The organism is Microcoleus sp. S28C3 (assembly GCF_036700785.1).
Taxonomy (GTDB): Bacteria; Cyanobacteriota; Cyanobacteriia; order Cyanobacteriales; family Microcoleaceae; genus Microcoleus; species Microcoleus asticus.
In genome coordinates this window covers 1-57,671 of sequence record NZ_JAUBPO010000026.1, presented here as the reverse complement: position 1 = coordinate 57,671, position 57,671 = coordinate 1, and the positions used below count along the sequence as shown (strand labels likewise).

At 44.8% G+C, this 57,671-nt stretch carries 40 protein-coding genes and 2 pseudogenes (1 of these 42 running past the window's edge); 31 read left to right on the top strand and 11 right to left on the bottom strand.

Going from position 1 to position 57,671, the window contains the following annotated elements; all coding sequences use genetic code 11:
- A protein-coding gene (locus QUA13_RS10320; RefSeq protein WP_172187348.1) for a GNAT family N-acetyltransferase crosses the window boundary here: on the bottom strand, positions 1 to 479 show its 5' portion. 73 nt of this gene lie to the left of the window's left edge; the window shows 479 of its 552 coding nt (coding positions 1–479); it begins with the start codon at positions 477 to 479; its stop codon lies off the left edge, out of view.
- A 246-nt stretch (positions 480 to 725) separates the two neighbouring features.
- Between QUA13_RS10320 and QUA13_RS10315 the strand changes: the two genes are divergently transcribed.
- From QUA13_RS10315 to QUA13_RS10265, 11 genes are all read left to right on the top strand, one after another.
- On the top strand, positions 726 to 902 hold the full coding sequence (locus tag QUA13_RS10315) for a hypothetical protein (RefSeq protein ID WP_333198229.1): 177 nt from the start codon (positions 726 to 728) through the stop codon (positions 900 to 902).
- Positions 903 to 987: 85 nt separating this feature from the next.
- Positions 988 to 1,713: a hypothetical protein gene (locus QUA13_RS10310; RefSeq protein WP_006631881.1), complete on the top strand. Its 726-nt coding sequence runs from the start codon at positions 988 to 990 to the stop codon at positions 1,711 to 1,713.
- A gap of 1,196 nt (positions 1,714 to 2,909) precedes the next feature.
- Positions 2,910 to 3,134: a hypothetical protein gene (locus QUA13_RS10305; RefSeq protein ID WP_333198228.1), complete on the top strand. Its 225-nt coding sequence runs from the start codon at positions 2,910 to 2,912 to the stop codon at positions 3,132 to 3,134.
- Positions 3,135 to 3,171: 37 nt separating this feature from the next.
- The gene (locus QUA13_RS10300) at positions 3,172 to 4,041 is read left to right on the top strand and encodes an alpha/beta hydrolase (protein WP_333198227.1); all 870 of its coding nucleotides are present in this window, start codon (positions 3,172 to 3,174) and stop codon (positions 4,039 to 4,041) included.
- A 299-nt stretch (positions 4,042 to 4,340) separates the two neighbouring features.
- The gene (gene hrcA, locus QUA13_RS10295) at positions 4,341 to 5,483 is read left to right on the top strand and encodes a heat-inducible transcriptional repressor HrcA (protein ID WP_425487375.1); all 1,143 of its coding nucleotides are present in this window, start codon (positions 4,341 to 4,343) and stop codon (positions 5,481 to 5,483) included.
- Between the two features lie 108 nt (positions 5,484 to 5,591).
- A complete protein-coding gene (locus QUA13_RS10290) occupies positions 5,592 to 5,843 on the top strand; it encodes a hypothetical protein (protein ID WP_333198226.1) in 252 nt (83 codons plus the stop codon).
- A gap of 164 nt (positions 5,844 to 6,007) precedes the next feature.
- Entirely contained in the window at positions 6,008 to 7,615 is a 1,608-nt protein-coding gene (metG, locus tag QUA13_RS10285; RefSeq protein ID WP_333198225.1) for a methionine--tRNA ligase, read from the top strand.
- A gap of 90 nt (positions 7,616 to 7,705) precedes the next feature.
- Positions 7,706 to 8,311 (top strand): LabA-like NYN domain-containing protein, encoded by a 606-nt coding sequence (locus tag QUA13_RS10280; protein WP_096831201.1) that lies wholly within the window; start codon positions 7,706 to 7,708, stop codon positions 8,309 to 8,311.
- A gap of 204 nt (positions 8,312 to 8,515) precedes the next feature.
- On the top strand, positions 8,516 to 9,712 hold the full coding sequence (gene lptC / locus QUA13_RS10275; RefSeq protein WP_333198224.1) for an LPS export ABC transporter periplasmic protein LptC: 1,197 nt from the start codon (positions 8,516 to 8,518) through the stop codon (positions 9,710 to 9,712).
- A 1,013-nt stretch (positions 9,713 to 10,725) separates the two neighbouring features.
- The gene (locus QUA13_RS10270; protein ID WP_333198223.1) at positions 10,726 to 13,524 is read left to right on the top strand and encodes an ATP-binding protein; all 2,799 of its coding nucleotides are present in this window, start codon (positions 10,726 to 10,728) and stop codon (positions 13,522 to 13,524) included.
- 1 nt (position 13,525) lies between these two features.
- The gene (locus tag QUA13_RS10265) at positions 13,526 to 15,430 is read left to right on the top strand and encodes an EAL domain-containing protein (protein ID WP_333198222.1); all 1,905 of its coding nucleotides are present in this window, start codon (positions 13,526 to 13,528) and stop codon (positions 15,428 to 15,430) included.
- A 107-nt stretch (positions 15,431 to 15,537) separates the two neighbouring features.
- Here QUA13_RS10265 and QUA13_RS10260 read toward each other — a convergent pair.
- From QUA13_RS10260 to QUA13_RS10235, 6 genes and pseudogenes are all read right to left on the bottom strand, one after another.
- A pseudogene (locus tag QUA13_RS10260) lies at positions 15,538 to 16,119 on the bottom strand (Uma2 family endonuclease).
- Between the two features lie 186 nt (positions 16,120 to 16,305).
- Positions 16,306 to 17,745: a signal recognition particle protein gene (ffh, locus tag QUA13_RS10255; RefSeq protein WP_333198221.1), complete on the bottom strand. Its 1,440-nt coding sequence runs from the start codon at positions 17,743 to 17,745 to the stop codon at positions 16,306 to 16,308.
- A gap of 168 nt (positions 17,746 to 17,913) precedes the next feature.
- The gene (locus QUA13_RS10250) at positions 17,914 to 18,264 is read right to left on the bottom strand and encodes a hypothetical protein (protein ID WP_333198220.1); all 351 of its coding nucleotides are present in this window, start codon (positions 18,262 to 18,264) and stop codon (positions 17,914 to 17,916) included.
- Positions 18,265 to 18,617: 353 nt separating this feature from the next.
- On the bottom strand, positions 18,618 to 18,806 hold the full coding sequence (locus tag QUA13_RS10245; RefSeq protein ID WP_333198219.1) for an NB-ARC domain-containing protein: 189 nt from the start codon (positions 18,804 to 18,806) through the stop codon (positions 18,618 to 18,620).
- 343 nt (positions 18,807 to 19,149) lie between these two features.
- Complete coding sequence (locus QUA13_RS10240) at positions 19,150 to 19,284, bottom strand: hypothetical protein (protein WP_333198218.1); 135 nt, start codon at positions 19,282 to 19,284, stop codon at positions 19,150 to 19,152.
- Positions 19,285 to 19,698: 414 nt separating this feature from the next.
- Positions 19,699 to 20,478 carry a calcium-binding protein gene (locus QUA13_RS10235; RefSeq protein ID WP_333198217.1) on the bottom strand — a complete coding sequence of 260 codons (780 nt, stop codon included), beginning with the start codon at positions 20,476 to 20,478 and terminating at the stop codon, positions 19,699 to 19,701.
- A gap of 507 nt (positions 20,479 to 20,985) precedes the next feature.
- Here QUA13_RS10235 and QUA13_RS10230 point away from each other — a divergent pair.
- The 9 genes and pseudogenes from QUA13_RS10230 to QUA13_RS10190 all read left to right on the top strand — a co-directional run bounded on the left by QUA13_RS10230 (position 20,986) and on the right by QUA13_RS10190 (position 36,965).
- Positions 20,986 to 23,373, top strand: a complete 2,388-nt coding sequence (locus tag QUA13_RS10230; protein ID WP_333198216.1) for a GAF domain-containing protein — start codon at positions 20,986 to 20,988, stop codon at positions 23,371 to 23,373.
- 295 nt (positions 23,374 to 23,668) lie between these two features.
- Positions 23,669 to 29,128: an AAA family ATPase gene (locus QUA13_RS10225; RefSeq protein WP_333198215.1), complete on the top strand. Its 5,460-nt coding sequence runs from the start codon at positions 23,669 to 23,671 to the stop codon at positions 29,126 to 29,128.
- A gap of 110 nt (positions 29,129 to 29,238) precedes the next feature.
- On the top strand, positions 29,239 to 29,379 hold the full coding sequence (locus tag QUA13_RS10220) for a hypothetical protein (protein ID WP_333198214.1): 141 nt from the start codon (positions 29,239 to 29,241) through the stop codon (positions 29,377 to 29,379).
- 1 nt (position 29,380) lies between these two features.
- Positions 29,381 to 29,674 (top strand): transposase family protein, encoded by a 294-nt coding sequence (locus QUA13_RS10215; RefSeq protein WP_333185639.1) that lies wholly within the window; start codon positions 29,381 to 29,383, stop codon positions 29,672 to 29,674.
- Positions 29,670 to 30,071: a transposase family protein gene (locus QUA13_RS10210; protein WP_333198239.1), complete on the top strand. Its 402-nt coding sequence runs from the start codon at positions 29,670 to 29,672 to the stop codon at positions 30,069 to 30,071. Before QUA13_RS10215 ends, QUA13_RS10210 begins: the two co-directional genes overlap by 5 nt.
- A gap of 13 nt (positions 30,072 to 30,084) precedes the next feature.
- A pseudogene (locus QUA13_RS10205) lies at positions 30,085 to 30,258 on the top strand (transposase); the annotation flags it as partial.
- Positions 30,259 to 30,288: 30 nt separating this feature from the next.
- A complete protein-coding gene (locus tag QUA13_RS10200; RefSeq protein ID WP_333185538.1) occupies positions 30,289 to 30,609 on the top strand; it encodes a hypothetical protein in 321 nt (106 codons plus the stop codon).
- Positions 30,610 to 30,804: 195 nt separating this feature from the next.
- Positions 30,805 to 36,318, top strand: coding sequence for an AAA family ATPase (locus QUA13_RS10195; RefSeq protein WP_333198213.1), 5,514 nt, complete (start codon positions 30,805 to 30,807; stop codon positions 36,316 to 36,318).
- Between the two features lie 227 nt (positions 36,319 to 36,545).
- A complete protein-coding gene (locus QUA13_RS10190) occupies positions 36,546 to 36,965 on the top strand; it encodes a hypothetical protein (RefSeq protein WP_172190845.1) in 420 nt (139 codons plus the stop codon).
- 180 nt (positions 36,966 to 37,145) lie between these two features.
- Here the strand turns inward: QUA13_RS10190 and QUA13_RS10185 are convergent, their stop codons facing one another.
- Entirely contained in the window at positions 37,146 to 37,568 is a 423-nt protein-coding gene (locus tag QUA13_RS10185; protein ID WP_333185532.1) for a DCC1-like thiol-disulfide oxidoreductase family protein, read from the bottom strand.
- A 168-nt stretch (positions 37,569 to 37,736) separates the two neighbouring features.
- A complete protein-coding gene (locus QUA13_RS10180; protein ID WP_333198212.1) occupies positions 37,737 to 40,811 on the bottom strand; it encodes a PAS domain S-box protein in 3,075 nt (1,024 codons plus the stop codon).
- Between the two features lie 502 nt (positions 40,812 to 41,313).
- On the opposite strand from QUA13_RS10180, the gene QUA13_RS10175 reads away from it, so the two are divergent.
- The 4 genes from QUA13_RS10175 to QUA13_RS10160 all read left to right on the top strand — a co-directional run bounded on the left by QUA13_RS10175 (position 41,314) and on the right by QUA13_RS10160 (position 46,353).
- Positions 41,314 to 42,507 carry an NAD(P)/FAD-dependent oxidoreductase gene (locus tag QUA13_RS10175; RefSeq protein WP_333198211.1) on the top strand — a complete coding sequence of 398 codons (1,194 nt, stop codon included), beginning with the start codon at positions 41,314 to 41,316 and terminating at the stop codon, positions 42,505 to 42,507.
- A gap of 161 nt (positions 42,508 to 42,668) precedes the next feature.
- The gene (locus tag QUA13_RS10170) at positions 42,669 to 44,585 is read left to right on the top strand and encodes a S9 family peptidase (protein WP_333198210.1); all 1,917 of its coding nucleotides are present in this window, start codon (positions 42,669 to 42,671) and stop codon (positions 44,583 to 44,585) included.
- Positions 44,586 to 44,676: 91 nt separating this feature from the next.
- Entirely contained in the window at positions 44,677 to 45,396 is a 720-nt protein-coding gene (locus tag QUA13_RS10165) for an HAD-IA family hydrolase (RefSeq protein WP_333198209.1), read from the top strand.
- A gap of 180 nt (positions 45,397 to 45,576) precedes the next feature.
- The gene (locus QUA13_RS10160; protein WP_333185522.1) at positions 45,577 to 46,353 is read left to right on the top strand and encodes an ABC transporter permease; all 777 of its coding nucleotides are present in this window, start codon (positions 45,577 to 45,579) and stop codon (positions 46,351 to 46,353) included.
- A gap of 118 nt (positions 46,354 to 46,471) precedes the next feature.
- Here QUA13_RS10160 and QUA13_RS10155 read toward each other — a convergent pair whose 3' ends face one another.
- Both QUA13_RS10155 and QUA13_RS10150 read right to left on the bottom strand, forming a co-directional pair.
- Positions 46,472 to 47,932: a serine/threonine-protein kinase gene (locus QUA13_RS10155; RefSeq protein WP_333198208.1), complete on the bottom strand. Its 1,461-nt coding sequence runs from the start codon at positions 47,930 to 47,932 to the stop codon at positions 46,472 to 46,474.
- A gap of 132 nt (positions 47,933 to 48,064) precedes the next feature.
- A complete protein-coding gene (locus QUA13_RS10150) occupies positions 48,065 to 49,069 on the bottom strand; it encodes a LysR family transcriptional regulator (protein ID WP_333198207.1) in 1,005 nt (334 codons plus the stop codon).
- Positions 49,070 to 49,360: 291 nt separating this feature from the next.
- Here QUA13_RS10150 and QUA13_RS10145 point away from each other — a divergent pair, with 291 nt between their 5' ends.
- The 7 genes from QUA13_RS10145 (at position 49,361) to QUA13_RS10115 (ending at position 57,644) form a co-directional block, all read left to right on the top strand.
- Positions 49,361 to 50,074 (top strand): NnrU family protein, encoded by a 714-nt coding sequence (locus QUA13_RS10145; protein WP_333198206.1) that lies wholly within the window; start codon positions 49,361 to 49,363, stop codon positions 50,072 to 50,074.
- 44 nt (positions 50,075 to 50,118) lie between these two features.
- A complete protein-coding gene (locus QUA13_RS10140; protein WP_333198205.1) occupies positions 50,119 to 50,496 on the top strand; it encodes a thioredoxin family protein in 378 nt (125 codons plus the stop codon).
- A gap of 331 nt (positions 50,497 to 50,827) precedes the next feature.
- A complete protein-coding gene (locus QUA13_RS10135) occupies positions 50,828 to 52,873 on the top strand; it encodes an NAD(P)H-quinone oxidoreductase subunit 5 (protein ID WP_333198204.1) in 2,046 nt (681 codons plus the stop codon).
- Positions 52,874 to 53,322: 449 nt separating this feature from the next.
- Positions 53,323 to 54,909, top strand: a complete 1,587-nt coding sequence (gene ndhD1, locus QUA13_RS10130) for a photosynthetic/respiratory NAD(P)H-quinone oxidoreductase subunit D1 (protein WP_445242700.1) — start codon at positions 53,323 to 53,325, stop codon at positions 54,907 to 54,909.
- 102 nt (positions 54,910 to 55,011) lie between these two features.
- The gene (locus QUA13_RS10125) at positions 55,012 to 56,115 is read left to right on the top strand and encodes an AAA family ATPase (protein WP_333198203.1); all 1,104 of its coding nucleotides are present in this window, start codon (positions 55,012 to 55,014) and stop codon (positions 56,113 to 56,115) included.
- Positions 56,115 to 56,813: a DUF4276 family protein gene (locus QUA13_RS10120; protein WP_333198202.1), complete on the top strand. Its 699-nt coding sequence runs from the start codon at positions 56,115 to 56,117 to the stop codon at positions 56,811 to 56,813. Before QUA13_RS10125 ends, QUA13_RS10120 begins: the two co-directional genes overlap by 1 nt.
- A gap of 333 nt (positions 56,814 to 57,146) precedes the next feature.
- Positions 57,147 to 57,644: a class I SAM-dependent methyltransferase gene (locus QUA13_RS10115; protein ID WP_333198201.1), complete on the top strand. Its 498-nt coding sequence runs from the start codon at positions 57,147 to 57,149 to the stop codon at positions 57,642 to 57,644.
- Positions 57,645 to 57,671 lie beyond the last annotated feature (27 nt).

Below are 57,671 nucleotides of genomic sequence, written 5' to 3'. Positions count from 1 at the left end.
ACCACCTGAGGGTCAGCAAATAAGGTAATGTTGCTGATATCTTCACTGCGGAGTTTTTTAATGATGTATTTCATCAGCGCCTTGCCCATGCCTTTGCCCTGGTAGTCAGGATGAACTACCACATCCCAAAGCGTGGCATTAAAAGCATGGTCTGAAGTCGCTCTGGCGAAACCCACCAGCCGTCGCTGGCTGCCCCGCATCTCCCACATAGAGACGACTAGGAAGCTGTGCTGAATAGCTTTTTTGACTTTACGCAGGGGACGGCGGGACCAACCCACTGCATTACAAAGTTCTTCGAGTTCGTAGAGGTCAATGTCCCGATCGCAACTGAAAAAGATGCGAGCGTTGCCGCTGGCGGGTTTGCGAAACGTTGGGGAAAGCGGATCGCCTAACCCAACAGCCACATCTTCCTCAAAATCCGCTGTTTGGGGTACAGAGGCAGACTCAGAACTACTAAATAAGTTTTTCCAAAAACCCATGCAGGCGCGGTTAAGGTAGTAGAAGTTGGACGACGAGAAAGAGAACCAGACAGATAAACCCACTCCGATCGGCGTAGGATCAATTGCCGGTAGCCTCTTGAGGAACAGTTTACGGTACACTCATCTTACGCCGAAAACAGGGATTTGTCGTCCAACATTGAGTCTGCGCTTTTTTGATTCTGTCAATTTTGGTAGAACAGTTCTGCTAGCCAGTGCCCGGACAACCCGCTTTTAAGGTAAAATTTATTGCCGAACCAGGACAGAGGCATTTTGGGAAATGCTTCTTTTGAGTGCCGCCGATCGCGCCGGAACTTATACCCTTGGTGGGAAATACTACTGGAATGGCGCAACGGTGACATTCTCGTGATAAGTTCTCAGACAGATTTGACTTTTGCTTTTAGTGAGGAGACGGGCACAATTTAAGTCGAATCGTCGAATCGAAAATCCCATTGCCATAAGGCATGGAAGAGTCAATACCTATTATATTTCCCGCACCTTCTCCTCAATTATGGCTTCGGGTTTAAAACCATCTACACTAGAACTTCTCAAGCGCTTTAACCGAGCGTTTCCGCAGTTTTATGAGCAATTTGTCAGCAGCGAAATCCAGTTGCAAAACCTCAAATTAGCTTACCAACTTTACAAAACTCGGCAAGCAGTCATCGAAATCCGAGCCGAAGGTAACAAAAGTGCCCTGCATTTTGCTTACCGGAACCAGTCTTTTCTACTGAGCGATATTTTTGGAGTGCTCGCCGCCTACGGACTGACGATTCACAGTCTGAGTCTGTACGGTCAAATTTACCCGCCCATGCTGGTATTTATCAAATTGGTCGTATCTCGCGGTGGCAAGGTACTGGCAGATAAAACAGCAGAAAACGTCTGTAGAGCCGTTCGAGAGGCCTTGGCCGGGCATTTTGAGGTTGAAGAGATGTTGGCGGTTGAATTTAATTTAGACGCGGGTTTGGAAGATGTGGCAACTGAATTCTACGTCGATCCGGTTTTCCACTTGCCAGCTTTGCTCATTGAAGCAGATAATCAACCGGGACTTTTTTACAAAGTTATGTATGCCATCTGGCAAGAGGATTTGTTGGTGGTAAATGCTAATTTGCTGGTTTGGCGGGGGCGAACTCGCCTGATTCTCTACTTGTTGGGACCAAATGAAAGTTTAATTCCCGAGTATCTGGGGCAGAAAATCGCTGAGGGGGTACGACAAAGATTGCTGGGCGAGCGATTTTAGGGCAAGCTGCCGAGTTCTAAATAACTAGATTTACATAAGTAGACATTAGTTTGCAGAAGTTTTCCAGTGACATAGGGTTAAAAGCTCGGCAAGATTGTTCGTACAAACGAGTATAGATAGCGGTTCTCATAAAAATGGGATACGCCTAAAAAGTCGTGTTGTCAAGCTTTTTAAGTTTGATTGCGTACCTCATCTACCAAAGAACCGCCATAATAGAAAAGACGTGCGATATCAATACGGGAGTTTAAAAAGTGCAACTTTCGTTTAAGACCGAATTAAAACCTAATAATCAACTGGTGGCTCTATTCCGTCAACATAGTTGAGTAGCAAGACACGCTTACAATTGCGCGAACAGAATAATGCTGGAAGTATTGGCGTTTAGAGCGACAGAGCAAACCGTAAAAATCCCTAAACAGATCAAATTACCAAAACGTTTTGTAACTAAAATTCAAAGTATTTACCCGTCGTATTACAAGAGTTAAAAACTATCATCACAGCAAGCATTAACTGATTAATGTGTTTTTTTTGTATAGGTACAAAATCTAAACCAAGAATTAGCAACGATGGTAAGCGTATCAATCTCCATAAAATAAGTTGGGTTAGACTGTGCGAAACGTTACCCATTACAACGGCACACAATTGCGTAATTAGTCGCACCGCTGACCGATGGTTGATAGCGGTATGATATGACATATAATCGCCCAGAGTAGAGGTATAACGACTGTGTATCGGCGTTGATAGCGGTATTAAATAACTCGGTGTTTGCTCTAACAGTCAAGTATTTGGTAGCCCCAAAGCTTACCGAAAGATGAGCAAAAAGTTGAAGCGCCAACAGCGGCGGTGAGTCGTAAAATCCGATGTTATAACCGTCGTACAAATTCATTAAATAAGCTGGCTAAACTACACGCAAAAGTTGTAAATATCCGCAAAAATGCGCTCATAAACTAACGTATTACCTAGCTTAAAACCGCAACAAAGTAAAAATAAAAAAATGAGCGATTAAAACATTTTTAAATAATTACAATTTAGCGGTACAATAGCCGAGTGTTGGATGTACCAGTACAAAACTAAACTATAATAGAAAACAGCAAAATTTTGCTTTCGATTAACACTGATAGACAGATGGTTTTGCTGTTTTCAAATATGCTAAAATTGTGGATATAATCGCCACAAAATGCTCTTGAAAAATTGCGTTTATGTATGTTCCCGGTAATACACCCGACATAGGTTTGAATGCTGTAAAAAACATACAACGCTGGTTTGAAGGAATATTTATTACAGGGTGTTCGGATCAAATGGCAAGCTATGCCAAGATTGCCTGTGAAGTGGACAAACATCTTGAGCGTCAGCTTAAGACCGGGTTGAAGCAGGAAGTAAGCGGTAAATCGATAGATTTGAGTCTTTTTGACTTATTTACATAGCTTTACATAGGTATTAGAGAGCGGATAAAATAAAATTATGGCAAAAATCGACATCCTAGGGGTTCGGCACGCTTACGATTTGACGACTCCGACTGCAACTTCTCCGGTTCTGGTATTTGTCCACGGCTGGCTGTTAAGCCGTCGCTACTGGCAACCTTTGACCGATCGCTTGGCACCAAACTATCAGTGCCTGACCTACGATTTGCGGGGGTTTGGCGATTCTCAATCCGACGGAGGCGGCTATACCGGGCATTCGGAACCGCTAAATTCCTGCTACACTCCCGCAGCTTACGCTCGCGATTTGGCAATTTTATTAGAAAAACTCGATATTTCTTGTGCTTGGCTGGTAGGACATTCTCTGGGCGGTACGATCGCTCTTTGGGGAGCCAGCCAATTGTCCGATCGCGTTAAAGGTGTCGTCTGCATGAATGCAGGCGGCGGCATCTATCTTAAGGAAGAATTCGAGCGGTTTCGAGCGGTCGGCAAGCAGCTAGTGAAAATGCGTCCCGGCTGGCTGTCTCACTTGCCGTTAGCAGATTTCGTATTTGGGCGGGATTCTGTAGCCCGCTCGATCGGTCGCTCCTGGGGACGGCAGCGCTTGAGAGATTTCGTGAGAGCTCATCCAGAGGCAGCTTTGGGGGCTTTGTTGGACTCGACCACAGAACCAGAAATTCACCTCTTGCCACAAATTGTGTCCCAACTAAAGCAGCCTGTTTATTTTATTGCCGGCACTAAAGACAAAATTATGGAACCAAAATACGTGCTGCATTTGGCTAGCTTTCACTGGATGTTCCAAGGTTGCGGCGAGAATGTCCTTGAGCTACCCGATTGCGGCCATTTGGCAATGGTGGAACAGCCGGATGCAGTGGCTAGTTACCTGCAAAATATTCTGCAAGAACACACTTAAAGGGCATTGCGTAAAGCGAAACCGAGGAATCGGGCATTGGGCACAGATATGGTTCGGGGAAGCGAAGCTTCCCAAATTGAAAGTTACAAGTTAAAAGTTAAAATATTTTTCCCTGTTCATTCCCTCAACATCGATCCGTAAAATCCCGTAGACAATCCGTAAAATCCAGTACACAATCCGTTGCTGAACTTCCTTCGCCTAAATCTGTTATCTTAAATAGATAACTCTGCCCGATCGCCCTTAAGGACAGAGCTTCTGACTCGATAGTGGCAAATTGTCTCAATACTAATTCTGCTTAAATATCTGTGCGCGTTAACCTCACCGATCGGCAACAACACATCCTTTGGGCAACGGTTCGCCACTACATAGCAACAGCGGAACCCGTTGGCTCAAAAGCTTTGGCTGACGAATTCAACCTCAGCGTCAGCCCAGCTACAATTCGCAATGCGATGGGGACTCTTGAAAAAGCTGGATTGCTCTATCAGCCCCACACTTCGGCAGGACGAGTCCCCTCTGACTCCGGCTACCGAATTTACGTAGACCAGTTGATTCAGCCGTCTGATACGCTGGCCCGCAAGGTAGAACAGGTACTAGACCAGCTCAATTGGTCGGACGGTCGCATGGACGCCGCACTCCGCGGCGCTGCTCAAATCCTGGCAACTATCAGCGGTTACATAGCGATGATCACCATACCGCAAACCAATATGGCTTGCTTGCGCCACTTGCAACTGGTGCAGCTAGAACCGGGAAAGGTGATGCTGATCGTGGTGACGGATGCCTACGAAACTCAGTCGGTTTTGGTGCAGTTGCCGAGGGACGCAGAAGGTAACAAGCCTGATGTCGAAATCGTCGATCGCCAATTGCAGATTTTGTCGAATTTTTTGAACACCAAGTTGCGGGGACGATCGCTCTCGGAACTCTCGACTGTAGACTGGAGCGAGTTAGACCGGGACTTTGAACTGTACGCTGAGTGGATGGGAACGATGCTGACTGCTTTGAGCAGCCGCCAAAGCAATCCAACCTACACGCGGATTCTGATCGGCGGTTTGGCAGAAGCGCTGCGCTTACCTGAGTTTTCGCAGCTGCAGCAAGTTCAAACTCTGGTGCAACTGCTCGAACAAGAGCAAGAACTGCTTTGGCCTTTGATTTTTGAATCGCCTGAGTTGGACACCCCCGGGAAGCGGGTAACAGTGCGTATTGGTTCGGAAAATTCTTTAGAACCAATTCGTGGCTGTACTCTGATTTCTTCGACTTACCGCCGGGGATCGGTGCCGGTGGGTAGTGTAGGGGTTTTGGGGCCGACGCGGATGGTTTACGAAAATGCGATCGCGGTGGTGGAAGCTGCGGCGGATTATTTGTCAGAAGCTATTGGCGGAAATCGAGTTAGTTTTCCTGATGGCGATCGAGGGCGATCGGATAATCCGTTGTTAGATGCACCCTAATTTGATAGCCTCAAGCTTAACTGGCTTGGGGTTTTATTATCTGTGAACGCACTCGCAACCTTTATAAACCGGGTTTTGTGAGAAAAAACCTAGGCTTTTATACTCTTTTTGACACAAGAAACTAAAGCTTTGCGCTTGACGAGAGAGTTTTGTAAACAACCCGGTTTCTGCGTCCAGTCGAACGGCGGGTTTAGCGGCTCAAGTGAGGAGTTTTGGTGCAAACCGGGTGCGCGATCGCCGACTCTATGGATGGTGGCGAAAAATGAATTGAGGACGCGGGAGCGGCGATCGTGCGGAACCCGAATCCAGCAAAATGTCAAAATATTAAGACATTTTAGAGAGTTTGTCAAAAAGAACTAAAAAAGATTAGTGTTGATATGAAAGCGATATTTCTTTTGGGAATAGCCCGGGTTAAACAATTGCAAATAACTTGCAGTATATTTGGCTTCATTGCCACTTCATAAAAAATTTAACCGCTGAGTTAAGATCGAAACGAGATTTAGGGAATTTTCTTTTAGCATTCAATGAAATCGACCGATAAAACTAAGAATACCTTTGCGATCACAACACCTCTGTATTATGTAAACGATTTACCTCACGTTGGCAGCGCTTACACGACTATGGCAGCCGATGCCCTAGCCCGATTTGAGAGGCTGCGGGGCAAATCAGTTTTACTGGTGACGGGGACTGACGAACACGGGCAGAAAATTCAGCGGACAGCCGAGAGTTTGGGACGATCGCCCCAAGCTCATTGCGACTTAGTGGTTCCGGGGTTTGAGGCGCTTTGGGAGCAACTCGACATCCAGTACGATCGCTTCATCCGCACAACTTCGCGACGCCACGAGTACATTGTCAAAGAATTTTTCCAGCGCGTCTGGAACTCCGGTGACATCTACTTGAACCAGCAACAAGGCTGGTACTGCGTTTCCTGCGAAGAATTCAAAGATGAACGGGATTTGTTGCCAGGAAATCGGTGCTCTGTCCACACCAGCAAGGAAGTTGAGTGGCGCGACGAGGAAAATTACTTTTTTCGCCTGTCGCGGTATCAAGACCAACTGCTGGCCTTGTACGCAGAACGTCCCGACTTCATCGCGCCGGAAAGTCGCCGCAACGAAGTGCTGAGCTTCGTCAACTCTGGACTGCAAGACTTTTCGATTTCTAGAGTGAATCTGGCATGGGGTCTGCCAATACCGGTTGACCCCAGTCACACCATATACGTTTGGTTTGACGCTTTGCTGGGATACGTCACCGCCTTGGTAGATCCGGACAGGGACCCGACGTTGGAGAATGCTTTATCTAAATGGTGGCCGGTTGACCTGCACTTGATCGGCAAAGATATTCTCCGCTTCCACGCAGTTTACTGGCCGGCAATGCTGCTGTCAGCGGGTATGTCGGTGCCGGGCGGGGTCTTCGCTCACGGGTTTTTGACCAAAGATGGCAAAAAAATGGGGAAAACGGAGGGTAATACTTTAGATCCCGTCGAATTGGTCAAGAAATACGGCCCTGATGCAGTGCGTTACTATTTCCTCAAAGAAATTGAGTTCGGAGAGGACGGCGATTTTAACGAAACTCGGTTTATCAATATATTGAATGCTGAGCTAGCAAATGATTTGGGAAATTTGCTTAACCGCACGTTAAACATGGCTCGCAAATATTGCGGTGGCTGCGTTCCAAATGTGTCGGGCGAAAACATTGACGGCGACAACCTTCTCAAGGGTATGAGCCTGGATTTGGGCGATCGAGTAGCGGGTTTTTACGAAGAGTTGGCTTTTAGCAAGGCTTGCGAAGCCGTGCTTGCATTAGTGCGAGCCGGGAACAAGTTTATTGACGTGCAAGCACCTTGGAGTTTGTACAAGCAGGGACAGATAGAAAGTGTCGAACAAGTGCTATATTCTGTTCTGGAATCTGTTAGACTAGCATCTTACCTTTTATCGCCGATTATTCCCAATATCAGCAACGCTATCTATCAACAGCTAGGTTTTTCAATTGACTTTAACGATCGGGTTACAGTTAACAGTTTAGCGGATTTTGCAGATCATGCGGCCTGGGGCGCTTTGCCGGCCAACCAAACTCTGGGGGAACCTCAACCTGTTTTTAAGCGGCTCGAACTGCTTGAAACAGTACCTTCATAGTTGGCAGCCAGCGCTTGAGGCGCTATGACAGACTACGAATTAGCAGTTATTTCCTTACCAATCTTTCATAAAAATTGAGGCATAAGAATCATGTTGAATAGAATAGAAAGCAATGACCTTTTTACGCCGGAACAGGTGCTAGAAAATCGGGGTCGAGTAGCAATTTTTATTGACGGCTCTAACCTTTTTTACGCGGCTTTGCAGTTAGGAATTGAGATTGATTACACTAAGCTGCTGTGCCGTTTAACTGCGGGTTCGCGGCTGCTGCGCTCTTTTTTCTACACGGGTGTCGATCGCACTAACGAAAAACAGCAAGGATTTTTGCTGTGGATGCGCCGCAACGGCTACCGGGTTATTTCTAAGGATTTGGTACAGTTGCCGGACGGTTCTAAGAAGGCGAATTTAGATGTAGAAATCGCTGTGGATATGATGGCTTTAGTGGGGTCTTACGATACGGCGGTTCTGGTCAGCGGTGACGGCGATTTGGCTTATGCTGTAGACGCTGTGAGCTATCGCGGTGTGCGGGTTGAGGTGGTGAGTTTGCGATCGATGACGAGCGACAGTTTGATTAATGTAGCCGATCGCTATATCGATTTAGAAATGATTAAGGACGACATCCAAAAAACATCGCGCCCTAATTATGCTTACCGCCCTTTGTCGGGTCTGAGCTTGATGGACGAACACGACGACAGATAGGGATTTCGTAATGGGTAATGGGTAATGAGTAACGGGTAATGGGTGATGGTGAATGGGTTAAATCATTGAGAATTAAAAGTTAAAAATTTAGACAAAACATGACACATTTTTAATTTTTGATTAATTGTTTTTCAATACCCAATTATTAATTACCTATTACCTATTACCAATTCCCAATTACCTATTACCAATTCCCATTTGCCAATGATTAATCTCAAATCCCAAATCCCAAATCTCAAATCCCCAAAATTGATGCTGCTATTTTTAGCAGCACTGATTTTGGGGGTTGGTGCTTGTGGGGTTCCGCAAGAAACTCAAAAGAACAAATTAGCTGAGGATCTCAAAACTGCTCAACAGTCAAACAGCACTTTAACTTTGAACAAAGTAACTCTAGAGCAAGCAAACGAAAAGGGCGAGACGTTCTGGAAAGTAAACTCGCAAAATGCCGTTTACAGCAAAGACAAAAAGATAGTTAACATTCAGAAGCCTGTGGGCAAATTGTTTCAGGACGGCAAAGAAATTTACGACATTCAGGGAGAAACGGGGCAGGTATTTCAGGAAGGAAATCAAGTTTTTCTCAAAGGTAACATAGTCGCTACTGACCTTAAAAATGGAGTGGTATTGCGGGGAAATGAGTTGGAGTGGCGGCCGAAGGAAGATGTCTTAGTTGTTCGCAACAATTTGACGGGAGAGAACAAACAGGTGACGGCTTCAGCGAAGGAAGCGCGGGTTTTCAGTAGGGCTAAGAGGATGGAGTTATTCGGCTCTGTGGTGGCGAATGTTAAAGATCCGGCTTTGCAATTGCGAACCGAGCACTTAGTGTGGTTTGTGGAACAACAAAAGGTAAACAGCGACAAACCGACTCAAATTGACAAATACAAAGATAAAAAAGTCACAGACAGCGGTTTTGCCGACCAAGTAGATGTAGACTTAAAAACCAAGATTGCGACGCTGACGAAAAATGCTCAGTTGATGCCATCAGACCCGCCGCTGCAAATAGAAAGCAGTTTGATGAGTTGGAATTTTCCGGCGCAATCTGTGATATCGCCCGGGCCTGTGAAAGTTTTTCACCGCGTGGAAAAGGTGACGATGACTGGGGATACGGGGCGGGGAGATTTAGAGAAAAAAATCTTTTATTTGACGGGAAATGTGGTAGGAATCGGGGAAAAACGTCAAGCTCAATTAAATACCGATCGAGTAACGTGGTATTTAACTAACCAGACTTTCGACGCCGAAGGAAATGTGGTTTACAAGCAACTCAATCCGGTGTTTAATTTGACTGGGCCGAGGGCGGCGGGAGAGTTGAAAAATCAAACTGTGATTGTCAAAGGCGACGGTGGCGGCGGTCAAGTAGTTACGGAATTTGTACCGGACGAGTACAAGGGAACTTTGGGGAAGTAGATAAAATTGCGATCGCAGGTGCAGGCAGATGAGCGCCAATAAACGCAGATCTAATTAAGATGAGATTGAGTAAGGAGAGGTTGGGATGACAACAATTTAGAAACAACTGTAGAAAGGCTTGATGAACCTATCTTAATTGACGGATTAAGTTGGAGAGAGTTTAAAGCTGTTGAACTGCTTCTCTCACCTCCCGGGGTGCGGCTGTCGTTTTTAGATGGGGTGTGGGAGATTAGACGTATGCCTGGAAGAAAAAACGAAACTGCCAAACAGCGGATTTCAACGCTATCTCGCTCAGCCCCCTATGTTTCCGGCGATCGCCCGTGCAGTCAAATCTTTTTATGTTTTGCATCTGATTCAACCTGAACTCATGGCACTGTTGAGTTTAGGGTTGATTTAGATACTATGCACTATAGACTATTAAGCTATTGTGCATCTAGTTTGCCATTTCCTCAGTTTTAGAATCCTTGTGGGACGGGCCACCGATCCCGTTTAAAACCGCAATTAAGCTGGCGTAAGCTTAGGACTTACGCATAGATACCCCAAAGCCCCTTCCCAAGTAGGCTTTCAAGTACCAGTTTTTCAAGCCGTTCCCCTCTTTTTAAGGGCAGCAGGGGGGAGGTGGGTTTCAGGCCGTATCGTGCGTAAGCCCTGACTATAATTGTATGCTTAGATCAATTAGGATTGAGGTCAAGACCTACAAGTGAATGGAGGTGTACTCAATATCAATGCAATCTGCACGTAGGCTCACACTGCCACCCCAAGCAAAATATACCGCGTTTGAGATTTAGGGAACTTCAGTCTTAAATGGGGTAGCTGTTTTTTTTTTCATAAATTTGTCAACTGTACCAGTATTAGCTGCTCATTTCACTCCAGTTATTCAACAATAAGATATTATGAAATCAATTGGCTTTAAAGAGAGAGGGAATCAATAATTTCCCTAGAACTAACTTTAAATAAGCAACAGTGAGCGACTGTTGTTATTGAAACAATCCACATACTAAAATGACTCCGCCATGACACTAATCGCAAGTGAGCATGAACTTGTAAAAAGCCCTCAAAAAATCCCGCTGCGCCTCGTCTTAGTCGTACCATTTGTCCTGCAAATCTTTGCCGCTGTGGGACTGACAGGTTGGTTCTCGCTACACAACGGCAAAACTGCCGTCAACAACGTTACTAGCCAATTACGAACGGAGGTACTCGCCCGCATCAACCAACAACTAAACACTTACTTGGAAACGCCCCACTTGGTCAATGCCATCAGCGTCGATGCCATTCGCCGCTTTGGGTTGTGGAATCCAGACAATATGGGTTCGATGAGAAGTTACTTTTTCTGGCAGCTCAAGCAATTTTCCACCGTTAATTACATCAGTTTTGGAGGAGAAAAAAAAGAATTTGCAGGTGCTGGATATAAGGATGATGGCACTGTTGTTATTGAAATAACCGATCGCTCTACTAATTTTATCGATACGATCGTCAGCGTAGATAGAGAGGGCAACCCGACTCAGTTTAAGGAAACCCACCCAGACTACGACCCCCGCATTCGAGGCTGGTATAAAGCCGCAAAAGTTGCAGGCAAACCCCAATGGAATAAAATTTATCAATATTTTATTCAACCTAGCCTAGGAATCTCCGCTAGCCAACCTGTTTACGACAAAAATGGCACTTTTCTAGGAGTTGTAAGTACCGATCTATTTCTCTCAAAAATTGGCGACTTTCTCCAAAGTTTAAAAATTGGGAAATCCGGAAAGACTTTCATCATAGAACGCTCTGGCTTGCTAGTGGCTTCTTCCACCGCTGAGAAGCCATTTATTAACACCAAAAATAGCAAAAAAACGCAAAGATTAAAAGCGATTGAAAGCAGCGTACCTTTGATCCAGGGTACAGCGAAGCATTTAATAGAACGCTTTGGAAACTTCAACGAAATTGACAGCAACCAGCAACTAGACTTCATCCTAAATGGCCAGCGGGAATTCGTGCAAGTATCCCCATTCCAAGATGGTCGAGGTCTTGATTGGCTGATTGTTGTAGTCGTTCCAGAAGCCGATTTTATGGAGCAAATCAATGCCAATACCCGCAGCACAGTCCTACTCTGCATTTTAGCGTTAGTGCTAGCGACGTTGTTAGGAATCTTCGCCTCCCGCTGGATTACCCATCCTATTTTTCGTTTAAGTAAAGCAAGTAGAGCGATCGCTAGCGGTCAATTAGACCAAGAAGTAGAGGTAAATGGCATAGATGAACTGGGAATTCTCGCTCAATCTTTTAACCAAATGGCACAGCAATTGCGCGAATCTTTTGCTGCTTTAGAAAATACTAACTCAGAGTTAGAAAATCGAGTAGAAGAACGGACAAGTGAGCTAAAAGATGCAAAAGTTGCCGCTGATACTGCTAACCACGCCAAAAGCCAGTTTCTCGCCAACATGAGCCATGAACTCCGCACCCCCCTGAACGGGATTCTAGGATACGCTCAAATTATGGAACGCGATAAAAGTACCACTCCTCAACAAAAAGATGCTATCCAAATTATTCACCATTGTGGTTCGCACTTGCTCACCCTGATTAACGATATTTTAGACATTTCTAAAATTGAAGCCAGTAAAATGGAACTTTACAGTTCAACTTTTAATTTTCCTTCTTTTCTGATCGAGGTTGTAGAAATCTGCCGCATCCGAGCTGAACAAAAAGAAATTATATTTAATTATCAAGTATTAAATCAACTTCCTAACGCTGTCAATGCTGATGAAAAACGACTGCGCCAAGTTTTGATTAACCTTTTGAGCAATGCTATTAAATTTACAGAAAAAGGAGCTGTTATTTTTAAGGTAGGTGTAATAGGTAACGGGGAAGACTCCGACCAATCACCACTTACTAAAATTCGTTTTTATATCGAAGATACTGGGGTTGGGATGGCACCAGAACAGTTAGAAAAAATATTTTTACCGTTTGAGCAAGTCGGAAATAGCCAGCAGAAGGCTGAAGGCACCGGGTTAGGATTAGCCATCGCACAGAAAATTGTTCAAATGATGGGAGGCGAAATAAAAGTCGAAAGTAGACTCGATAAAGGCAGCACTTTTTACCTTGATTTAGAGTTGACTGAATCATCCAAATATATTGCTCAACGTTCGATTAATAATTCAACCAATTTAAGGGGTTTCAAAGGAAATAAAAATAAAATTTTGCTAGTAGACGATCGATGCGAAAATCGAGGTTTTATTAAGAATCTTTTAGAACCACTAGGTTTTAAAATCATGGAAGCTTGTAATGGACAAGACGGTTTAGATAAAGCCACTGATTTTCAACCAGATCTGATTATTACAGACTTAGTGATGCCAGGAATGGATGGATTGGAAATGTCCCGGCGCTTTCGGAAATCATCAGAGTTTAAAGATGTAATATTGATAGCATCCAGCGCTAGCGTGTTTAACTTCGATCGGCAAAATAGCCAAGAAGCAGGTTGTAACGAGTTCCTGTCAAAGCCTATCCAAGTAGAAGAATTGCTAGAAGTATTAAAGATTTATTTGCAAATAGAATGGATTTACGAGCAACCTGCTGATTTGGCGAACGAACAGCAGGAAGGTTTCACTAATTTATTAAATGTTCAAAGTGGTGAGCTGGTGATACCGCCATCAACAGAGCTTGTAGCGCTATTTAATGCGGCTCGAATCGGCGATATTGAAGCTGTGGAGCAGGAAGCCAATAGACTCAAGCAGATACACGGCAACTATCTACCCTTTGCTAACAAACTATTGCAATTTGCCAAAAATTTTGAAGAAAAAGAAATACTAGCTTTTGTAAAAACACATTTTGGAAAATAAAATGCTTACCCCAAAAGACAATGTAATTTTAATTGTTGACGATCACCCGAATAACCTCAAACTTCTGTTCGATTTTTTTAAGGAGTCAGGCTTCAAAGTTTTAGTTGCTAAGGATGGGGAAAGTGCTATTGAAAAGCTACAAGAAGTTTCGCCAAATATCATATTGTTAGATGTGATGATGCCGGGGATAGATGGGTTTGAAACCTGCTACCGCTTAAAAGCATCGGTGGCAACGAAAGATATCCCTGTGATTTTTATGACATGTCTTACCGATCGCGTGGATAAGGTTAAAGGCCTGTCAATGGGGGCAGTAGATTATATCACCAAACCCTTTCAGCAAGAGGAAGTCCTAGCCCGCGTGCAACTACACCTGAGACTGCGAAATTTGACCAAGACCCTGGAAGAGCAAAATGTGCTTCTCAAAGAGGAAATTGAAGCCCGAAAAGAGGCGGAAGCCGCCTTGCAGAAACTCACTTTTGAATTAGAGGAACGGGTGGCTTCTCAAACGGCTGAACTTAGACAAGCCTGCAACGAGCTTAAACAGGCTCAAGTTCTGTTGTTGCAAAGGGAAGAAAAATTAGGACATGATGCTTTTCACGACGCTCTAACGGATTTGCCCAACCGTGCTTGGTTTATGAATCGGCTGCAACAGGCGATCGATTTGTCGTACAGACGTAAAGATTATTTATATGCGGTGCTATTTATTGACCTCGATCGCTTTAAAGTTGTAAATGATAGCCTCGGACATTTGGTTGGGGATGAATTACTAAAAAGCGTTGCTCGTCAACTGCAAGCTTCTTTACGCCACACAGATGTAGTTGCGCGGTTTGGAGGAGATGAATTTGTGCTATTGCTAGAAGATATTAAAGATCTTGATGAACCAATCAGGGTGGCCGAACGCATCCAAAACCAATTAAGGCAGCCGTTTAATTTGAATGATTATGAAGTATTTACTCAGGTCAGCATTGGGATTATTCTGAGCACAATGGGTTACGATCGCCCAGAAGACGTGCTCAGAGATGCGGATATCGCAATGTATTATGCTAAAGCTGAAGGCAGAGGGCGTTACGAAGTTTTCGATCCAGCGATGCAAACTGTTGCTATGACGCGCTTGCAGTTGGAGAATGACTTGAGAAGGGCGATCGCGCTACAAGAATTTTGCCTTCACTACCAGCCAATTGTCTCGCTTTGTACGGGGCAACTCAGTGGCTTTGAAGCTTTGGTGCGCTGGTATCACCCATCTGGTAAGATCTACCCGCCTGCCGAGTTTATCCCTGTGGCGGAAGAAACTGGTTTGATCAATGAACTGGGGTGGTGGGTTTTGCAGGAAGCTTGTCACCAGATGAGTATTTGGCAGCAACAGTTTCCCCAAACACCTCCCTTGGCGATTAATGTCAATCTTTCCGCCGTGCAGCTCAAGCAAGTAAACCTACTCAATCGAATTGAGGAGCTTTTGCAGCAGACTAGAATTCCAAGCTACTCTCTCAAACTAGAGATTACTGAAAGTTGCATTTTAGAAACAGTATCCAGGGAAGAAAAGATGTTGAAGCAGCTAAAAGCTCTAGGCATTCTGTTGTGTATCGACGACTTTGGCACTGGCTACTCTTCTTTAAGCCGCTTACACGAGTTTCCCATTGATACTTTAAAGATTGACCGCTCTTTTGTCAGCCGCATTGGGGCAGACAACAGTGGCGTAGAAATTATTCAGACGATCGTGACGCTGGCTCGCAGCCGAGGTATGGATATCGTGGCAGAAGGTATAGAAACGCCAACACAGCTACAGAAACTGCGAGAGTTGGGGTGTGAGTTGGGGCAAGGATATTTATTTTCTAAAGCTGTAGACAGCTTCAAGGCAACCGAACTATTAGGCCGAAAAGTAGGGCTATTAAGCTGGCATCACATCTAGTTTACCTCGTTGAAAAGGAATTTTCGGTAAACAGATCGATCGCCAAAATGCGTCTATTTTTCAAAAGTTAAAAAAACTGTAGCGGAGGACACGGCAATGCCATTTCCCTACCCCAAAATAATCATTACTTGCCTTAAATTCAACACAAATCCTGGCAATACGTCTTTCCCAGATAACTCGGCAGGATTGATTAATATTTCTACTTCTGCTTGGTGTCGATAAATCTCTACCTGCCTGTTTTGCCGATCGATCTACCAGCCCAATCTGGCGCCGTTATCCGTATATTCCCGCATCTTAGTTTGAAGGGTGGAGAGACTATCGAATGCCGATCGCAATTCTACTACAAAGTCGGGACACAGGGTAACAAAGCCTTTGCGCTGTTTTGGTGTCAAGGCTTCCCAGCGAGTTCGACTCACCCAGGAAACATCGGGAGAAAGGCGAGCACCGTTGGGGAGGATGAATCCAGTAGAAGAGTCAAAGCCTTCTCCTAAATCTTAGTGTGTTTCGCACCAGTTGCCTAGTTGCGTACTGATACTAAGGTTTCTCTGACCTGATTCTCCTACTCTAGGTGGATTCACTATTAATTCTCCTTCTGGGGTTCTCTCTAATCTCAAGTCCGGATTTGCCAATGCTAGGGCCTCGAATTGCTCGCTACTGACAAGAAGCCCGATCGAATTTGGCAATTTTATAGATAGGGTTTCTGGTTGAGTAGCAGGCTTTTTTCAGGTAGAAACTGGCAACAAGAAAAGAGTTAAAGTTTGATAGTTCTTACATATTCCACCAATACTAATAAAGGAATCTCGGACTGGGTGGGGGCAGGTTTACAAGATTATCGGTTTTAGGCAATTATTGTTGGTGAAACCCGCCCCCACTTTTTACAACTGTCCGAAACCTTTCTTGGGCTTATCTTTTTTCTTTTTCTTCTTCTGCTGGGCACCCATATAGCCGCGGGCACCGGGCTGCATTCCGGGGCCGCCCATTCCGGGCATTCCGGGCATTCCGGGCATTCCGGCGAAGTTGCCTTGACTCATTTGCTGCATCATGGTGCGCATTTTCTGGAAGTCGCTCACCAGCTTAGTTACGTCGTTTTCAGCGTAGCCCGCGCCTTTGCCGATGCGGCGGCGGCGGGATGGAGAACTTGCTAAAAGTTCGGGGTTCCGGCGTTCTTCAACTGTCATCGAATTAATCATGGCTTCGGTGCGTTTTAGCTGCACTTCTCCCTGCCGCATTTGTTCGTCTGAGAGTTTGTTCATCCCCGGAATCATTTTCATGATGCCGCCGAGGGAACCCATATTTTTTAACAGTCTGGTCTGCTTGAGAAAGTCGGTAAAGTCAAACTTTGCCGTGAGCATTTTCTCTTGCATTTTTTCGGCGTCGGCGATGTCGAATTCTTCTTGCGCTTTTTCTACTAGCGTCAAGACATCGCCCATGCCGAGTATTCTCGATGCCATGCGATCGGGATAAAATGGTTGCAAGGCTTCCACTTTTTCGCCGACGCCGACAAATTTAATCGGCGCGCCGGATATTTGCCGGACGGATAAGGCTGCACCGCCGCGGCTGTCGCCGTCTAATTTGGTTAAGATTGCGCCGGTAATGCCAATTTGTTCGTGAAAGGTGCGGGTTAAATTTGCTGCTTCTTGGCCGGTCATGGCATCAACAACTAACAGCGTTTCGTGTGGTTGTACTGTTTGTTTGATGCGGGCCAATTCTGCCATCATGTCTTGGTCGATTTGCAGGCGGCCTGCTGTATCGACGATGATGGTATCAATGCCGATTTGTTTGCCGTGTTCGATGCCTTGGCGGGCAATTTCTACGGGGTCAATGTCTTTGCCTAATTCAAATACTGGTACGTCGATTTGTTTGCCGAGTGTGAGCAATTGATCGATCGCCGCAGGTCGATAAATGTCGGTTGCGACTAGCAGTGCGGTACGATTTTGTTTGCGGAGGTGCAGCGCTAGTTTGGCGGTAGCGGTGGTTTTCCCTGTTCCTTGCAAACCCGCCATCAGGATAACTGTGGGCCCGGATTCGGCTGTGGCGAGGGGTACGTTGGTCTCCCCCATGACGCGCACGAGTTCGTCGTGGACGATTTTGATGAATTGTTGGTCGGGACGGACGCCTGAAACGACTTCTGCGCCTTGTGCTTTGGCTGCGACCTCTCCGATGAAGTTTTTGACTACTTGGAGGTTGACATCGGCTTCCAGGAGGGCGCGGCGGACTTCTTTGAGCGCGTCTTGGATGTTGGACTCGGAGATTTTATTTTGTCCGCGCAGTTTTTTCCAGGTGGATTCGAGTCGATCGGCGAGGGCTTCAAACATAGGGCAATGTAGGCTAGTCAGTCTTTTTTATTTTAGGGCTAAATGGGGCTGTTTGGATTAATGTTTTGCTAATTTTTCAATAATCCTTTCAGGGCGGGCTAGAAGCCCACCCCACAAGCAAATTATTCATGTGTTGTGGAACAGGCATCTTGCCTGTTCTTAAAACTGCTATAAGATGTGAGTTTTTATGTATTCTGCGATCGCTGGTTGAAGTGTGAAGATGGTGCGATCGCCATTTTCGACTTTTTCAATTAATAACCTCCGTCTCAAGGATTCGACGGCTTTGAGGAATTCTGAAGGGGATAATTCCAGAAGGGCTGGTTTTTTGGAGATTTCGACTGCTTTCATTTGATTTGCCAACCAGGGCATTACTTGTTTTTCGGAGTCTGACAAGCGCTGAAAATGTTTGTGAAACAAATATTCTAAGTCTCCAAAAACTAGGCTATCATAGGATAAAAATTCAGAAATATTGCCGCTAAATAAGTCTTTAATTGCAGCAGATACTATGTTTAACCACAAGGGATTTCCTCGGTCAAGCTCGATCAAGTCTGAGCTTTTTTGAGATTCAGCTCGACCTTTTTCTGTGAATATTTATCGTGCTGGTTCGCCTAAACCATTGAGTTGCAATGTTTGACAACTTTTGCGATCGCCTTCTAATGATGCAATTTCTCTTGGTTTTTCCCAACTGAGCAAAACTAAGCAACTGTTGTGACATGATTCTGCTATTTGTTTGAAGAAAGTGCCATAATTTTCATAGCCTGGTTGATAGTTTCTGCTAGTTGTCCGCTGCTAAAGATTGTTTGCACGTCATCGATTACGATCGGACAGCGGTAGGAACGCAAATAGTTGATTAAATAATATGGTAATTCAGTTTATTGCTGCTGCGATAGGAATTTAATTATGTCGGTTTGGAGGGTTTGGAGGGGTGGCGCGTTGCGGAGGCTTCGCCAGATAATACAGTCAAATTCATATTGAATGTGTTGGATTAGTTGGAGTGCGATCGCACTTTTGCCACTTCCGCTTAATCCTAAGATGCTGATGAGACGGGTGCGGTTTTCCAAAATCCATTGTTTGAGCGTGGTGAGTTCGGATGTGCGATCGAAAAATTTCGAGATTTCGGGTACGTCACCTAAGTCGATGCGCGGCTGTTTTGCTATTTGTTGGGGGTTTTGGGGTGAAGTGGGCGATCGGGCTTTTTCACGACAAACGTTAAGGTTTTTATTAACTGTTACATTCTCACCTGTTATATTTTCAACAATAGTTGATTGATAATTATAAACTATACCCTTCTCTAATACAGCTCTAAAATTTGTTTTAGTAATATCTTTTTTCTATTCTTTAGAAAGTATCTTCCAAAGTTAGTTGTAAACCGACATTTCTGACATGACTTGGACTTGAGTAAACTTATTGAGCAATTTGCGTGTAAGTTGTGTCTTGTAACGTTCCCCGCAGAATAGCTTCTTGCAGGTAATCTAAATGCTTTCCCGTCTTAGCAAAAATTAGCTCATCTGCCAGTGTTAAAACTTTAGCAATATCCATAGATTAGGGAGAAGCTGGAGTTTACGCAATTCATTATACTTGACATTTCGTACATTTCGTATATTTCCGCCATTGCCAGCATTACTATGCCCTACTTTAGTTGTAGATGTTCTAGGTTAACAACCTCGCACTGCCTCCAGAAACACTTTCAAAGCTTTTTTTTCGACCTTGATAGGCATTTTCCCAAACAAAAATTATAGCTCCAGTTAATGCTTCAACGCAGTATTTTCCCCACCAAACTCGGTTTCTGCGTGCGGGAATGTAAATGAATATCTAAAGGGATAACTGTTTTAATATCAATTCTGCAAAGTACGGTTGCTTAGAGATAGATTGTCCGCGATATGTAGGGACACGGCACTGCCGTGTCCCCTACCCGGAACTAGGTATATCGCCCCTCTAATTCCCTACAAATAACTAAGCCAAAAACTGGAATTGAGAACCATTAATTGCCAAAGCAAATGGACTTGCCTGTTCAAATGCACCGACAAGTTCAAAGTTATCCACATTCAAAACTACTCCCAAAATCAGTCCGTCTCTTCGGTTGCGAATCACCATATCATTTACAAATCCGTCGTTTTCGTAAGCGATTAGATTGTCGTTTTCAAAGAAAAGGTCTATTTCTGTTAAACCGTCAGTCAAACCGATGCGATCGCCATCGTCAAACCTAAAATCTGTAATGATATCGGCTCCATTGACTCCAAATCCTTCGTTGCTTCTGAGCACAAATATGTCAGCACCGGCTCGCCCCGTGAGCACGTCAACTCCCCGATCGCCAGCTAAAAAATCGTTGCCTTCATTGCCGTCTAAATCGTCGTCTCCTTGCCCTCCCCGCAGGATATCGTTCCCGAACCCTCCAAAGATAATGTCATTTCCGGCGTCGCCCCTAACTACGTCGTTGCCATCATTTCCATCCAGGCGATCGTTATCTTTACCGCCGTAAATTATGTCATTTCCGCCACCACCGCCGATAACATCATTGCCGTTATTTCCTAACAGCCGTTCGTTGGAATCCGACGAACCTCCTATGGTATCGTTGCCGTCGAGTCCCCAAACTCCCCAGGGAAAAGACGACAAAGTTCCATCCTCTACGTCAATTTCATCGGATGTAGCGAATCCCAAAAAACGCGGTCCCCCGCCCGCAAATACAGGAAATCCAGTCAAATCCCCGATGAGATTGTTAGTCGTTAAAGCCATAACTATGTCCTTTCACAAATGCTGTTAGCTGTATTATATATTTTAATTCTTGGATTGCGAAATAGCAAGTTTATTTGGATTGTTTGCCAATTTTTATTTACTAGATTAGTGACTTGTCACCTGCTTGCCAATTACCAATTACCAATTATCAATTACCAATTACCAATTACCAATTACCAGGGCTGTGCCTCATTCAACCCAAAGCTGCTATATATCTCACCTCTGAGTCAAATAGCATTAGTTGCTGACACTATCCGCTAGTATCTACCGCTTATAATGGGTGTTACCCCCCACGCGGTAAACACGTTAATATCACCTATAACGTCGAGGCTGAGAGGTTGTTTGTGGAAAAAAGTCAAAGCCCCAGGGGCCCATCGTCCGAGAAAACACCCAGTTTTCCATACCCACACACAAACTTTACAAACAGGATCTAAGCTCTTTACAAAGCCATAATCGCCGATCGCTGACTTTTTTTGGCAAAATCCACTGCTTTCAGGTGTTTTACTCATGTCTACTCCTAAATCGTCTGCCCATCAAAACAACAACAACTCCGTAAAATCACTGCCAGCGACAGATATCACCCCAACAGAGCAAGACAGTAACAATCTGCCGAGCGAACCAAGTATAGAACAGCTACTGGAAGCTTTGGCGGGTCAAGTACCCAGCCAACCTGCTGAAATTGAATGCTTGAAAACGTGGAAACAAGATTTAAAGCGACTGTTTCAATTTCTCGGCGACCGCCGCGTTTTAATCGCAGTAATGGAACCGGGAACTTTTGCCCTGCGTTATGCTAACGCGGCATTTTGTCGCTTGGCCGGTTGGGAGGGAACGTCCTTGGCAACTCAATCTACCAACGGTTGGTTTGCAGAAACTGACATCACTCTGCTGGAACTGTTCGAGGATTGGGGCGGCAAAACAGCAGAACAATTGTACCGCAACCACCTTTTGCACTGGGTATTTAAGCAATATTATCAAATTGACATCGACGGTTTGCGGGTGCTAGACGAACCCGTCACGGCGAGTGTAAAAAACCCCAAACGCCGAGAACCCAGATTTATTGAGTTTTGGCTGGGTTCGGAACAGTTAAAAATTACTCGAATTGACTCAAAAATAGATGAATTTGCGGATATTTCTTTAAGATTAATGCCTGTTGCGGAACGGGAAGCTTGGCTGATGCAGCCGAATCAACTAGAAAATTTAGCCGATCGATTGCACTTGGATAATTACCGCGTAGAAGGTTTGCTGCTACTAGAAGGTTTTGATGTCACCGTGCAGGAGCAAATTCGGCGGCTGACTCAGTTATTGATCGATCGAGATTCGATGCTGGGGCCAGACAAATTTGAGAAAATCGATCGGTGTTTGCGATCGCTCTTCAATGCTGACGGCACTTTGCTGCTGCGGCCCGACGGCGATCAGGTACAGCTATTAGTTGCAAAAGACGGCCAACATTTGCAGCCGATTCTTTATTCAATGCACTCGCTAGAAGCTTCTCACTTTTTGAAGGCCACAGCAGCAAATCAAGTTTGGAACGTGCCAGACTTGCGCAGGGACTGCGAAACCGAGTGCGATCGAACTTTGCGCAAAAGGGGGACTCGATCGATGTTGCTCGTGCCCCTGGTAGTCAAATCCGTCACCCGCGAGGGGTGCGGGCAGCGGATTTTGGGTGTCGTGGGGCTGTTGTGCGATCGGCCCAACCACTTCAACGGCATTGACGCTCAACACGCCCAAGAACTCATTCCCGCCTTCATTGCAGCCCTGCGGCAAGCCATCCAAGAGCGGTTTACCCACATTCACAACATCCACCCCGCAGTCGAGTGGCGGTTCGCCCAAGAAGCAGAAAGGCGAAGTTGGGGACTGCCCCCAGATACAATCGTATTTGCTGACGTTTATCCGCTGTACGGAATTTCGGACATTCGCGGTTCTAGCGACGAAAGAAACCGAGCCATTCAAACTGATTTGCTCGAACAATTCCGCTTAGGTTTAGTCGTAGCCGATGCCGTTTGCGAAACACAAACTACCCACCTGGGCGAGCAACTGCGGCTCGATTTGCTCGACTACATCCAGCATTTAAAACAAAAAGTAACAGTCGATATGGAGGTGCGAGCAACCGAATATTTAAACAACCGTTTAGAAGTATATTTTGACTATTTTGTGCAGTGTGCCCCCAGGGTTCAGGCAGCAGTTGAAGCTTACCGAGCAGCCTGTGAAAACGAACACAACTGCGTTTACAGCGATCGTACCCGCTACGACCAAATGCTAAACCTAATCAGCACCAAACTCCAAGAAATCTGGGCCCGCTGGCAAGAAAAAATGCAGCAAATTCTCCCCCACTACTGTGACATCGAATGCACCGACGGCATCGATCACATGATTTATGCAGGAAAATCGATCGACCCCAAATTCAGCCCGTTTCACCTGCACAGTTTGCGGTACGAACAACTGCGAGCAATTTGCGACTGTGCCCGAGCAGTTTTTCGATTGCAAGCCGAGTCTCAAATTAACATGGAACTAACACATTTAGTCTTAGTGCAGAATACCACAATCGACATTTTTCACAACGAAAACACCGAAAAAATGTTTGACGTAAAAGGCACTCGCGACATCCGCTACGAACTCGTGAAAAAGCGGATCGAAAAAGCCGTTGACAAAGACGCACAAGAACGGATTACCCAGCCAGGAATGTTAACGGTAGTTTATTCAACCGAAGACGAATGGGAAGAGTACCAACAATACTTGCGCTACTTGTCTCGCGAAGGTTGGGTAGAACAAAAAATTCAGACGGGCATGGTAGAATCACAACAAGGAGTCAACGGTTTGAAATTTGCCCGCGTGCGTATTTTGCCGGAACCAGAATCACTTTCTACTATCTGTGAAGTTACGGTTGTTACCGATTGAGAACGCGCTCAATTGCCTGTTTAAGACGGAGTGCGATCGCTCCCATCCCCTCCTATTTTAAGCGGAGTGCGATCGCTTCAATCCTTAAAAAGGGCGGAGCGAAATCATTCTGGACTCACACGACCGATATTACATTTAAGATTTTTGTTTACACCCGCGAACACTGCCGCGTTGTCACTTAGTGTATCTTCGGTGTAATTTTGTAGCGAAAATTACACGATCTGAATCACAGCAAATCAAGATAAAGTAGTGTTAATCTAATGAAAATTAGATCCTGTAATTAATAATTCAAGTTATGTTGAAATTCTCCAAATACCAAATCAATGTTACTCTGCACGAAGGCGTCGAAACAATAATCTATCGCGGACAAACACCGACAGACGGGCCAGCAGCAATTCTGAAAGTCCTCAAAGCCGAATATCCCACACTTGAAGCCATTACCAGGCTCAAACACGAATATCAAATCCGCCAAAATTTAGACAGCGAACAAATCGTCAAAGCCATCAGTCTCGAAACATTTGACCACCGATTAGGAATCGTGTTAGAAGACTTTGGCGGGAAATCCCTCGCAAAACTCCTGGAAAAAGAGACGTTGAGCCTGCAAGCAAATTTAAACATCCTCATTCAAATAGTCAAAGCCTTACAATACCTGCATTTTCAGCACATTATTCACAAAGACATCAAACCCAGCAACATCATAATTAACTCGCAAACAAAACAAGTAAAAATCACCGACTTCGGCATTGCCACAAAACTCAACAAAGAAAACCCGCAATTTAACAATCCCAACTCCGTCGAAGGCACTTTAGCCTATATGTCACCCGAACAAACCGGGAGAATGAACCGCACCCTCGACTACCGCACAGACTTTTATTCCCTTGGAATCACATTATATGAAATGCTGACAGGAAAATTGCCTTTCCCCAGCAGCGACCCCTTAGAAATAGTTTATAGCCACATCGCTGTTCAACCAATATATCCCCATCAAATCAATTCAGAAATACCTGTCGCCATCTCTGAGATAGTAATGAAATTGATGGCAAAAAATGCCGAAGATAGATATCAAAGTGCGGCCGGATTGTTAGCAGACTTAGAAAATTGTTTGCATCAGTTAGAAACCACCGGACAAATTGCCGACTTCATCCCCGGACGCTTAGATATTCTCAGCCAATTGTTAATACCTCAAAAATTGTACGGTCGGGAAAATCAGGTTAATGAATTGCTAGCAGCATTTGAACGTGTAAGAGCGGGTTTAGCTAACAACTTGTTAGCTAAACCAGCAACCTTAGAACAAAACCCGCCCCCACCATCAGGAAGCAGCGAATTAATGCTAGTATCAGGCTACTCAGGCATCGGTAAATCAGCCGTAGTCAACGAAGTTAGCAAACCCATTACCCGGTCAGAAGGTTACTTCATCAGCGGCAAATTTGACCAATTAAAACGCAACATTCCTTATGCCTCATTAATCCAAGCATTTAACTCCTTGCTGCGGCAATTGCTAACAGAAAGTACACTTTCATTAGAAATATGGCGCACTAAAATTTTAACAGCACTGGAAACAGACGGCCAAGTAATTGCCGACGTAATTCCCAAAGTTGAATTAATCATCGGCAAACAGCCAGAAGTCCCAGAACTCGCCCCCGTAGAATCCCAAAATCGATTCAATCGGGTATTCAAAGAATTTATTCGCGTTTTCGCCCAAAAAGAACACCCCCTAGTTATCTTTTTAGACGATTTGCAGTGGGCAGATTCAGCAACATTAAAGTTGATGCAAATACTGATAACTGACCCTGACCAAGAATATTTGTTGCTAATCGGTGCCTATCGAGACAATGAAGTTAGTCCGACCCACCCTTTAATTCAGACTGTAGAAGAGATTGAAAAGACGGGTACGGTTGTCAACAATATCGTGCTGCAACCGCTGGATTTAGAAAATGTGACTGAATTAGTCACTGAAACACTTAACACTTGCACAGAAAAAGTAACAAATCTAGCCGAGTTAATCTGGAATAAAACGGGCGGCAATCCTTTTTTCTTGACCCAATTACTCCAAGCACTTTATCAAGACTCTCTTTTAACATTTAAATTTAATCACGTTACAAATGAGGGAAGTCAAAGTGGCTGGCATTGGAGTATCGATGAAATCCAAGCCATTGGAATTACCGATAAAAGTGTGGTGGAACTGGTAGCTTCTCGCATTGAAAAGCTGCCCGAACCCACGCAAGAAGCCTTGAAGCTAGCAGCTTGCGTGGGAGATAAATTTGCTCTAGATGTGCTGTCACTTGTTCGCGAAAAGTCACCTAATACTACAGCTACTGAACTTTATTCAGCTTTGCAAGCAGGGTTAATTCTGCCCTTGAGCGATGCTTATCGTATTCCTTTAGTTTTCGATCGAGCCGAATCAATTAATCTCAAGTTAGACACATCGCGGGTTAGTTACAAATTTTTGCACGATCGCGTTCAGCAAGCCGCATATTCGCTAATTCCCGAAGACCAAAAGCAATCCACCCATTTAAAAATTGGTCAATTACTGTTACAGAATACTCCACCAGACAAGCTAGAAGAAAACATCTTCGATCTCGTCAATCAATTGAATGTCGGAATTGACACGATTAGCCAGCCAGCAGAAAAGATGCAGTTAGCAAAATTAAATTTAACTGCTGGACGCAAGGCAAAAGCCGCGAGTGCTTATGAAGCTGCTGTTAGGTATTTGCGGGTGGCTATGGAATTACTGCCTGCGGATTCTTGGCAAACTCACTATGAGTTGACGTTAGCAATTTACGAGTCAACAGCAGAAGCTGAATACTTAAATATAAACTATGAAGTTTCAAAAAATATGGTTGATATTGTACTGCAAAACTCTAAGAGATTACTGGACAAAGTTAATGTTTATGAACTTCAAATTCAGTCTTATAACGCTCAGAATAGACTTGTAGAAGCACTCAATACAGGACTGGAAGTCCTGAAACTGTTAGGCATTTCTTTTCCTCAAAATCCCAAGCCGCTAAATATTGTGGCGGGACTGATTAATACAAAACTGAGCTTAGGATTGAAACGAATTGAGGATTTAGCTAACTTGCCAGAAATGATCGATCCCGAAAAACAAGCAGCCATGCGGATTTTATCAGGGATTCTCAGCAGTGCTGTTCCGACCAAGCCCCGCCTGGTACCGCTACTGGCATCTAGGATGGTCAAGCTGTGCATTAAATATGGTAATTCGCCTTATGCAAGTATTGCCTACGTTTATTATGGCGTAATTATGTGCAAGCTAGGGGACATTAGTTTGGCATACCAATTCGGTCAACTGGCAATTAGGCTGTTAGACAAATTTCCATCCCGTTCAATCAAAAGTAGAGTTTATGCAACCTTTGGTTCTTTTATTAACCACTGGAAAGCCTCTGTCAAGTCAGGATTAGGCGATCTAAAAGAAGGTTTTCAAACTGGGATGGAAACTGGAGAGTTGGAATATGCTGGTTATTCTATAGGTGAATATTCTTTCAAAAAACTGTCGATAGGAGAGCCTCTAGATTTGGTGGAGCAGGAGACTGGTAAATATATGAAACTAATGCAGCAATCTCAACTAGAATTTGCTGTACCTTATATAAGTATAGGCAGGCAGACAGCCCTCAATTTGCGCGGTCAAGCTGTCGAAACCTGCGATTTAGTCGGCGATAACTTTAATGAATTAAAAACACTCCCGGTTTTAATAGAATCTCAAAGCTTTTTTTTAGTTAGTGTGGTTTATAATGTCAAAACTCAGCTTAATTTTATCTTTAGAAACTACGCGACAGCCTTGGAAAACTCAAGGTTATTTGAGACATATGAAGAAGTTGCAGCCGGATTTTATGTAGTGTCCCTAAATAATTTTTACTCCTCTCTCACTCTTCTCGCTTTGTATCCCCAAGCGGACAAAGGGGAGCAAAAGCAATATCTGGAAAAAGTTGTACAGAACCAAAAAACGATGAAAAAATGGGCAGTTCATGCTCCGATGAACTATCAACACAAATACGACTTGGTAGCAGCGGAAACAGCGCGAGTTTTGGGGCAAAATACTGAAGCAATGGAATTGTACGATCGCGCAATTGATGGAGCAGCCAAAAACGGTTACATTCAAGAGGAAGCATTAGCCTATGAATTAGCAGGAGAATTTTATCAAGCTTTGGGTAAAGAGATAGTTTCTCAAGCATATCTGACTAAAGCCTATTATGGATATATCCATTGGGGAGCCATAGCTAAAGTTAAACACTTAGAATCAATACATCCTTTCTTAGCAGCACAGACGCGCGCAATTCAAACCCCAACCCTCGATGTCACCCGCACTACCACTGGAAATACTACCAGTAGTAGTTTAGGCGATTTCTTAGACTTAGCTACTTTTATTAAGTCGGCGCAAGCCATTAACGGTGAAATTGTTCTAGAAAAATTGTTGACCAAATTAATCAAAATTATTTTAGAAAATGCGGCGGCTCAAAAAGTCGTGCTGCTGCTGCTGAAAAACGATATCCTCTGCATAGAAGCTACTGGCAGTTTTGCGGATGATAAAGTAACACTTTTACCCTCTATTCCCGTAGAAAATCGTCAAGATGTTCCCCTGTCTGTGATTAATTACGTACACCGCAGCCAAAAGCATCTGGTTTTAGACAATGCGACTGTCGCCGAACCTTTTAAGGTAGATACCTATATTCTGAAATATCAACCCAAATCAATTCTCTGTTTGCCGATTATTTATCAATCTCAGCGGCGGGGAATAATTTATCTAGAAAATGCTGTGACAGTAGGAGCTTTTACAGCAGAAAGAGTAGAAGTATTCAAAGTGTTAATTTCTCAAGTTGCTATTGCTGTAGAAAATGCTGGTTTGTACGCGCGCGAGCAAGAGAAATCTCAACAGTTAGAAAAATCTTTCAATGAACTGCAACAAGCACAATTGCAGCTAATTCAAGGTGAAAAAATGTCTGCTCTGGGCAATCTGGTTGCTGGTGTCGCTCACGAAATCAACAATCCAGTCGGTTTTATTTCGGGGAATATTACCGAAGCTAATGCGGCTGTGGGCGATTTAATTAGCCACTTGAAGTTATATCAGGAAGAAGTGATTAATCCTAGCTCAAAAATCGCACAGGATGCTGAGGATATCGATTTAGAGTATCTTATAGAAGATTTACCGAAAATGCTGGGGTCGATGAAAGTTGGGTGCGATCGCATTCGCAATATTAGCACTTCTCTCCGCACGTTCTCCCGTGCGGACACCACCCGAAAAGTGTCGGCAGATATCCATGAGGGAATTGATAGCACTTTAATGATTTTACAGCATCGATTAAAAGCAAATCAAGACCGTCCGCTGATTCAAGTAGTTAAGGAGTATGGCAATATCCCGAAAGTTAAGTGTTATTTGGGACAGTTGAATCAGGTGTTTATGAATATTTTGGCAAATGCGATCGACTGTTTTGAGGAAGCAAATAAAGTTCGGAATTTGGCGGAGATTAAACTGGCGCCTAATATCATTACCATCAAAACAGAGATGGATGATGAAAATCAAACTGTTGTGATTAAGATTAGAGATAATGGCAGGGGAATTCCCGAAGAAATTTTAGCGCATATTTTTGACCATTTATTCACTACCAAAGGTGTTGGGAAAGGTACGGGGTTGGGGTTGTCTATCAGCCGCCAAATTGTGGTAGAAACCCACGGCGGCTGTTTGAGTTGTGATTCTGTTGTGGGTGAAGGGACGGAATTTACGATCGCCCTGCCGTTTAGTTAACTCATATGTTGCACCATTTTCATGAACAGGCTTTCGGGCCTGTTCCACAAAAAACCTCTTGCAAAAGTCCCCAATAAGGGCAATAGTAAGGTGATTGAGAGGAAAAACTGATGACTTACGAACAAGTGCAAAGTTTAAAGCCAGAAGCCTTCAAGCGATTCTTTGGCGTTGGGTCTACAACTTTTGATGAAATGGTGTCAGTAAAGCGAACAACAGAAACGCAAGAAACGCAAACCCGGTCGCCCGCCTAAACTGAGCACCGATTCCCAGGTACTGCTGGCATTACAATATTGGCGAGAGTACCGTACCTACTTTCACATTGCTCAAAGCTGGAACATCAATGAATCCACTGCGTTCAGGATCGTCAGACACGTAGAGGAAACATTAATTCGTTCAGGTCGGTTTAGCTTACCCGGAAAGAAAGCACTGCTGCAACCGGACTCAGTTTTAGAAGTAGTTGTGGTCGATGTGACCGAAAGCCCAGTCGAGCGTCCAAAAAAAAACAACGACAAGTGTTTTCCGGCAAAAAGAAGTATCATACATTGAAGTCGCAATTAGTGGTCAATCAAAAGACGGGAGCAATTATCTGCAGAGCTTCGTGGTAAAGGCAGAAGGCATTCCTTGTGACTATTCATTCTTCAGTAAAGTCAGGCTAGCCACTACAATTAAGCTTTGGCGTGACAAGGGTTATCAAGGAATTGCCAAACTTCATGCCAATAGTCAGATCCCTACTAAAAAGCCCAAAAGCTCTAATTTATCTCAGGTTCAACGGCAGGAAAATCGTACTCTGGCAAGCCAACGAATTATTATTGAATACGTTAATAGGAGGCTGAAAATTTTTCGGATTTTGTCGGAACGTTACCGAAATCGCCGACGTAGATTTGGTTTACGCTTCAACCTGATTGCAGGCATCTATAACTATGAACTTAGCCTTTCAGAATGACTTTTGCAAGAGGTCTATTATTCGTTGGCTAGATGAGATTATTGCTTACTTCGATTATAAGACTACGAGTGGTGTTGTCGAAGGCATCAACAATAAGCTCAAGTTGATTAAACGTTCTGCTTACGGATTTAGAAACTTTGAAAACTTCCGAGTTAGATGTTTGCTTACTTGGCAGTTTGATTGTTAGTTTAGCATACTAGCTAATGAAAAGCCAAAAATGTTTGACGTAAAAGGCACTCGCGACATCCGCTACGAACTCGTGAAAAAGCGGATCGAAAAAGCCGTTGACAAAGACGCACAAGAGCGGATTACCCAGCCGGGAATGTTAACGGTAGTTTATTCAACCGAAGACGAATGGGAAGAGTACCAACAATACTTGCGCTACTTGTCTCGCGAAGGTTGGGTAGAACCAAAAGTTCAGACGGGCACGGTAGAATCACAACAAGGAGTCAGCGGTTTAAAATTCGCCCGCGTCCGCATTTTACCGGAACCCGAATCAATTATTCATGTCAGTGAAGTTACGGTAGTAAACGATTGAAAATCAGCCTTGAAAATTTATTTAAGTTGGGAGTTGCACGTTGCGAGTCAACGTGCAACTCCCAACTTAAAGCGCCCATATTTGGTGTATTTTACTTGTGATGCGATTAAAAAATACACGATCGGGATCACAAAGCCCAGGTAACTTAATGTTATAATAATGAGACTTAGATCCTGTTAATTTTTAAATTAACTTATGTTAACTTTCTCTGAATACCGCATCGACTCTATTCTGCACGAAGGCGTCGAAACAATTATCTATCGCGGACAGACACCAACTTATCGGTCAGCAACAATTCTTAAATTCCTGAAAGCCGAATATCCGACACTCGAAGCGATTACCCGCCTCAAACACGAATATCAAATCCGCAAAAATTTAGATAGCAAACACATCGTTAAAGCCATCAGTCTCGAAACCTTTGACCACCGATTAGGACTGGTTTTAGAAGATTTTGGCGGGGAATCTCTCGGACAAGTGCTCGAGCAACAAAGGCTGAGTGCGATTCCCTACCCTTCGGGAACCCCTGCGGGGAACGGGATAGCTTCGCTTCACGAAATTTTAAACATCGCCGTCCAAATCGTCAAAGCCTTAGAATACCTGCATCAAAATCAGATTATTCACAAAGACATCAAACCCAGCAATATCATAATTAACTCGCAAACAAAACAAGTAAAAATCACCGACTTCGGCATTGCCACAAAACTGAACAAAGAAAACCCGCAATTTAACAATCCCAACTCCGTCGAAGGCACATTAGCTTATATGTCTCCCGAACAAACCGGGAGAATGAACCGCACCCTCGACTACCGCACCGATTTTTATTCTCTCGGAATTACCTTGTATGAAATGCTGACAGGTAAACTGCCTTTCGCCAGCAGTGACCCCTTAGAAATAGTTTACAGCCACATCGCCCGACAACCAATTTCACCGCATCAGTTGAATTCAAAAATCCCCGCGGCAATCTCAGAGATAGTGATGAAATTGATGGCAAAAAATGCCGAAGATAGATATCAAAGTGCAGCCGGGTTGTTAGCAGATTTAGAAATTTGTTTGCATCAATTAGAAACGACTGGCAAAGTTTCCGATTTTACCCCCGGACGCTTAGATATTCTCAGTCAGTTATTAATTCCCCAAAAATTGTACGGTCGGGAAAATCAAGTCAACCAACTCTTAGCAGCATTTGAACGAGTAGGCGGGGGTTTAACTAACAATTCCTTAGAAAAATCAACCACTTTTCAAGAAAAGTTGCCCCCATCCGGCACAAATGAACTGATGCTAGTATCTGGTTATTCTGGTATCGGTAAATCAGCAGTAGTTAATGAAGTTAGCAAACCTATTACTCGCTCGAAAGGTTACTTCATTAGCGGCAAATTTGACCAACTAAAACGAAATATTCCTTACGCATCATTGATTCAAGCATTTAACTCGCTGCTGCGTCAGTTGCTAACAGAAAGCGCTGCTTCTATAGAAACATGGCGCACTAAAATTTTAACAGCTTTAGGAACAAACGGTAAAGTAATTGCCGATGTAATTCCTGAGCTTGAATTAATCGTTGGCAAACAGCCAGAAGTCCCAGAAATCGGCGCTGTAGAATCGCAAAATCGCTTCAATCGAGTATTCAAAGAATTTATTCGCGTTTTCGCGCAAAAAGAACACCCGCTAGTGATTTTTTTAGACGATTTGCAGTGGGCAGATTCAGCAACATTAAAGTTAATGCAAATACTGATAACTGACCCTGACCAGCAATATTTGTTGCTAATCGGTGCTTATAGAGATAACGAAGTTAGTCCCAATCATCCTTTAATTCAAACTCTAGAAGAGATTGAAAAGACGGGTACGGTTGTCAACAATATCGTGCTGCAACCGCTGGATTTAGAAAATGTGATTGAATTAATCGCTGAAACACTTAACAGTCGCATAGAAAAAGTAAAGAATCTAGCAGAGTTAATCTGCAATAAAACGGGCGGCAATCCTTTTTTCTTGACGCAACTACTCCAAGCACTTTATCAAGAAAATCTTTTAAAATATGACTTTAGTCCCATGATATCTCCCGTTACCAATGAAGAAGGTAAAGGGGGCTGGAATTGGAGTCTCGATGAAATTCAAGCCATTGGAATTACCGATAAAAGTGTGGTGGAACTGGTAGCCAGCCGCATTGAAAAACTCCCCGCAGCTACGCAAAAAATGTTGAAATTAGCAGCTTGTGTGGGGGATAAATTTGCTCTAGATGTGCTGTCACTTGTCAGAGAAGAGTCAGCTAATACTACAGCCACTGAACTTTATTCAGCTTTGCAAGCAGGGTTAATTCTGCCCTTGAGCGATGCTTATCGGATTCCTTTAGTTTTTAATCGAGCCGAATCAATTAATCTCAAATTAGATACTTCGCGGGTTAGTTACAAATTTTTGCACGATCGCGTCCAGCAAGCCGCATATTCCCTAATTCCCGAAGACCAAAAGCAATCCACCCATTTAAAAATCGGTCAATTACTGTTACATAATACTCCACCAGAAAAGCTCGAAGAAAACATCTTTGATATTGTCAATCAGTTGAATGTCGGAATTGACACGATTAGCCAGCCAGTCGAAAAGATTGATTTAGCAAGATTAAATTTAACGGCTGGACGCAAGGCAAAAGCCGCGAGTGCTTATGAAGCTGCTGTTAGGTATTTGCGGGGGGCTATGGAATTATTGCCAGCGGATTGTTGGCAAAGTCAGTATGACTTAACATTAGCAATTTACGAGTCAACAGCAGAAGCTGAATACTTAAACATCAACTATGAAAATTCAAAAAAACTGGTCGATATCGTATTGGAAAGAGCTAAGAATTTACTGGAAAAAATGAATGTTTATGAACTTCAAATCCAGTCTTACAATGCTCAAATTAGACTTGTAGAAGCACTAAATACAGGACTGGAAGTGCTGAAACTGTTAGGCATTTCTTTTCCTCAAAACCCCAACGCGCTAAATATTGTGGCGGGACTGATCAAGACAAAACTGAGCTTGGGGTTGAAACGAATTGAGGATTTAGCTAACTTGCCAGAAATGACAGATCCCAATCAACAAGCAGCCATGCGGATTTTATCAGGTATTATCAGCACTGCTGTTCAGGGAAAACCCCGCCTGGTACCGCTGCTGGCATTTAGGATGGTCAACCTGTGCATTAAATATGGCAATTCGCCTTATGCAAGTATTGCCTACCTTTATTATGGCGTAGTTATGTGCCGGCTAGGGGACATTAGTTTGGCATACCAATGCGGTCAACTGGCCATTAGGATGTTAGACAAATTTCCATCCCGTTCAATGAAAAGTAGAGTTTATACACTCTTGGGTTGTTTTATTCTACACTGGAAAACCGAGCTTAACTCAGGATTAAGCGTTCTCAAGGAAGGTTTTCAAACAGGGATGGAAACTGGAGAATTGGAGTATGCGAGTTATTGTATAGGTCAATATTGCTTCAAAAAAATGTCGATAGGAGAGCCTCTCGATTTGGTGGAGCAGGAGACTGGTAAATATATGAAAATAATGCAGCAATCTCAATTAGAAATGGCTGTGCAGTATCTAAGTATAGGCAGGCAGACAGCCCTCAATTTGCGCGGTCAAGCTGTCGAACCCTGCCATTTAGTTGGTGATAGATTTAATGAAGTAAAAACGCTCCCCGTTTTAATAGAAGCTGAAAACTTTTTTTTAGTTAGTTTGGTTTATCATGCCAAAACTCAGCTTAATTTTATCTTCAGAAACTACGCGGAAGCCTTAGAAAATTCAAGGTTATTTGAAAAATATGAAGAAGCCGTAGCCGGATTTTATGTAGTTTCTCTGAATAATTTTTACTCTTCTATAAGTCTTCTCGCTTTGTATCCCCAAGCTGAGAAAGGGGAGCAAAAACAATATCTGAAAAAAGTGCTGCGAAACCAAAAGAAGATGAAAAAATGGGCAGTTGATGCTCCGATGAATTATCAACACAAATACGACTTGGTAGCAGCCGAGAAAGCGCGAGTGTTGGGGAAAAATACCGAAGCAATGGATTTATACGATCGCGCAATTTCTGGAGCTGCCAAAAATGGTTACATTCAAGAGGAAGCATTAGCCTATGAATTAGCAGGAAAATTTTATCAAGCTTTGGGTAAAGAGGTAGTTTTTCAAGCATATCTGACTAAAGCCTATTATGGATATATCCATTGGGGAGCCACAGCTAAAGTTAAAGACTTAGAGTCAACACATCCTTTCTTAGCAGCACAGACGCGCACAATTCAAAGCTCAACCCTCGATGTCAACCGCACAACCATGGGAAATACTACCAGTGGTAGTTTAGGCGATTTCTTAGACTTAGCTACTTTTATTAAGTCGGCGCAAGCCCTTAACGGTGAAATTGTTCTAGAAAAATTGTTGACAAAATTAATCAAAATTATTTTAGAAAATGCGGCGGCTCAAAAAGTAGTGCTGCTGCTGCTGAAAAACGATATTCTCTGCATAGAAGCTACTGGCAGTTTTGCGGAGGATAAAGTGACACTTTTACCCTCTATTCCCGTAGAAAATCGTCAAGATGTTCCCCTGTCTGTGATTAATTACGTACACCGCAGCCAAAAGCATCTGGTTTTAGACAATGCGACTGTCGCCGAACCTTTTAAGGTGGATACCTACATTCAGACATATCAACCCAAATCAATTCTCTGTTTGCCGATGATTTATCAATCTCAGCGGCGGGGAATAATTTATCTAGAAAATGCTTTGACAGTAGGAGCTTTTACAGCAGAAAGAGTAGAAGTATTCAAAGTGTTAATTTCTCAAGTTGCTATTGCTGTAGAAAATGCTGGTTTGTACGCGCGCGAGCAAGAGAAATCTCAACAGTTAGAAAAATCTTTCAATGAACTGCAACAGGCGCAACTGCAACTGATTCAAAGCGAAAAAATGTCGGCTTTGGGCAATTTGATTGCAGGGGTTGCTCACGAAATTAACAATCCGCTCGGTTTTATCGCGGGTAATATTGATGCTGCTGCTGAGGCCAGCTTAGATTTGATTGATTACTTGCAACTTTACCAAGAAAAATTTCCTAATTCTGGAGATGAATTAGAGGATAAAGCATCGGAGATTGATTTAGAATATTTGGTGGAAGATTTGCCAAAAATGCTTTTATCTATGAAATCAGGTACAGAGCGCATCCGCAATATTAGCACGTCTTTGCGTATTTTTTCCCGCGCTGACAGTGCGAATAAAGTGTCAGCAAATATTCATGAGGGCATCGACAGCACTTTGATGATTTTACAGTATCGCCTGAAAGCTCAAGATACTCGCCCCGCGATTAAAATTATCAAAGAATACGGAAATATCCCGCCAGTTAAATGTTATTTTGGGCAACTGAATCAGGTATTTATGAATTTGTTGGCAAATGCGATCGACTGTTTTGAGGAATCTAATCAGGGCAGAACTTACGCTGAAATTCAAGCTTTACCGAATACGATCGCCATTATTACTCATGTCTCCGAGGATAACCAGAGCGTGGTGATTAAAATCAAAGATAACGGTCAAGGGATGTCATCGGAGGTCAAATCTAAAATATTTGACCATTTATTTACTACCAAAGGAGTAGGAAAAGGTACGGGTTTGGGGTTGTCTATCAGCAGGCAAATTGTGGAAGAAACCCACGGCGGTAAACTCAGTTGCGAATCGGTGCTGGGAGAAGGTACGGAATTTGCGATCGCCCTGCCGCTTTGATAAAATTTATTCCGCACCCTTAAAGAATCACTCATTGCCAATTGTTTAATCTAAAATCTAAAATCTAAAATCTAAAATGCTATGACTTGTGCTTAACACACACTTGGAAATTTGTCAATTCCTAAATATCTATCAAATAGTCCACAGTTCACTGTTTAAAGCAGGCAGTATGCAGTTACATTGTTAGCTAAATCGTGTAATAACTGTATTTGATAGGAGTTTTTCGAGTGAACGCTGCCGAACAAGCCAGAAATATAGAAGTTGCCAGCAAAATTGCTGCAGTTGTTAATTTATTCAAGTCCGAATTCCCGGATGCGAAAGTCGATTTGAAGCCTTGGATGAATGACGAGGATACCAGAGAACTTGTAGATCCAGATTCGATCGACATTGGCTTCCATTTCCCCGGTAGAAGCCGCTTGCTGCAAAGCCGCAGCATCTTGATTCAAATCCGATTTTACCAAGATCCGGTAGAAGGAAGCCGTCGGGCGATCGGGGTTGAGGCGGCCGGTTACGATCATACTGGTCAGCAGTGGCGCTTTTCCACCGTGGAAAATTGGAGTTTTCTCGGTCAAACCGAACCCGCTGCGGAGTCAGCCCAAAAGCTTAAAGACTTTTGCCGCGAGATATTCGCTTTGTTTAATAGTTAAGTTCCAGGGATGATAGCAGGGATTTGGCGCCACATCCTAAGTAAATTGATATCAATTATCTTGCACCATTGGTAATAATCCCTTGAGAAGCGTTGCTCAGAGCAACAGCCCACAATACAATTTAATTTTTGTCGAACAGGCCCGAAAGCCTGTTAAGCGAGAATGGTGCTTTAGAGTGAGTTATTTCACACTATCGCAATTGTCGATCGACCTACAGCCAACTGCATAAACAGATTTGTAAGTTGTCGATCGCTTGCCAAACAAAGTATAGCGGTTATCGCGGACTTGTTCGTACACGCGATCGCCCATCCACTTCATCCCCGGCATTGCCCGGTAAGCAGCCACAAACACCTCACCTCCCGGCAATATCCGCCCGATTTCCTCCGCCGCATCGCTGCCCTGCCAGCGCCGTTCCGGGGTGTTGCCATCTATCAAAATCATCCCCATTTCGCAGTCTTGAGACGTAATCCCAAAGCGATTTAATTGCTCTAAATCTTGCATGGGAATATACTCAAACCGCTGACCTTGGTCTAAGTTTTCTAGTAACTGTACCAAGGTAACGCAGAGATTGCAAGTGCCGTCGTAAATTACGTTATATTTCATTAGTTGACTGTTGACTGTTGACTGTTGACTGTTGACTGTTGACTGTTGACTGTTGACTGTTAGCTGTTAGCTGTTGACTGTTGACTGTTAACTAATGACAACTGACAACTTACTACTGCCAACTGCCAACTGACTAAAGACTAAAGACTAATGACTACTGACTACTGACTACTGACTATTCGCCACAGGAATCTCGATCGCAAATTCCGTGCCTTGACCCGGTGCAGAATCGCACCTCAGCACACCGCCGTGCTTTTCCACCACAATTTGATAGCTGATAGACAGCCCCAAACCAGTACCTTTACCAGGTTCTTTCGTAGTAAAAAACGGATCGAACAGCCTTTTGTGAACATCTATCGGAATCCCCGGCCCGTTGTCAGCAATCCGAATCACAATATGAGAAGGATGCCGAATTGAATCATCAGAAACAGCAGAATCTGCCTGCCTCAAAGCATCCTGTTCATATTTTACATCAGTACAAATCCGCAGTGTCGGCGAAGGACAATAAGGAATAGGCGCCAGTTCCCCCTCCGCCCACTGTCCAGTCTCCATTGCCTCTTCCACAGCATCAATTGCATTGCCAATAATATTCATAAATACCTGATTCAACTGTCCTGCATAACACTGTACGCGGGGCAAATTTCCGAACTGCTTGAGCAGGGTAATTTTCGGATGTCCTGCCGTTTCTTTTAACCTATGCTGCAAAATCAACAAAGTGCTTTCAATCCCTTCGTGAATATCCACCTGCTTTTGTTCGGCTTCGTCCAATCGCGAAAAATTCTTCAGCGACAGCACGATCTGGCGAATTCGCTCTGCTCCCATTTTCATGGAATTTAACAGATTCGGTAAATCTGTGAGCATAAAATTCAAATCTATCTCTTGTATCTCTTGTTGAATTGCCGGTGTGGGGTGGGGGTATTCCTGCTGGTAAAGTTGCAGCATTTTTAGCAAGTCTTTAAAGTAATCGTTAGCGTGCATAACGTTGCCGTAAATAAAGCTAACTGGATTGTTAATTTCGTGAGCAACGCCAGCGACTAATTGCCCCAAACTTACCATTTTTTCATTTTGAACCATCATGCTTTGAGTTTTATGCACGTCCCGCAGGGCTTTTGCCAATTCTTGATTCTTACTCCTCAATTGACTTTCGGAAAGCTGCACCGCTTCTTCGGCGCGTTTGCGCTTGGTAATATCTTTGCGAATTGCTACATATTGATGCGGTTCTCCGCTGGTATTTAAGCAAGGTACAATCGTAGTATCCAACCAGAATAATGTGCCGTCTTTAGCTTGATTTTTCATTTCTCCCCGCCAAACTTTTCCCTGGCGGATGGTTGACCAAAGCTTCTTGAAAAAATCTGCTGGGTGATAGCCAGAATTGACAAGTCTGTGGGTTTTGCCGATCAGTTCTTCTCGGGAATATTTAAATTGTTCGCAAAATTGATCGTTGACATAGGTAATTGCTCCGAATTCGTCGGTATTCGAGACAATTGCCGATTGATCCAAAGCAAATTTTTCAAATTCCAACTCTTTGAGAGTTTGGCGCAATTCTGCTTCGGCTTGTTTGCGATCGCTAATATCAGTAATCATCCGCAAAACCCCGGAAAATTCGCCCTCAGCGTCGAACATTGGCGTCGCCGACACGATCGCCCACAAGTGAGATCCGTCTTTGCGAGTAAACTTAAAATCGTGGCGTTCGCGAATGCCTTCCCGCCTGCGCTGGACATAACTTTCAGCTATTTCCCTAGATTCGCAGTCGATAAACTCAAATAGCGATCGCCCCAGCATTTCCTCCACAGTATACCCCAGCATTTCGGCCATCCGAGAGTTAGCAAAAGTCGTGATACTTTCGCTGTCAAACATCCAAACGCCCTCCGAAGCCGTCTCGACAATGCAGCGGTAATAACTCTCGCTCTTCCTGAGCACTTCCTCTGTCTGTTTGCGATCGCTAATATCAGTGTGCACCGCTATAAAACCTTCGAGTTCCCCTGTTTCTTGATAAATTGGGGCGATCGAAAGCGCCACCCAATAACCCTTTCCATCCTTGTTGTAGTTGTAAATTTCCTGATTAAAGGGCACACCAGCAGCCAAAGCCGATCTCAGTTGAGCAATAGCTAGCGGGTCTGTTTGAGGGCCTTGCAATACATCACCCGGTTTTTTTCCCTGCATTTCTGCCAGCACGTAACCGCTAATCCGAGTAAATCCTTCATTCACCCATTCAATGCAGCCTTGAGCATCAGTAATAATCACACCATTTTGGGTTTTTTGAGCCACAATGGCCAAGCGCGACAATTCTGTTTCATTTTTTTTGCTTTCCGTAATATCTTCAGCAATACCCAGAATGTACTTAGGCGCGCCCGAATCGTCAAACAAAGGAACTTTTTTCGTGTGCAAAATCCGCTTTCCTCGGTGCGGAAGTTCGATAGTTTGTTCGGGCAAATCGACGCCTTTTCTCGTTGCAAGGACTTCTAAATCTTGTGCTTGCAAGTAATTGGCATGATCTGACTCCAACAAGTCAGCAGCATTGTTTAAGAGCACTTCATCCCTGGAATACCCAAACAATTCCTCGCTAGCAGTATTCCAATAAATAAATTTTTGCTCTACAGCATCTTTAATAAAGACGCTAATCGGCAGATTTTGCAGTACCGCATTCAGAAAATCTTTAGTGTTTCGCAGATCTTCCTCAGCTCGCTTTCGTTCCGTAATATCCAAAATTACTCCGTCGAGATAGACAACCCGACACAGAGAACTTGCGATCGGCGAAACCGGCGAAACCACAGCCGACAAAAATCCCTCAATTTCCCCTTCTATCTCTTGTCTTCCTCTACCCTCCTGGGTCTCGCAGCAAACAGCTTGACCTTTTTCGTAAACCCAGCTAATTTCGCCGTCAGCCCGGACAATGCGATATTTAAGGATGTACGGAGTTCTAGTTGCTACACTTTTTTTGACAGTAGCATCCACATTTTTGCGGTCTTGAGGATGGATAATGCTGGAAAAAGAACGGACGCGATCGTTGATAAAATCCGAAGATGGATAGCCTGATATTTCTTGAACGGCATCGCTCAAAAACGCCATTGTCCGTGTTAATTCCCCGTCGGGGCTCGTACAGTCGCAGGTACAGTGGTAGACAGCACCGGGAATATTAGCTACTAAATTTTTATATTTTTCTTCGCTGCTTAGCAAAGATGAGCCATCTTCGTTATTGCGATCGCCGTTCTTAAATTTAGAAGAATTCGAGGAAATTTGCATGATTTTTTTCACTTGTGAGTGCGAAAGCAAGTGTTAGAGTAGATGACCCTATAAAAAGTAAATTTAATTTCCGAAAAAATTCGTTATAAACTAATATAGTACAAAATTAGTTCTGCGAACATTCAGAAAATTTGAGGGTGGTTGATAGGTAAAGCTAATCAAGGCTAGAAATGTAGAAAACTGTTCGGCAACGGATTTAACGGATGGATGTTGCACCATTCTCAATAAGGCTTTTAGGGGCGGGCTAGAAAATCCCACCCCACAAGAAATTCATTCTTTGTGGAAGACGCCCGAAAACCTGTTAAGCGAGAATGGTGCAAAATGTGAGTTTAACGGATTTAACGGATGGATGTTGAGGTCTGAGGCAAAGAGGGAAGATTTTCCCAGGTCACTCTCCCACTCCCCCTCTCCCACTCTCCTACTCTCCCACTCCCCCACTCCCCGACTCTCGTTACAATAAGATAAGTTGCCTTGCTACCGATCGCCCCTCAAACAAAACACCATGACTCAACAACAACCCCGGATTTGCATTCTCGGCGGAGGCTTCGGCGGACTCTACACAGCCCTGCGCTTGAGTCAGTTACCCTTCTCCCCAGCCGAAAAACCCGAAATTGTCTTAGTTGACCGCCGCGATAGATTTTTGTTCGTTCCCCTGCTGTACGAACTCCTAACCGGCGAACTCCAAACCTGGGAAATTGCCCCACCGTTTGCCGAAGTCTTGCAAAAAACAGGTGTGCGCTTTTGTCAAGGTACTGTCTCCGGCATCGATGTGGATGAAAAGCGAGTGCAGTTGCACGACGGGCCAGAAATTCCGTGCGATCGCCTAGTTTTAGCTTTAGGCGGCGAAACCCCCCTAGATATGGTCAAGGGTGCCGTTGAATACGCTTACTCGTTTCGCACCCTCGACGACGCCTACCGCTTAGAAGAAAGACTGCGATTTTTAGAAGCCAGCAACACCGACAAAATTCGGGTTGCGATCGTCGGCGCCGGTTATTCGGGAGTAGAATTAGCTTGTAAATTAGCCGATCGACTCGGAGACAAAGGTCGCGTGCGGTTAGTCGAGCAAAGCGACAAGATTCTGCAAACATCACCGGAGTTTAACCGCGAAGCCGCCACCAAAGCTTTAGACAAACGGAAAGTGTGGATCGACTTAGAAACAACTGTAGAGGCGATCGAAGCAGACACAATATCCTTACTTTACAAAGGACAATTAGATGTTCTCCCCGTAGACATAGTGCTGTGGACAGTAGGAACTCAAGTTAGTCAAGCCGTGCGATCGCTACCCCTCAAACAAAACCGCCGCGGTCAATTAACAGTCAATCCGACAATGCAAATTATCGACCATCCAGACATATTTGCCTTGGGAGACTTAGCAGAATGTCAGGATGCAACAGGTCAAAAAGTCCCCGCAACAGCCCAAACAGCCTTCCAGCAAGCTGACTACACCGCCTGGAACATTTGGGCCTCCCTCACCGGCCGCCCATTACTTCCTTTCCGCTATCAGCCGCTAGGAGAAATGATGACATTAGGAATTGACAACGCCACCCTAGCCGGTGTAGGAATTCAACTCGACGGACAACTGGCCCACATTGCTCGCCGTTTAGCTTATCTCTATCGGATGCCAACATTTGACCATCAACTAAAAGTTGGTTTCAATTGGATTAGCAAGCCGATTCAAGAGTTGCTTAAAAGCTAATCGATGCTTTTTCAAATAGATCGGCAACAGGCAAGATGCCTGTTCCACAAAAATTCAATGTTCTTGTGGAATGGGCAAGATGCCTGTTCCACAAAAATTCAATGTTCTTGTGGAATGGGCATCTTGCCCGTTCCTATAGAAAATCTTAGGGAAAATACAAAATGCAAACTCCTACAATTCAACAGCAAAAAACAGAACTTCCCCCCCTAATCGAGCGAGAAATTCTGTTCGGCAACCCCGAAAAAACCCGCCCCCAACTTTCACCCGACGGCAAGTATATCGCCTACATTGCACCAGATGAAAACAACGTTTTGCAAGTGCAATTGCGTACCGTCGGTCAAGCAGACGATCGCCAACTGACAGCCGATAAAAAACGAGGCATCCGCATCTTTTTCTGGACTTACAGCGGCGAAGAGTTAATTTACCTCCAAGATGCCGAGGGTGATGAAAACTGGCATTTGTTCTCAGTCAATATCCACTCAAATCAGGTTCGCGACTTGACACCATTTCAAGGCGTTCAAGCTCAGCCGATCGCCTTTGACCGCAACTTCCCCAATGAAATATTAGTGGGAATGAACATCCGCGATCGCAGCAAACACGACGTTTACCGCATCAACCTCAAAAATGGTGCCGTTGAACTCGACACCGAAAACCCAGGTAACATCGTCGGTTGGACTGCTGACCCTCAATTTCAAGTGCGGGCGGCCATAGCCACAACTACTGACGGCGGCTCAGAATTGCTAGGTAGGGAAACTGCCGACAAGCCTTGGGAAAGCCTGCGAAGCTGGGGCCCAGACGACGAAGGAGGTCCCTTCATGTTCTCAGAAAACGGCAAGATTCTTTACATCATTGGCAATCACGATGCTAACGCCGAACGTTTGATCGCATTCGACTTGGAAACGAAACAAGAAACTGCGATCGCCTCTGACCCAGAATACGATGTCGGCGATATTTTGATACACCCCACCAAGCGAGAGATTCAAGCAGTTTCCTTCTACAAAGACAAGCAAGAGTGGCAGATTTTAGATCAAAGCATAGCAGAGGATTTTGAGGCGATCGGCAAATTGGGACCCGGCGAATTCGACCTCACCAGCCGCAACCTCGCCGACACTACTTGGCTAATTACTTACAGGACAGACGACGGCCCAGTTTACTACTATACCTACGATCGCGCTTCCAAAACCTGCACCTTTCTGTTCAGCAACCAACCAAAACTCGAAGGGCTACCGCTATCATCAATAGAACCCATTTCTTACACCGCAAGAGATGGTTTAACCATTCACGGCTACCTGACAAAACCGGTTGGTGTCGCCACACCCGTACCGACAGTCTTGCTTGTTCACGGTGGCCCCTGGGCACGCGATACCTGGGGTTACAATCCACAAGCCCAATGGTTGGCAAACCGAGGTTACGCCGTTTTGCAAATCAATTTTCGCGGTTCCATCGGCTACGGCAAAGCCTTTCTCAATGCCGGCAATCGCGAATGGGCCGCTAAGATGCACGACGACTTGCTAGATGGGGTTAATTGGCTGGTAGAAACAGGAATTTCCCAACCAGATAAAATTGCGATTATGGGCGGTTCTTACGGTGGTTATGCTGCCTTAGTGGGATTGACTTTTAGTCCCGATGTTTTTGCCTGCGCCGTCGATATTGTCGGGCCAAGCAATTTGATTACGCTGCTGCAAACTACTCCCCCTTACTGGGAAGCGCTGAAAGGAATGGAGTCTCACCGCATCGGCAATTTGGAAACAGAACCAGAGTTTTTGCAATCGCGATCGCCTTTATTTTTTGTCGATCGCATCCAGAAACCTTTACTAATCGGCCAAGGTGCCAACGACCCGCGAGTCAAAGAAGCAGAAAGCGAGCAAATTGTCAATGCCATGAAGCAAGCCGGCAAACCTGTAGAATACGTGCTTTATACAGACGAAGGACACGGATTTGCGCGCCCGGAAAATCGCCTGCACTTTTATGCGATCGCCGAAGAATTCCTAGCCAAATATTTAGGAGGCAGATTTGAACCTGCGGGCAACATTGCCAATCATTCTGGTATCGTGAATCCGCAAATAACTCACAACTGAAAAAGTTTGTAGTGAGGACGGAAGCCCTCAAACCTAAAATCCTAGGCAATCAAGACTGAAGTTCTTACTACAAACAAATAACAAATAACAAATGACCAAAGTAATTTTTTTAGACGCCGCCGGTACACTATTTGACGTTCGCGGCAGCGTCGGCGAAGTCTACGGAAAACTAGCCAAGAGGTTTGGAGTAACAGTTAAAAGTGAAGAGTTAAATGCAGCATTTTCCCAAAGCTTCGCCTCAGCAAGTCCGATGGCATTTCCAGGGATAGAAACAGCAAAAATTCCCCAGCTAGAATTTGAGTGGTGGCAAACAGTTGCCGCGAAAGCTTTTCAAATAGCAGGCGTTTTCCACCAATTTTCAGACTTTCCCAAATTCTTTGCCGAACTCTACGCTCATTTTGCCACCGCCGAACCTTGGTTTGTCTATCCCGACGTATTGCCAGCATTAAATAAGTGGCAGCAACAAGGAATTGAATTAGCATTAGTATCGAATTTCGATTCCAGAATTTATGCAGTATTAAAAGCACTCAATTTAGCAGAATATTTCACATCAGTGACAATTTCTACCGAAGTTGGTGCAGCAAAACCCCAGTCTCAAATTTTCACCGCAGCTTTGCAAAAGCACAACTGCATTGCCGAGAATGTTTTGCATATCGGCGACAGCTTCAAAGCAGATTATTGCGGTGCTAAAGCCGCTGGATTAAAAGCAATTTGGTTGAACCGAGAACTGGAAAAAGTAGAATCCGGCAAAATTCCTTTAACAGAAACGAAAATAGAACAGTGCAGCAGCCTTGATTATTTAACCTTTTAACTTTACAATTTTAACTGACGTACACAATTTAATAAATCAATTATCTGTAAGGTACGCGCTGAGCACCTTATGGTTATCTGTAGGGTGCGCGCTGCGCACTTTACCGTTATTAACTAACGTACAACATTTAATAAATACATCAATAGCTTTACTGCTATAGGGAGACCGTAGTATCTAATCATGAAAAAAACATCGCTGACAACTATATTAACAGACACAATCACCGTGTTTTGGGGAGAATGGTTAGATTTGCGAGTCCGAATCCTGCCAGTTGCCGCCGCTGGTTTAGTATCCCCAGTAATTTACATTCTAGCTTTTGGTTTTGGGTTGGGAAGTTCATTGCCAAAACCTGCAATTGGCAGCAATTATCTAGAATTTATGCTGCCGGGAATGGTAGCACTCTCATCGATGACAGTAAGTTTTACCGGCACAGTATTTTCGATTTGCGGCGAACGCCTTTTTACTAAAACATTTGAGGAATTGCTGTTGCTGCCAGTACACCCGATCGCTTTGCACGCGGGCAAAATGCTAGCAGGAATATTACGGGGAATGCTGACTTCAGTTTCTGTGATTTTAGTAGCAGTTTTGTTTACTCAAAAGCTCGTCTTTCTGAATCCACTATTTTTGTTAGTGATAATTCTCAACTCCGCTGTATTTGCGGGCCTGGGAGTGATAGTTGGGTTAACCGTAAAATCTCTGGAATCAGTCGGATTGTATAACAATTTTCTGATAACTCCGATGTCATTTTTAGGAGCGACATTTTTCGACCCAGCGTCGCTACCCGTAGCCCTGAAAGGAATAGTATATCTGTTGCCGTTGACTTATGCCAGCATTGGATTGAGAGCCGCTGCTTACGATATGGCAAAGTTTCCGTGGTACAGCATACCTGTTTTGTTAGTGGCTGCGATCGCCTTTTCTTTAATCGGCGCCCGCCAATTTACTACCCAGCAAGACTAAAAGAAGCCATTAGTCATTAGTCCAAAACTTACATAATAGCTGTAAGGTGCGCACTGCGCACCCTACATAATACCGGTGCTCAGTCCAGTAATGTGGTTATTAGTCATTAACTATTGGCTTAAAAGATATGAGAAAGTAACTTATAAATCAACCGAAAAATAGCTGTTCCAGCGATCGCACCCAAAGCACCCAACCATCCCACAAATAACACGCCAGTGATCGGAGAATTCGGATAAATCGCAACTGCCGCCGTCTGTAAAGCCGGGAAAAACCACAGCAAAGCCACAGTACCTGCACCAATAATCAACATCTCAGTTTGTTCGATCGCCCTGCGGTACTGCCCGTAAATCAAACCCGCCACAATCATCCCCAACAATCCGATACCAACACTCGGAGAAAACGGCAAACTCGTCAGGGCGATCGCCAGCAGCCCCCCCTCAAAACCCGTAAACGCCGCCCCGGACAAAACCTCCCAAATCGAAAAACCCCTTCTCGGCGAAGGTTGCAGGGCAGACGGAGGAGTTGCAGGAACAGGCACAGGAGGCTGCTGAGTCGGCGGTAGCTGCTGAGTCTGTAGGGGAGTCTGAGTCCTGACTGTCGGCGGTACCACGACCCTCGTAGGCTGTTGAGAATTGTATTTCAAAGCCGCTTCCACCTCCGCTGCCGACTGAAAACGCTGGCTGGGAGCTGATAATAACATTCGATCGAGAACGTGAGCCAAACGCGAACTTACCTGCACCCGCGACTGCCAATTCCACTCGTTTCTGTAACTATCAAAAAGCTCCGCCGGCTGCAAACCGCTCAGCAAAGTAATGCAAGTCACACCCAAAGCATACAAATCCGTTGCCGGATACACTTCTTGTCCGCTCATCTGTTCTGGCGGAGCGTAACCCAAAGAATAAATACCAGTCGAAGCTTTTGCACTCCCAACACTTTGTGTTACTTGTTTAACAGCCCCAAAATCTAATAAATAAAGCCGACCGTTTTTACCCCGCATAATATTAGCAGGTTTAATATCCCGGTGAATTGAACCGCGAGAGTGCACAAAATCGAGAACCTTCAAAATTTCCCGCAGCACCTCCACCGTTTCCGCCTCCGAAAACCTGCCTTTAACAGCCAGTTCATCCTCCAAATTTTTACCGTCAATAAATTCTTGAACCAGATAGAAAAACTGATCGTTTTTCCCAGCCTGCAAACTCGTAACAGTCAGCTCAAAAAACGCCAGCAAACTCGGAATTTGCGAATGTTCGTTTCCCAGTTCTTCCAGCACCGCCGCTTCCCGTTCAAACAGAGTTTGAGCGATTTTTAGCTGTGCCGGAGTCAGACTTACCGACGGCTGCAAAAGTTTAGCAACGCACTGCCGCATCGCCGGAGTATAGCGGTCTCTGGCTAAAAACGCCGCCCCAAAACCGCCTTGACCCAACAACCTCACTGGCAGATAGCGACCGCCCAAAATCAGGGGCATCCCGCAAGTCGTGCAAAACTTTTGCTGCACCGTTTTCAGCAGCGAACTGTCATTGAGGTCGGGAAAATAGTTTTGAGGCCGCGGGCAGCCCGGGCGGGTGCAGTAAACTTCCATTTTGGTTTGGTAAGAAGAAGGAAGAAGGAAGAAGGAAAAAGGAAAAGGGAAGAAAGAAGAAAAAGTGATTGTTAAACCAGATTTCGATTTCTCAACTAACCGCGAACTGCTAACTGCCGGCGACCTAAGAGATTAACTTCCCGCCGAGTTGGGAGTTGCTATTTCTATGAATCCCAAATCGATCGCCGGGGGTTCTTTCTTCTCGTGGATGGTGGAATAAGTAGCAAACTGGGGCAAAATTTCATTGCTGAAAGCCTCCGCAGCTTTAGAACGGTAGCGGTTGGGGTTGTAAATCAGGGACAAAATCCGAGTTACCAAAACTTCGTTCATTTGAGATTTGTGCAAAACACCCATGAGTAACTCTTTTTCGATCGCCGAAACCGAGACAAAAGCAGCTCCCAGCCCCGACTGAACGGCATTTTTAATTGCTTCGATCGAATTTAGCTCCATCTCAATTTTCAAGCGGCGCGTGTCAATGCCGCAGCGAGTCAGTACCTGATCGATTACTTTGCGGATAGTAGACTGCGAATCGAGGGATATAAACTGCAATTTGTAAAGGTCTTCTTTTTGGATACTTTCTTGCTGTACCATCGGGTGAGATGGAGGGAGAATCAGAGCCAGTTCGTCCTCAGCGTAAGGAACAATTTCTAAAGCTTCTACAAGTTCGGTAGGAATTTCTCCGCCAACAATTGCCAAATCGATTTGCCCGTTGGCCACACTCCACGCCGTGCGGCGGGTCGAGTGAACGTGAAGCTGTACTGCTACATCCGGGTACTTTTGGCGAAACATCCCGATCATCCGGGGCAGCAAATACGTCCCCGTTGTTTGAGAAGCGCCGACGATCAAAGTACCGCCTTGCAGATTTTGCAAGTCTTCCAGAGCTCGACAAGTTTCCTGGCAAAGCGATAAAATTTTCTCGCCGTAACTCAGCAGCAGGTGTCCGGCTTCGGTCAGTTGCGCCCGCCGCCCCCCCCGGTCAAACAGCGGCACGTCCAATTGTCTCTCTAAGTTTTGCACCTGCAAGCTAACTGCTGGCTGGGATACATAGAGGCTGTCCGCGGCGCGTTTGAAGCTTCCTTCAGAGGCGATCGCCTTGAGAATGCGTAACTGGTCTAAAGTGAAAGGAAGGTCAGACATATATCTAAATTGTCAGTTGGTGTAGGGGCGGGTCTTCTGTCAATCTCTGCGGTCAATCGACAAGCTTGTTCGATTTGGAAAAGTCGGAGTTGACTTCGATTTCAGTCATTTGGCTGCAACAGACGCAACCTTACAGGCAGTTTTACTCGTCCTCCGTCCTCTGTCTTTAGTTGTTATTCGGTCACTAATGACTGATGACTGATGACTGATGACTGATAACCGCTGAATGCTCCCATAGATACTTTGTGACACAAATTGGCAGAGAATCAATAACTTTTCTTAATATTTGCAATGACGATCGACTTGGCGCTCGACTCCCACTTAGTTATTCTGGGCCTGTTACTGGTTTTTGCGATCGCCCACAGCGGTTTAGCAGCCCTCCGGCCCAAAGGTGAAAAGCTGATCGGGCCGAGACTTTACCGCGTTTTGTTTGCCCTTGTCAGTTTGCCGCTAGCCGTCATTCTGGTTGTCTACTTTTTCAACCACCGTTACGACGGTTTGCAGCTTTGGCAAGTACAGGGAGTACCCGGAGTTAAACCCGCAGTTTGGATACTTTCGGCAATTTCCTTCCTGTTTCTGTACCCAGCAACTTTCAACCTCCTAGAAATTGCCGCCGTCCAAAAGCCCCAAGTTCACCTCTACGAAGCCGGCATCATTCGCATCACCCGTCACCCGCAAATGGTGGGACAAGTGATTTGGTGCGTGGCTCACACGCTGTGGATTGGCACTAGCTTTACCCTCGTCACTTCCATCGGTTTGGTACTTCACCACCTGTTCGGAGTGTGGCACGGCGACAGGCGGCTTCAGGCTCGTTTTGGAGAATCCTTTGAAACCATCAAATCTCGAACCTCAATAATTCCATTTTTGGCAATCCTACAAAAGCGTCAAACCCTTGATTTGCTTGAGTTTTTGCGGCCTTCCTACGTAGGTGTAGTCATTTTTACAGGCCTGCTGTGGAAAATTCATCCTTTTTTGATGCGTGTCACTAGGAACATATACTGGTAGCATGATCCCTAGGATAGAAAAAAATTATTAAATTTTGAGGGATCATGGTGTTGTCGGTTAGCGAACGCACTTTTGCACAAGAGGTGTTTCAAGCCTCTACCCCCGTTTTAGTTCACTTTTCGGCGCCTTGGTGCGGTTTGTGCCGCGCGATCGACCCCACGCTTAAGGCTTTTGAGGAACAGTGGGCAGGAAAAGTCAAGCTGGTAGGGGTGAATGCCGATCAATGTTTCAAGTTGGCCCACAATTACCGGCTGACAAGTCTGCCAACCCTGATTTTGTTTGAGGGCGATAAAGTTCGATGTAGATTTGAAGACTACCAAGGACGCGAGGAACTGCGGCGGACTCTGGATTCCTGGATGCTGGCGGCTCACGTAGTTTCCCCATCTCAACGGCTGCAACTTCAGGAAGTAGCCAAGAGGTAACGGTTTCAAGGCATTCGGCTCTTGTTTACAAAGCCTTCGGCTTTTATGTAGAAAGCAGAAGGCTTTCCCCATTTGTCCATCAAGCATCAGACACCACAATAAATCTCGCCGTCTTGAATTCACAGGACTGTGAGATTTGTCGTATAGTTTCCGTTTTCACCGGCATAATAATTTTCGGCGTTTAGTGCGATCGTCTCGCTCGTGATTGCACTCGACTATAGCAATACTTAAAGAATTGGATCGAGTATTTTGGCCCAGTCGCGCAGGCGTGTGTCACAATTGTTTACAGTTTTGGCAATATCTAGTAGAAACTTTAAACTACCTATCAGTCATGGAACTGCTTTATCAATACGCTTGGCTGATTCCAGTCCTGCCGCTGGCAGGCGCAATGCTAGTAGGTCTAGGCTTAATCACCTTTAACCAGGCAACCAACAAACTCCGACAAGCGAATGCGATATTAATCGTCTCCGCACTCGGAGGGTCAATGGTACTATCTTTCGCATTGCTGTGGAGTCAACTACAGGGCCACGCACCCTACACCCGCACTATTCAGTGGGCTTCTGCAGGCGACTTCTCGCTGAATATGGGCTATATCATCGACCCCCTGACGGCGGTAATGCTGGCGATCGTAACCACGGTCGCCTTTTTGGTGATGATTTACACCGACGGCTACATGGCTCACGATGACGGGTACGTGCGCTTCTACGCCTACCTGAGCATCTTCAGCGCGTCGATGTTGGGTCTGGTAATCAGCCCGAACATCGTTCAGATTTACATTTTTTGGGAACTCGTAGGTATGTGTTCGTACCTGCTAGTCGGATTTTGGTACGATCGCAAACCCGCTGCTGACGCTTGCCAAAAAGCTTTTGTCACCAACCGCGTCGGCGACTTCGGCCTGCTGCTGGGCATCCTCGGCATTTACTGGGCCACCGGCAGCTTTGAATTTGAGGTGATGGGCGAACGTCTGCACTCTTTAGTTGAATCCGGTGCTCTTTCGGCGACTCTGGCGACAATCTTCGGCGTCCTGATATTTTTGGGGCCAGCAGCCAAATCTGCTCAATTCCCCCTCCACGTCTGGCTGCCAGACGCAATGGAAGGCCCGACACCGATTTCGGCCTTAATCCACGCCGCGACAATGGTAGCCGCCGGCGTATTCCTGATCGCTCGGATGTACCCAGTGTTTGAAGGGCTGCCGGCAGTCATGAATTTGATCGCCTGCACCGGCTGTTTTACCGCATTTATGGGTGCTTCGATCGCGATTACCCAAAATGACATCAAAAAAGGCTTAGCCTACTCCACCATCTCCCAACTCGGCTACATGGTGATGGCAATGGGCATCGGCGCTTACAGTGCCGGACTTTTCCACTTGATGACGCACGCTTATTTCAAAGCAATGCTGTTCCTGTGTTCGGGTTCAGTCATTCACGGTATGGAAGATGTCGTCGGCCACAACCCGGCTCTCGCTCAAGATATGCGAGTGATGGGCGGCTTGCGGAAATATATGCCGATTACCGCTAGTTGCTTTTTAATCGGCAATTTAGCAATCTGCGGAATTCCGCCGTTTGCTGGTTTCTGGTCAAAAGACGAAATCCTCGCCAGCGCCTTCGCAGCAAATCCCGCTCTGTGGGCTGTTAGCTGGCTGACGGCCGGGATGACCGCGTTTTATATGTTCCGGATGTATTTCAGCACCTTTGAGGGCGAATTCCGGGGCAATGACAGCGCCATCAAGCGGCAACTCCTGCAACCCGGTGTTGTTTTTGGCCCGGGAGCGATGAACGTTAAGGAATTGGCACCAACTGGCGACAGCCACGACGATCACGACCATTTCCCTCACGAATCTCCTCTAACAATGGCTCTGCCGCTAGTTTTGCTGGCAGTACCTTCTGTGTTTATCGGTTTTCTCGGTACGCCGTTTGCCAATTATTTCGAGCAGTTTGTTCGCGCTCCTGGAGAGTCTCTCGAACAAGTTTTGGAACACGCTGCTGAGTTCAATTTGACGGAATTTTTGATTATGGGCGGAAGCTCTGTAGGTATTGCTTTGCTGGGCATTACTTTGGCTTCTCTGATGTATTTGAGCCGTAAAATAGATGCTGGGGCGATCGCCCAAAAAATCAAACCGCTTTACGAGTTCTCCCTCAACAAGTGGTATCTCGACGATATCAACGATTTTCTCTTTGTCAAAGGCAGCCGCCGTTTAGCGCGGCAAGTCATGGAAGTGGACTTGCGGGTCGTCGATGGTGTAGTCAACTTAACAGGGCTTATCACCCTGGTTACGGGCGAAGGTTTGAAATACTTTGAGAGCGGTCGCGCTCAATTTTATGCCCTGATTGTGTTTGTCGCAGTTCTGGGTTTTGCGATCGTTTCGGGAGTCAGTTAAATCTGTAGGGACACGGCATTTAGTGTCAACTTAATGTCAAACCTAGTACGGGTCTAGTGTCTGACGATTAGCGTTCGATCCCCCCTAGCCCCCCTTCTTAAAGGGGGGACAGGAATCTTCTCAAAGTCCCCCTTCTTAAGGGGGATTTAGGGGGATCTAGAATCAGGTAAAAGCAATATTTATCAAGGGTTTTAGGCTTAAAATCACACGCTTTGGGAATTGCCGTATCCTCACTAGGAGATATTTTAAGAAATGGTATCAGGTTAATAAATCACAATTGACAGTTAGCAAATAGAAATAAATCTTTTATTAAAATGAACTGTTGCGATCGCATAATTTGTCCAAATAATAGCAAAAAAGTTTGTTCCGTATAAAGAAAGTATAAAATTTAGGCTAAAATTGCAAAAAGGTGTTTAAACCTAATAACTGATGGATAATTTTAAAACGCAATGGATACAGCTAACTTTCCCTGGTTAACAACAACAATTCTGTTTCCCATTGCTGCGTCCTTGCTGATTCCTTTCATTCCCGATAAGGATGGCAAGACGGTGCGGTGGTATGCCCTAATTGTGGGTTTGATTGATTTTGCTCTGCTTGTTTACGCTTTTTACACTCAGTACGACTTTAACAATCCGGGACTGCAACTGGTAGAAAGTTACTCTTGGGTGCCGCAACTCGATTTAAATTGGTCTGTGGGTGCTGACGGGTTGTCGATGCCGCTGATTTTGCTGACGGGTTTTATTACTACGCTAGCTACTTTAGCGGCTTGGCCGGTTACTTTTAAACCAAAGCTATTTTACTTTTTGATGTTGGCAATGTACGGCGGGCAAATTGCAGTTTTTGCCGTGCAGGATATGTTGCTTTTTTTCTTAGTTTGGGAACTGGAATTAGTGCCAGTTTATCTGATTTTGTCAATCTGGGGCGGCAAGAAGCGCCTCTACGCAGCAACTAAGTTTATCCTGTACACCGCAGGGGGTTCGCTGTTTATTTTGGTTGGCGCGCTGACGATGGCGTTTTACGGCGATACGGTGACTTTTGATATGCGGGCGATCGCAGCTAAAGATTACGCCCCCAATGTAGAATTGCTCCTGTACACAGGTTTCTTAATAGCTTACGGCGTCAAACTGCCAATTTTTCCGCTGCACACTTGGCTCCCTGACGCTCACGGCGAAGCAACCGCACCCGCCCATATGTTGCTAGCAGGAATTCTGCTAAAAATGGGCGGCTACGCTTTGCTGCGGATGAATGCGGGAATGCTCCCAGATGCTCACGCTACCTTCGCACCGATTTTAGTAATTTTGGGTGTGGTAAATATTGTTTACGCCGCCTTAACTTCTTTTGCTCAGCGCAATCTGAAGCGGAAAATTGCTTATTCTTCGATTTCGCACATGGGGTTTGTGTTAATCGGGATAGCTTCGTTTACTGATTTGGGAACCAGCGGTGCAATGCTGCAAATGGTTTCCCACGGTTTAATCGGGGCGAGTTTGTTCTTCATGGTGGGTTGCACTTACGATCGCACTCACACGCTCATGCTCGACGAAATGGGCGGTGTCGGGCAGAAAATGCGGAAGGTTTTCGCGATGTGGACTGCTTGTTCTATGGCTTCTTTGGCTTTGCCGGGAATGAGCGGTTTTGTAGCAGAATTGATGGTATTTGTAGGTTTTGCAACCAGCGATGCTTACAATCCCGTGTTTAAAGTTTGCGTGGTATTTCTAGCTGCTGTCGGGGTGATTTTGACTCCGATTTATCTGCTGTCGATGCTGCGGGAAATCTTCTACGGGCCTGAGAATAAGGAATTGTCGGAACACGAGGAATTGGTGGATGCGGAACCGCGAGAAGTGTTTATTATTGCGGCTCTGTTAGTGCCGATTATTGGCATTGGTTTGTATCCGAAAATTCTGACTCAGGTTTATGATGCGACTACTGTACAGTTGACTGCAAAATTGCGAGATTCTGTGCCGTCGCTTGTGGCTAAGGCTGCTGCGGATAAAACTGTGTCTCTGCGAGCTCCGGCGATCGAGCCGAGCAAGTTGTAATTTAAACTGGATTTAAAAAGGAAACCCCCAAACCCTTTTAATAATAGGGTTTGGGGGTTTCTCTAAAGCAAACACATTATCGCAGACTTAGGAGACTGACTTTTGAATAGGCTACAAAGATTAACCCTCAATGGATTTAAGTCTATTAAGGCAATAGATATTGACTTGCATCCCCTAAATATCCTGATTGGAGCAAATGGGGCAGGCAAGAGCAATATGATATCGTTTTTCAAGATGCTCAACGAGATGATGGGTGGACGCTTCCAATACTACATTGGCAGATCCGGGCACGCCCAATCTTACTTGCATTTTGGACCTAAGATAACGCCCCAAATAGAAGCAAAGCTGGAATTTGAAGTTGACAATGGGGTAGATACCTACCAGATGCGGCTGTTCCATGCGGCTGGTGATACGCTGATCTTTGCCGAAGAAACCTTGAGCTTTCTACAAACGGGTTGGTCATCTCCTAGAACTGACGAACTGGGTGCAGGACATCAGGAAACCCAAATACACAAAGCAGCAGAGGAAGGCAAGGAAACGGCAAAGGCGCTCAGATACTTGCTCAACCGCTGCCGTGTGTATCACTTTCACGACACATCATCTACGGCAGAGGTGCGTCAATCTTGTTATGTTGGCGATAATCGATGGTTAAAGTCTCATGCTGGAAATTTAGCTGCATTACTTCTGAGGTTCCGTGAAGAAAACGAGGGTGCAGCTTATCAACGCATTATCGGAACCATCCGTCTTATTGCACCGTTCTTTGATGACTTTGTTCTTGAGCCAGACGCATCTAATAGTGTCATTCTCAACTGGCTAGAAAAGGAGTCAGATCGGGTATTTGGGCCGCATCAATTTTCAGATGGTACTTTGCGTGCCATATGTCTTACCACACTGCTCTTACAGCCAGAAAAAGAACTTCCAGCACTCATTGTTGTTGATGAGCCGGAATTGGGGCTTCACCCCTATGCCCTAAATGTTGTGGCTGATTTGTTTAGTAAAGCTGCACTCCATACACAAATTCTCATTAGTACCCAATCTAGTTCTTTTTTGGATAATTTTGATCCAGAAGATGTGATTGTGGTGAACCGAGAGGGCAAGGAATCGCAATTTAAGAGGCTAAATCCCACAGAATTAGACGCTTGGCTTGACGAGTATAGTCTGGGAGAAATGTGGGAGAAAAATATCTTTGCGGGAGGACCGCATTAATGGCGCGTCTTTACCTATTTGCCGAAGGACAAACCGAGCAAACATTCGCCGACACTTTGATAAAACCGCAGTTAGCTCAATATGAAGTGTTTATGCACAATCCCATACTTACTGCTCATGCAAAAAAGAAGGGTAAGGTACATCGAGGTGGGGGTCGTAATTATGTGCAGATGAAAAATGACATCACACGTTTTCTTAAACAAGAGAAAGCCCCGGATGTGTTCTTCACAACTATGATTGATTTGTATGCTATTCATCCTGATTTTCCGGGATTACCTGAGTCCGAGAGTATGCGCCAAGATCCGCTACAGCGAGTTGAATTCTTAGAGCAACGCTTTGCAGAGGATATTGGTGACGATCGGTTCATTCCTTATATTCAGTTACATGAATATGAAGCCTACCTCTTTTCTGCCCCAAAGTGTTTTAAATATCTTGATGCCGGACGCACAAAAGAGATTGAAGCTCTCCAAGCTATCGCTAGTCAATATCAGACACCTGAGTTAATCAACGATGGGCCGCAAACAGCACCTAGCAAGCGTATAATTGCGCATTTTCCTGATTACGGAAAAGCGAAGTCTATTTATGGACCCCTGTTAGCTGAACAAATTGGATTGCAAGTAATTAGGAGCAAATGCTATCACTTCAATAAATGGCTGTCACGACTCGAATCTTTGAATGGAGAAGGGATTAGTAGTTGAGTATTTAACAAAAAAATTACCAGTAGCTCGATCGCTCTTCATTTCGGTATTGCGATCGCTCTCTTAATTTTTATCCTTATTGTTATGCCAAGAGTGCGATATTTGTCAAGCGCGATCGCACCCTCGCAAGTTGTAATTTGAACCGGATGCGAGGAAGAAAACCCCAAAACCTCGTTTAATAATCGAGGTTTTGGGGTTTTCTATTTTTTATCGAGCTTTTAGGATTCTTATTACTTTTGTTTTGCCTGAACCCAGTAAGTTTTGAAGCGAGGGGCTAAAATCCAATTCATATAGCTATTACAATACAGATTGCAAGCTTATTCGCTTTCCAGAATGCAAAATCAAGAGTCATCTATTGTTTTCGATCGAGAACGCGCTTCTTCCTACGACAAAAGATTTGCTAAATTGGCTCCGATGCGCGACGCACTTCATTTACTGATCCGCCTGGTACTTTCTGAACTTCCTACCGATGCACGGATTCTCTGTGTCGGTGCGGGAACCGGCTTGGAATTGATTTATCTGGCTCAAGCGTTTCCACAGTGGCAGTTTACTGCGGTAGAGCCTGCTGCACCGATGCTTGACATCTGTCGCCAACGCGCCGAAGAGTGTGGTATCGCGTCACGTTGCACTTTTCACGAAGGCTATCTCGATTCACTGCCCGCATCGCACTCTTTCGATGCGGCGACTTGCCTTCTGGTTTCTCACTTCTTTATGCAACAAGATGAGCGGCGCAACTTTTTTAGTCAAATTGCTTCACGACTTTGCCCTAACGGATATTTAGTTATACCAATTTACTATGAAGTTGCACTTAATATAGCTTCAAGGATATAGTCCCAACCACAGAGGGATAAAACTTCT

Coding starts and splice junctions, on each gene's coding strand:
- ndhD1 (WP_445242700.1), top strand. CDS start 53,323: ATGGATACAGCTAACTTTCCCTGGTTAACAACAACAATTCTGTTTCCC.
- QUA13_RS10225 (WP_333198215.1), top strand. CDS start 23,669: ATGTTGAAATTCTCCAAATACCAAATCAATGTTACTCTGCACGAAGGC.
- QUA13_RS10300 (WP_333198227.1), top strand. CDS start 3,172: ATGGCAAAAATCGACATCCTAGGGGTTCGGCACGCTTACGATTTGACG.
- QUA13_RS10115 (WP_333198201.1), top strand. CDS start 57,147: ATGCAAAATCAAGAGTCATCTATTGTTTTCGATCGAGAACGCGCTTCT.
- QUA13_RS10135 (WP_333198204.1), top strand. CDS start 50,828: ATGGAACTGCTTTATCAATACGCTTGGCTGATTCCAGTCCTGCCGCTG.
- QUA13_RS10170 (WP_333198210.1), top strand. CDS start 42,669: ATGCAAACTCCTACAATTCAACAGCAAAAAACAGAACTTCCCCCCCTA.
- QUA13_RS10195 (WP_333198213.1), top strand. CDS start 30,805: ATGTTAACTTTCTCTGAATACCGCATCGACTCTATTCTGCACGAAGGC.
- lptC (WP_333198224.1), top strand. CDS start 8,516: ATGATTAATCTCAAATCCCAAATCCCAAATCTCAAATCCCCAAAATTG.
- QUA13_RS10185 (WP_333185532.1), bottom strand. CDS start 37,568: ATGAAATATAACGTAATTTACGACGGCACTTGCAATCTCTGCGTTACC.
- QUA13_RS10235 (WP_333198217.1), bottom strand. CDS start 20,478: ATGGCTTTAACGACTAACAATCTCATCGGGGATTTGACTGGATTTCCT.
- QUA13_RS10180 (WP_333198212.1), bottom strand. CDS start 40,811: ATGCAAATTTCCTCGAATTCTTCTAAATTTAAGAACGGCGATCGCAAT.
- QUA13_RS10220 (WP_333198214.1), top strand. CDS start 29,239: ATGACTTACGAACAAGTGCAAAGTTTAAAGCCAGAAGCCTTCAAGCGA.
- metG (WP_333198225.1), top strand. CDS start 6,008: ATGAAATCGACCGATAAAACTAAGAATACCTTTGCGATCACAACACCT.
- QUA13_RS10150 (WP_333198207.1), bottom strand. CDS start 49,069: ATGTCTGACCTTCCTTTCACTTTAGACCAGTTACGCATTCTCAAGGCG.
- QUA13_RS10145 (WP_333198206.1), top strand. CDS start 49,361: ATGACGATCGACTTGGCGCTCGACTCCCACTTAGTTATTCTGGGCCTG.
- QUA13_RS10120 (WP_333198202.1), top strand. CDS start 56,115: ATGGCGCGTCTTTACCTATTTGCCGAAGGACAAACCGAGCAAACATTC.
- QUA13_RS10270 (WP_333198223.1), top strand. CDS start 10,726: ATGACACTAATCGCAAGTGAGCATGAACTTGTAAAAAGCCCTCAAAAA.
- QUA13_RS10165 (WP_333198209.1), top strand. CDS start 44,677: ATGACCAAAGTAATTTTTTTAGACGCCGCCGGTACACTATTTGACGTT.
- QUA13_RS10140 (WP_333198205.1), top strand. CDS start 50,119: ATGGTGTTGTCGGTTAGCGAACGCACTTTTGCACAAGAGGTGTTTCAA.
- QUA13_RS10175 (WP_333198211.1), top strand. CDS start 41,314: ATGACTCAACAACAACCCCGGATTTGCATTCTCGGCGGAGGCTTCGGC.
- QUA13_RS10155 (WP_333198208.1), bottom strand. CDS start 47,932: ATGGAAGTTTACTGCACCCGCCCGGGCTGCCCGCGGCCTCAAAACTAT.
- QUA13_RS10230 (WP_333198216.1), top strand. CDS start 20,986: ATGTCTACTCCTAAATCGTCTGCCCATCAAAACAACAACAACTCCGTA.
- QUA13_RS10200 (WP_333185538.1), top strand. CDS start 30,289: ATGTTTGACGTAAAAGGCACTCGCGACATCCGCTACGAACTCGTGAAA.
- QUA13_RS10160 (WP_333185522.1), top strand. CDS start 45,577: ATGAAAAAAACATCGCTGACAACTATATTAACAGACACAATCACCGTG.
- QUA13_RS10240 (WP_333198218.1), bottom strand. CDS start 19,284: ATGGATATTGCTAAAGTTTTAACACTGGCAGATGAGCTAATTTTTGCT.
- QUA13_RS10265 (WP_333198222.1), top strand. CDS start 13,526: ATGCTTACCCCAAAAGACAATGTAATTTTAATTGTTGACGATCACCCG.
- ffh (WP_333198221.1), bottom strand. CDS start 17,745: ATGTTTGAAGCCCTCGCCGATCGACTCGAATCCACCTGGAAAAAACTG.
- QUA13_RS10280 (WP_096831201.1), top strand. CDS start 7,706: ATGTTGAATAGAATAGAAAGCAATGACCTTTTTACGCCGGAACAGGTG.
- QUA13_RS10310 (WP_006631881.1), top strand. CDS start 988: ATGGCTTCGGGTTTAAAACCATCTACACTAGAACTTCTCAAGCGCTTT.
- QUA13_RS10305 (WP_333198228.1), top strand. CDS start 2,910: ATGTATGTTCCCGGTAATACACCCGACATAGGTTTGAATGCTGTAAAA.